At 37.2% G+C, this 57671-nt stretch carries 56 protein-coding genes and 1 pseudogene (1 of these 57 running past the window's edge); 38 read left to right on the top strand and 19 right to left on the bottom strand.

What is annotated here, in order from left to right:
• Together HMPREF3116_RS00730 and HMPREF3116_RS00725 are read left to right on the top strand one after the other, a co-directional pair.
• Positions 1–520: the 3' portion of an ABC transporter ATP-binding protein gene (locus HMPREF3116_RS00730; protein ID WP_070466935.1), read on the top strand. 662 nt of this gene lie to the left of the window's left edge; the window shows 520 of its 1182 coding nt (coding positions 663–1182); its start codon lies beyond the left edge, outside the window; the stop codon is at positions 518–520.
• Positions 521–531: 11 nt separating this feature from the next.
• Entirely contained in the window at positions 532–1479 is a 948-nt protein-coding gene (locus HMPREF3116_RS00725; RefSeq protein ID WP_070466933.1) for an ABC transporter ATP-binding protein, read from the top strand.
• A 63-nt stretch (positions 1480–1542) separates the two neighbouring features.
• Here the strand turns inward: HMPREF3116_RS00725 and HMPREF3116_RS00720 are convergent, their stop codons facing one another.
• Genes HMPREF3116_RS00720 through HMPREF3116_RS00705 form a run of 4 tightly spaced genes read right to left on the bottom strand, consistent with a single transcriptional unit; the run spans position 1543 to position 4622 of the window.
• The gene (locus HMPREF3116_RS00720; RefSeq protein WP_070466932.1) at positions 1543–2730 is read right to left on the bottom strand and encodes a hypothetical protein; all 1188 of its coding nucleotides are present in this window, start codon (positions 2728–2730) and stop codon (positions 1543–1545) included.
• A 16-nt stretch (positions 2731–2746) separates the two neighbouring features.
• Positions 2747–3562, bottom strand: a complete 816-nt coding sequence (locus HMPREF3116_RS00715) for a hypothetical protein (protein WP_070466930.1) — start codon at positions 3560–3562, stop codon at positions 2747–2749.
• Positions 3562–4248, bottom strand: coding sequence for an ATP-binding cassette domain-containing protein (locus HMPREF3116_RS00710; RefSeq protein ID WP_070466928.1), 687 nt, complete (start codon positions 4246–4248; stop codon positions 3562–3564). The genes HMPREF3116_RS00715 and HMPREF3116_RS00710 overlap by 1 nt, the downstream gene beginning before the upstream one ends.
• Positions 4245–4622, bottom strand: a complete 378-nt coding sequence (locus HMPREF3116_RS00705; protein ID WP_070466927.1) for a GntR family transcriptional regulator — start codon at positions 4620–4622, stop codon at positions 4245–4247. Before HMPREF3116_RS00705 ends, HMPREF3116_RS00710 begins: the two co-directional genes overlap by 4 nt.
• 597 nt (positions 4623–5219) lie before the next feature.
• Here HMPREF3116_RS00705 and HMPREF3116_RS00700 point away from each other — a divergent pair.
• The 12 genes from HMPREF3116_RS00700 to HMPREF3116_RS00645 all read left to right on the top strand — a co-directional run bounded on the left by HMPREF3116_RS00700 (position 5220) and on the right by HMPREF3116_RS00645 (position 17055).
• Positions 5220–6671 carry an MFS transporter gene (locus HMPREF3116_RS00700; RefSeq protein WP_070466925.1) on the top strand — a complete coding sequence of 484 codons (1452 nt, stop codon included), beginning with the start codon at positions 5220–5222 and terminating at the stop codon, positions 6669–6671.
• A 481-nt stretch (positions 6672–7152) separates the two neighbouring features.
• Positions 7153–7959 (top strand): ATP phosphoribosyltransferase regulatory subunit, encoded by an 807-nt coding sequence (locus tag HMPREF3116_RS00695; RefSeq protein ID WP_070466923.1) that lies wholly within the window; start codon positions 7153–7155, stop codon positions 7957–7959.
• On the top strand, positions 7956–8564 hold the full coding sequence (gene hisG / locus HMPREF3116_RS00690) for an ATP phosphoribosyltransferase (protein WP_070466921.1): 609 nt from the start codon (positions 7956–7958) through the stop codon (positions 8562–8564). Before HMPREF3116_RS00695 ends, hisG begins: the two co-directional genes overlap by 4 nt.
• Positions 8565–9815 (top strand): histidinol dehydrogenase, encoded by a 1251-nt coding sequence (gene hisD, locus HMPREF3116_RS00685; RefSeq protein WP_070466919.1) that lies wholly within the window; start codon positions 8565–8567, stop codon positions 9813–9815.
• A 4-nt stretch (positions 9816–9819) separates the two neighbouring features.
• Positions 9820–10860 carry an aminotransferase class I/II-fold pyridoxal phosphate-dependent enzyme gene (locus HMPREF3116_RS00680; RefSeq protein WP_070466917.1) on the top strand — a complete coding sequence of 347 codons (1041 nt, stop codon included), beginning with the start codon at positions 9820–9822 and terminating at the stop codon, positions 10858–10860.
• The gene (gene hisB, locus HMPREF3116_RS00675; RefSeq protein ID WP_070466915.1) at positions 10850–11428 is read left to right on the top strand and encodes an imidazoleglycerol-phosphate dehydratase HisB; all 579 of its coding nucleotides are present in this window, start codon (positions 10850–10852) and stop codon (positions 11426–11428) included. Before HMPREF3116_RS00680 ends, hisB begins: the two co-directional genes overlap by 11 nt.
• Positions 11429–11495: 67 nt before the next feature.
• Positions 11496–12194: a HisA/HisF-related TIM barrel protein gene (locus tag HMPREF3116_RS00670; protein WP_070466913.1), complete on the top strand. Its 699-nt coding sequence runs from the start codon at positions 11496–11498 to the stop codon at positions 12192–12194.
• Positions 12195–12197: 3 nt separating this feature from the next.
• Complete coding sequence (gene hisF / locus HMPREF3116_RS00665) at positions 12198–12944, top strand: imidazole glycerol phosphate synthase subunit HisF (RefSeq protein ID WP_070466912.1); 747 nt, start codon at positions 12198–12200, stop codon at positions 12942–12944.
• A 5-nt stretch (positions 12945–12949) separates the two neighbouring features.
• Positions 12950–13588: a bifunctional phosphoribosyl-AMP cyclohydrolase/phosphoribosyl-ATP diphosphatase HisIE gene (gene hisIE, locus HMPREF3116_RS00660; protein WP_070466910.1), complete on the top strand. Its 639-nt coding sequence runs from the start codon at positions 12950–12952 to the stop codon at positions 13586–13588.
• A 478-nt stretch (positions 13589–14066) separates the two neighbouring features.
• The gene (locus HMPREF3116_RS00655; RefSeq protein ID WP_070466909.1) at positions 14067–14792 is read left to right on the top strand and encodes an isocitrate lyase/phosphoenolpyruvate mutase family protein; all 726 of its coding nucleotides are present in this window, start codon (positions 14067–14069) and stop codon (positions 14790–14792) included.
• A gap of 29 nt (positions 14793–14821) precedes the next feature.
• Positions 14822–15706: an isocitrate lyase/PEP mutase family protein gene (locus HMPREF3116_RS00650; protein ID WP_070466907.1), complete on the top strand. Its 885-nt coding sequence runs from the start codon at positions 14822–14824 to the stop codon at positions 15704–15706.
• Between the two features lie 44 nt (positions 15707–15750).
• Entirely contained in the window at positions 15751–17055 is a 1305-nt protein-coding gene (locus HMPREF3116_RS00645) for an SLC13 family permease (RefSeq protein ID WP_070466905.1), read from the top strand.
• A 46-nt stretch (positions 17056–17101) separates the two neighbouring features.
• On the opposite strand, the gene HMPREF3116_RS00640 is transcribed toward HMPREF3116_RS00645, so the two are convergent.
• Positions 17102–17824, bottom strand: coding sequence for a GntR family transcriptional regulator (locus tag HMPREF3116_RS00640; RefSeq protein ID WP_070466903.1), 723 nt, complete (start codon positions 17822–17824; stop codon positions 17102–17104).
• 272 nt (positions 17825–18096) lie between these two features.
• Between HMPREF3116_RS00640 and HMPREF3116_RS00635 the strand changes: the two genes are divergently transcribed.
• On the top strand, positions 18097–18558 hold the full coding sequence (locus HMPREF3116_RS00635) for a glutathione peroxidase (RefSeq protein ID WP_070466902.1): 462 nt from the start codon (positions 18097–18099) through the stop codon (positions 18556–18558).
• Between the two features lie 144 nt (positions 18559–18702).
• Here the strand turns inward: HMPREF3116_RS00635 and HMPREF3116_RS00630 are convergent, their stop codons facing one another.
• Positions 18703–20244, bottom strand: a complete 1542-nt coding sequence (locus tag HMPREF3116_RS00630; protein WP_070466900.1) for a metal ABC transporter solute-binding protein, Zn/Mn family — start codon at positions 20242–20244, stop codon at positions 18703–18705.
• A 609-nt stretch (positions 20245–20853) separates the two neighbouring features.
• Between HMPREF3116_RS00630 and HMPREF3116_RS00625 the strand changes: the two genes are divergently transcribed.
• From HMPREF3116_RS00625 to HMPREF3116_RS00605, 5 genes are all read left to right on the top strand, one after another.
• Positions 20854–21312: a PepSY domain-containing protein gene (locus tag HMPREF3116_RS00625; RefSeq protein WP_070466898.1), complete on the top strand. Its 459-nt coding sequence runs from the start codon at positions 20854–20856 to the stop codon at positions 21310–21312.
• 190 nt (positions 21313–21502) lie between these two features.
• Positions 21503–21823: an OsmC family protein gene (locus HMPREF3116_RS00620; RefSeq protein WP_168125732.1), complete on the top strand. Its 321-nt coding sequence runs from the start codon at positions 21503–21505 to the stop codon at positions 21821–21823.
• Positions 21824–21910: 87 nt separating this feature from the next.
• Complete coding sequence (locus tag HMPREF3116_RS00615) at positions 21911–22720, top strand: aldo/keto reductase (RefSeq protein ID WP_070466896.1); 810 nt, start codon at positions 21911–21913, stop codon at positions 22718–22720.
• Between the two features lie 130 nt (positions 22721–22850).
• Positions 22851–23555 carry an MBL fold metallo-hydrolase gene (locus HMPREF3116_RS00610; protein ID WP_070466894.1) on the top strand — a complete coding sequence of 235 codons (705 nt, stop codon included), beginning with the start codon at positions 22851–22853 and terminating at the stop codon, positions 23553–23555.
• A 136-nt stretch (positions 23556–23691) separates the two neighbouring features.
• Positions 23692–24345: a YczE/YyaS/YitT family protein gene (locus HMPREF3116_RS00605; protein ID WP_246819002.1), complete on the top strand. Its 654-nt coding sequence runs from the start codon at positions 23692–23694 to the stop codon at positions 24343–24345.
• A gap of 137 nt (positions 24346–24482) precedes the next feature.
• Here the strand turns inward: HMPREF3116_RS00605 and HMPREF3116_RS00600 are convergent, their stop codons facing one another.
• Together HMPREF3116_RS00600 and HMPREF3116_RS00595 are read right to left on the bottom strand one after the other, a co-directional pair.
• Complete coding sequence (locus HMPREF3116_RS00600) at positions 24483–25136, bottom strand: SDR family oxidoreductase (protein ID WP_070466891.1); 654 nt, start codon at positions 25134–25136, stop codon at positions 24483–24485.
• 79 nt (positions 25137–25215) lie between these two features.
• Entirely contained in the window at positions 25216–25764 is a 549-nt protein-coding gene (locus tag HMPREF3116_RS00595; RefSeq protein WP_070466889.1) for a QueT transporter family protein, read from the bottom strand.
• A gap of 528 nt (positions 25765–26292) precedes the next feature.
• On the opposite strand from HMPREF3116_RS00595, the gene HMPREF3116_RS00590 reads away from it, so the two are divergent.
• From HMPREF3116_RS00590 to HMPREF3116_RS00555, 8 genes and pseudogenes are all read left to right on the top strand, one after another.
• Positions 26293–26511: a heavy-metal-associated domain-containing protein gene (locus HMPREF3116_RS00590; protein WP_010731340.1), complete on the top strand. Its 219-nt coding sequence runs from the start codon at positions 26293–26295 to the stop codon at positions 26509–26511.
• Positions 26512–26661: 150 nt separating this feature from the next.
• A complete protein-coding gene (locus HMPREF3116_RS09260) occupies positions 26662–27843 on the top strand; it encodes a heavy metal translocating P-type ATPase (RefSeq protein ID WP_210382466.1) in 1182 nt (393 codons plus the stop codon).
• Positions 27761–28609 (top strand): heavy metal translocating P-type ATPase, encoded by an 849-nt coding sequence (locus tag HMPREF3116_RS09255; RefSeq protein ID WP_210382465.1) that lies wholly within the window; start codon positions 27761–27763, stop codon positions 28607–28609. The genes HMPREF3116_RS09260 and HMPREF3116_RS09255 overlap by 83 nt, the downstream gene beginning before the upstream one ends.
• 128 nt (positions 28610–28737) lie before the next feature.
• Positions 28738–29316, top strand: coding sequence for a TetR/AcrR family transcriptional regulator (locus HMPREF3116_RS00580; RefSeq protein WP_032490934.1), 579 nt, complete (start codon positions 28738–28740; stop codon positions 29314–29316).
• A 69-nt stretch (positions 29317–29385) separates the two neighbouring features.
• Positions 29386–29790, top strand: a complete 405-nt coding sequence (locus tag HMPREF3116_RS00575; protein ID WP_070466887.1) for a small multi-drug export protein — start codon at positions 29386–29388, stop codon at positions 29788–29790.
• 152 nt (positions 29791–29942) lie between these two features.
• A complete protein-coding gene (locus HMPREF3116_RS00570; RefSeq protein ID WP_070466885.1) occupies positions 29943–31262 on the top strand; it encodes an IS1380 family transposase in 1320 nt (439 codons plus the stop codon).
• Positions 31263–31538: 276 nt separating this feature from the next.
• Positions 31539–31883: an ArsR/SmtB family transcription factor gene (locus HMPREF3116_RS00565; RefSeq protein WP_070466883.1), complete on the top strand. Its 345-nt coding sequence runs from the start codon at positions 31539–31541 to the stop codon at positions 31881–31883.
• A 414-nt stretch (positions 31884–32297) separates the two neighbouring features.
• Positions 32298–33619, top strand: a pseudogene (locus HMPREF3116_RS00555) (ISL3 family transposase).
• 38 nt (positions 33620–33657) lie between these two features.
• On the opposite strand, the gene HMPREF3116_RS00550 reads toward HMPREF3116_RS00555, so the two are convergent.
• Both HMPREF3116_RS00550 and HMPREF3116_RS00545 read right to left on the bottom strand, forming a co-directional pair.
• Positions 33658–34437: a 3-oxoacyl-ACP reductase gene (locus HMPREF3116_RS00550; RefSeq protein ID WP_070466879.1), complete on the bottom strand. Its 780-nt coding sequence runs from the start codon at positions 34435–34437 to the stop codon at positions 33658–33660.
• Between the two features lie 38 nt (positions 34438–34475).
• Positions 34476–34703 carry a DUF2829 domain-containing protein gene (locus HMPREF3116_RS00545; protein WP_070466877.1) on the bottom strand — a complete coding sequence of 76 codons (228 nt, stop codon included), beginning with the start codon at positions 34701–34703 and terminating at the stop codon, positions 34476–34478.
• 187 nt (positions 34704–34890) lie between these two features.
• Between HMPREF3116_RS00545 and HMPREF3116_RS00540 the strand changes: the two genes are divergently transcribed.
• Positions 34891–36858, top strand: a complete 1968-nt coding sequence (locus HMPREF3116_RS00540) for a heavy metal translocating P-type ATPase (protein ID WP_070466875.1) — start codon at positions 34891–34893, stop codon at positions 36856–36858.
• Positions 36859–37074: 216 nt separating this feature from the next.
• Here HMPREF3116_RS00540 and HMPREF3116_RS00535 read toward each other — a convergent pair whose 3' ends face one another.
• The 4 genes from HMPREF3116_RS00535 to HMPREF3116_RS00520 all read right to left on the bottom strand — a co-directional run bounded on the left by HMPREF3116_RS00535 (position 37075) and on the right by HMPREF3116_RS00520 (position 42692).
• Positions 37075–38118, bottom strand: coding sequence for an ornithine cyclodeaminase family protein (locus HMPREF3116_RS00535; protein WP_070466873.1), 1044 nt, complete (start codon positions 38116–38118; stop codon positions 37075–37077).
• 233 nt (positions 38119–38351) lie between these two features.
• A complete protein-coding gene (locus tag HMPREF3116_RS00530) occupies positions 38352–39989 on the bottom strand; it encodes a peptide ABC transporter substrate-binding protein (protein ID WP_070466872.1) in 1638 nt (545 codons plus the stop codon).
• A gap of 296 nt (positions 39990–40285) precedes the next feature.
• The gene (locus tag HMPREF3116_RS00525) at positions 40286–41152 is read right to left on the bottom strand and encodes a prephenate dehydrogenase (protein ID WP_070466870.1); all 867 of its coding nucleotides are present in this window, start codon (positions 41150–41152) and stop codon (positions 40286–40288) included.
• Positions 41153–41444: 292 nt separating this feature from the next.
• Positions 41445–42692: an MFS transporter gene (locus tag HMPREF3116_RS00520; protein ID WP_070466868.1), complete on the bottom strand. Its 1248-nt coding sequence runs from the start codon at positions 42690–42692 to the stop codon at positions 41445–41447.
• Positions 42693–43059: 367 nt separating this feature from the next.
• Here HMPREF3116_RS00520 and galE point away from each other — a divergent pair, with 367 nt between their 5' ends.
• From galE to HMPREF3116_RS00505, 3 genes are all read left to right on the top strand, one after another.
• Positions 43060–44076: a UDP-glucose 4-epimerase GalE gene (galE, locus tag HMPREF3116_RS00515; RefSeq protein WP_070466867.1), complete on the top strand. Its 1017-nt coding sequence runs from the start codon at positions 43060–43062 to the stop codon at positions 44074–44076.
• A 309-nt stretch (positions 44077–44385) separates the two neighbouring features.
• Entirely contained in the window at positions 44386–45030 is a 645-nt protein-coding gene (locus HMPREF3116_RS00510) for a LysM peptidoglycan-binding domain-containing protein (RefSeq protein WP_070466865.1), read from the top strand.
• A gap of 178 nt (positions 45031–45208) precedes the next feature.
• Positions 45209–45463, top strand: coding sequence for a helix-turn-helix domain-containing protein (locus HMPREF3116_RS00505; protein WP_003141237.1), 255 nt, complete (start codon positions 45209–45211; stop codon positions 45461–45463).
• A gap of 224 nt (positions 45464–45687) precedes the next feature.
• Here the strand turns inward: HMPREF3116_RS00505 and HMPREF3116_RS00500 are convergent, their stop codons facing one another.
• Both HMPREF3116_RS00500 and HMPREF3116_RS00495 read right to left on the bottom strand, forming a co-directional pair.
• Positions 45688–45933 carry a DUF2922 domain-containing protein gene (locus tag HMPREF3116_RS00500; protein ID WP_070466863.1) on the bottom strand — a complete coding sequence of 82 codons (246 nt, stop codon included), beginning with the start codon at positions 45931–45933 and terminating at the stop codon, positions 45688–45690.
• 50 nt (positions 45934–45983) lie between these two features.
• Entirely contained in the window at positions 45984–46184 is a 201-nt protein-coding gene (locus HMPREF3116_RS00495; RefSeq protein WP_070466861.1) for a hypothetical protein, read from the bottom strand.
• 165 nt (positions 46185–46349) lie between these two features.
• Here HMPREF3116_RS00495 and recX point away from each other — a divergent pair, with 165 nt between their 5' ends.
• Positions 46350–47411: a recombination regulator RecX gene (gene recX / locus HMPREF3116_RS00490; protein ID WP_070466859.1), complete on the top strand. Its 1062-nt coding sequence runs from the start codon at positions 46350–46352 to the stop codon at positions 47409–47411.
• A gap of 32 nt (positions 47412–47443) precedes the next feature.
• Positions 47444–48676, top strand: coding sequence for an A/G-specific adenine glycosylase (gene mutY / locus HMPREF3116_RS00485; protein WP_070466857.1), 1233 nt, complete (start codon positions 47444–47446; stop codon positions 48674–48676).
• 169 nt (positions 48677–48845) lie between these two features.
• On the opposite strand, the gene HMPREF3116_RS00480 is transcribed toward mutY, so the two are convergent.
• Positions 48846–49388 (bottom strand): nucleoside tri-diphosphate phosphatase, encoded by a 543-nt coding sequence (locus HMPREF3116_RS00480; RefSeq protein ID WP_070466855.1) that lies wholly within the window; start codon positions 49386–49388, stop codon positions 48846–48848.
• Positions 49389–49577: 189 nt separating this feature from the next.
• On the opposite strand from HMPREF3116_RS00480, the gene HMPREF3116_RS00475 reads away from it, so the two are divergent.
• The gene (locus tag HMPREF3116_RS00475; protein ID WP_070466854.1) at positions 49578–50828 is read left to right on the top strand and encodes an adhesin; all 1251 of its coding nucleotides are present in this window, start codon (positions 49578–49580) and stop codon (positions 50826–50828) included.
• Between the two features lie 202 nt (positions 50829–51030).
• Positions 51031–53019, top strand: coding sequence for a type I pullulanase (gene pulA, locus HMPREF3116_RS00470; RefSeq protein ID WP_070466852.1), 1989 nt, complete (start codon positions 51031–51033; stop codon positions 53017–53019).
• 148 nt (positions 53020–53167) lie between these two features.
• Here pulA and HMPREF3116_RS00465 read toward each other — a convergent pair whose 3' ends face one another.
• Positions 53168–54262, bottom strand: coding sequence for an FUSC family protein (locus HMPREF3116_RS00465; RefSeq protein WP_070466850.1), 1095 nt, complete (start codon positions 54260–54262; stop codon positions 53168–53170).
• 119 nt (positions 54263–54381) lie between these two features.
• A complete protein-coding gene (gene proC / locus HMPREF3116_RS00460) occupies positions 54382–55191 on the bottom strand; it encodes a pyrroline-5-carboxylate reductase (RefSeq protein ID WP_083272696.1) in 810 nt (269 codons plus the stop codon).
• Positions 55192–55345: 154 nt separating this feature from the next.
• On the opposite strand from proC, the gene HMPREF3116_RS00455 reads away from it, so the two are divergent.
• A complete protein-coding gene (locus tag HMPREF3116_RS00455) occupies positions 55346–56158 on the top strand; it encodes a DUF1189 family protein (RefSeq protein WP_246819001.1) in 813 nt (270 codons plus the stop codon).
• A gap of 119 nt (positions 56159–56277) precedes the next feature.
• On the top strand, positions 56278–57222 hold the full coding sequence (locus HMPREF3116_RS00450; RefSeq protein WP_070466848.1) for an aldo/keto reductase: 945 nt from the start codon (positions 56278–56280) through the stop codon (positions 57220–57222).
• Positions 57223–57671: the final 449 nt, after the last annotated feature.

The following is a 57671-nucleotide window of genomic DNA, read 5'->3' as shown; positions in this document are numbered from 1 at the left end:
CGCTAATGTAGCCGACCGGGTAGCGGTAATGTCTGCGGGGCGGGTTGTTGAAACAGGTACAACAAATGAAATCTTCTATCATCCACAACATCCTTATACATGGGGATTATTAGAAGCGACACCAACCCTATCTACAGAAGATGACAACCTATATACTATTCCAGGTAATCCACCGAATATGGCTAACTTGACGACTGGGGATCCATTTGCACCTCGAAATCCTTACGCTTTAGATATTGATTTTGTAAAAGATCCACCACTCTTTCAAGTTTCAAAAACGCACCAGGCAGCGACTTGGTTATTAGATGAGCGGGCGCCTAAAGTTGAGTTACCATTGGATATTCAAGCGCGCTATGTAGTCTATCAAGATATTTTAGACCGACAGGCGACTTCAGCTAAAGAAAGCCAATTAGGTACAACTACTGGCTATGATTTAGCGGCATTTGAAAATACCGATGCTGTTTATGGGCCGTATCTATATGATGAGTTAGCAGATACAATACCTGTGTATGAAAGTTAGGAGGGGATTTTATGACAGATATAGTACGGGTGAATCATGTGAAAAAAATATATGAAGAAGGCAGAGCTGAAGAGGTGGTAGCTGTAAATGATGTATCCTTTACTATTAAAGCTGGGGAAACATTTGGCTTGGTAGGGGAATCGGGTTCCGGGAAATCAACTACAGGAAAGCTATTGATGAAATTAGAAGATCCAAGTGAGGGACAGATTGATTTTTTAGGTCAAGATATTGCCCAAGTTAAAGGGCGACGTGACTTGTTAGCCTTTAGAAAAGATATCCAAATGATCTTTCAAGACCCTTTTGCCTCATTAAATCCTCGAATGACGGTTGGCGAAATTATTGGTGGCCCAATGCGGGTCCATGGTTTAGTTCGTAATAAGCAAGAACAAGAAGCGGCCGTTGCTGAATTAATGGCTCAAGTTGGGTTAGATCCTCTTTATGCTAATCGGTATCCACGTGAGTTTTCTGGTGGTCAATGCCAACGGGTGGGAATTGCTAGAGCTTTAGCCCTTAAACCCAAATTGATTATCGCTGATGAGGCGATTTCAGCCCTAGATGTGTCTATTCAAGCACAAATTGTCAATCTACTAAAAAACTTAAAAATCACAAATGATTTAACCTATCTCTTTATCACCCATGACCTATCCATGGTGAAATATATTTCTGACCGAATAGGTGTTATGTGTCAAGGACGATTAGTGGAGATCGGTACGGCTGATGAAATCTATAATCATCCATTACATGATTATACTAAGTCCTTGCTATCGGCTATTCCTACAGCAGATCCAGAGTCAGAACGTGTTCGGAAACGTATGCACTTTGATGGATTGACTTACAGTGAAACAGAGTGGGCAGAGTGTAGTTTAGTAGAAGTAACGCCTGACCATTTTGTATACTGTCACCCGAGTGAAGTCGCTAAATACACTGCACAAGTTAAACCAGCTGTTGCGTTGGTATAAAGTAGTCAATTAAAAAAGGTGGTCTGAATTTTTTTCAGGCCACCTTTTTCTGATGCAACTATTTTAATTGTAATGATATGCTTCTATGTCAGTATCTTTTGCAAAAGTGTATATGCTATTTTCATCTATCTGGTACTCTTCTATAGTAGTTATTTTACCTGTGGTGATATCAACTTGATCAAGTTGACCCTTTTTCCCATCTGTAATGGTGTGATAGATGTAGCCATTTTCAATATAGTAGCTAGGATTCTGTTCAATGTCCATGGACCAAACTTGATGAAAACTTTTATTAGTAGGATCATAGCGGTAGCTTTTCACTTGGATAGGTTTTTCGTCATCTTCGTTTTCACTATAATCGCTTTTGACTACATATATTTCATCCTCAATGACAACCGGATTAATTTCAGAAGAAATTGTTTGGTCAGTTGATTGATTCTGTAAGGCGCTAGTATCCATTTGTAGTTTTTCGCCTGAAGTCGGATCAACAATTTCATATGTAGTAGTTAGCGCAGTATTTTCCTCATCATCGTCACTATTGACCATTGCAAATATATGACGCTGTGCTTGACGATTTAAGCCGTCAACACTAATTGAATATAATTCATACTGTGAGCTGTCGATAGTATTACCAGTACTTATTTCACCACTTGCTTTATCTAATTCAAAAGCTTTTAAATAATTAGGTTGGTCAGCGTCTTGTAAGAAAGCATATATTAGGTAAATAGTATCCTCATCTTCTGCTAGGGATAGGAGTGTATTTAAAGAACGGTCAGCTTGATCTAGTGAATCACTAGGATTTGTATAAGTCCAGTCACCCTCAACATTTTTATGAATAAGGGTTAGGTCTAATTGATCTTTACTGTCTCCATATATAGTATTTGATTGCCATAATTGGATATGATCATTTTCTAGGATTAAGCGCGAATCATCTAAGTTTGGGCGGTTAAATAAGGAGAAGTGCTGATATACTTCATCTTGTTTTTTTGTATTGAGTAGGCCGTAACTAGCGTAGCTAGTAGCAACGATTTCGCCGTTATTTTTTGATAAAGGAATCCAGTTGGACATCGCTTGATTTTCACCAGCAATGAGATATAGGGTAGGAATACCTGAACTTTCACTAGTATGTTTAGTATTCATTGTAGTCAGTTTGACCGGTTTAAAGCTAGCGACACCTATCCATACGCATAAAGTCACTGCAGTAATGATCACTAGAAATAATAAGGTCAACCAGTTACGTTTGTTTATCTTCATAAGATTGCCTCCTTTCTTAAACACTGACATAATGGTTCATCAACCAAGACATCATATAACCATTGATGATATTGATGGCATAGATATATACAAGGACTAGCACTGTAGCTTCCATATTGGTTAATGGCAAAATAATAGTTAACCAAGCAAGCAAATAAATGAGTGCAAGAGAGACTATCCAATAAATCATCGTTGTTGCGACTGTTCTAAACCATGTATAGCCTTTGGCACTAAGTAGTATAATCAAACTATTCATCAAGGTGAATAGAAACCACAATCCACCACCATAGATCATGAATGTTTGTGTAGGATAGGGCGGGGATAACAGGCTACTTATTTCCATAGTTGTCGCTAATTGAATGAGGACCGGTACTTGTGTATATTGCTCATTAAACATTACTCTAAAGGCACTATTGGCGATATAAAAGAGGCCTAGTTGAAGTATCAAAATACCAGCCATCATTATCAAAGTACTGATTAATTTTGCAAATGCAATTGGGGCCCGGTTACCAGGTAAGGTCAATAGTCGATAGATAAAGTTTCCTTGAAAGTGCCAGTCGCGGATCCAAGAGAAGACACTGTAACCCAATAAGGCAAAGGCAGTGGCACCGATAATCATGGTATAGACCATGCTGTTGTCAAATACCCCATTTAGATTAGTAATCAAGCTAATATTATCTATATTTTCACTAGCGGTTGACACTGCATAGCTAGCTCGAATATGAACAAATACCATAATACCTTCACTAATAAGAACGAAAGCGATAAGTAGTAAATAGAATATTTTAGCCCGTTTTAGTTCATCAGTAATTAAATTGAGTAGTTTAGCCATTATCGGTACACCTCCCACATTTTATCGGTAATCGACTTACCTTCAGCGAGTCGTAAGTCTTCTGTATAGAAATCTTGAATGATACGGTGGTCTTTTAACATGAATACTCGGTCTACTAAAGTTTCAATTTCATTGATTTCATGAGTGGAAATTAAAACACCACGACCGGCCATCAATTTACTTGTGAAGACATTCGTGATTTCTTCTCTAGTAAAAATATCAATTCCTGAAAATGGTTCATCCATGATTAAGTAGTCAGAATTTAAGGATAAACCAAGTAGTAGATTCACTTTTGCGGTATTTCCTTTTGACAGTTGACTGATTTTATCATCCAGATTTAAATTGAAGAAATTGACTAAGTCTTTTGCTAATACTGGGTCGTATGAATGATAGTAAGTTGCCATAAAGGTCAAAGCTTGTTTAATCGTCATGTCCTTTACTACGATGATCGTATCAGGAATGTAGGAAATACGGTTAAAATCATTAAAGTCAATGGGTTTGCCATCAATTAAGAATTGACCGCTGGCAATAGGCGTTAGCTGCATCAATGCATTCATTAAGCTCGTTTTTCCTGAACCATTTTCACCAATCAGTGCGGTAATTTCACCTGGTTTAACGGTAAAAGAAATATCTTCCAATATGTGATTTGAGCCATAAAATTTATGGATATTTTTTGCTTCAATCATCTTTCTTGTTCACCTCGTTTTTGGAAATATGCTGTCATATAGTTGGCGATTTCTTGAGGATCCATGTTTAGAACCTGCGTTGTATCGTAGAAGACGGCCATGGCTTGTTCTAAAGTTTCCTGTTTCAATTGTTGGATAATGGCTTGGTTTTCAGTAACTTTACTAGGTACATTTGCTTCAGACACAATGATCCCTTCTTCCTCTAAAGATTTAAATGCACGTTGGACGGTATTGGGATTGATTTTAAAAGATTTGGCAATATCACGTCTTGAGGGTAATTTATCGCCAGTCACTAAACGATTAGCGACAATTTCTCTTTTATAATGGTCGGCTAATTGTATGTATATGGGTGTTTGCTTATCGAACTCAACCATGTTGAACCTCCTTTCCAAATATAAAAGTAAATGTGTATTAACCGTATAATACACTTTGTTATCTGTATTATATGGTTAATACACTTTAACTGTCAATAAAATAGGATGAATATATTTTCAAGTATTTTATACATAGATAAAAGTTGAAATGTTTGACAGGTGTACAAGAATATTCGCTACTCAATTGCTTATATAATAAATAGCGAGGAATAAAAAATACATAAATTGTTTTTATGTAAACTTTCGACTTTATATATAAAAATTTGGAAATACGTGAAAAAGAGGACATGAGCCAATCATATCGCCATTTAAGAAGCACAATGTTTTTTGCTAAAATAGAAATAATGTTCAATAAACGCAATGTTATGTTGCAGTAATGCTATCCATATAAAAAATAATAGAATAGCTTTAAAATCACGTTGTAAACGTTTACTTCAAAAAGTATAATGACGGTATTGAAAGTTTGAAGTATGCAAAGAAAAAAATTTTAAACAAAAATGCGATCGTTTACATTCTTTGGACTACTTCAAACACCAGCTTTCGCGAAGCATATGTTGTCAGTTACTAGTCGTTGTTCAACAGAAGAGGAAGAAAAGAATGGCTCAAAATGTAAATGCGCCACAAGCGCAATATCATAATGCAAAGCAGTGGGAAATTGCATTATTTTCATTGAATAACTCTGCGTCTAACTTATACTTATTCGCATTTGGATTCTTAACATACTATGCAACTGGTATTGCAGGTTTTGCAACCTTTACCGTATCGTCATTATTAGGTGCGGCACGTTTATTTGACGGCTTAATTGATCCTATGATTGGGGTTATCATGGATCATATTGATACAAAATGGGGACGGTTCCGTCCAATTATGCTTATCTCAAATATCGGTTTGCTATTATCATTTGCTTTATTATTCTCCACCCATCAATTTGAGGGTTCGTTGAAATATGGTATATATTTTGTGGGCCTTATTTTCCATAAAATTGTTTACTCATTCCAACAAACAGTCACGAAAGCGGCACAACCCGCATTAACCAATAATCCTAAACAAAGACCTTTATTCTCTATTTATGACACTATTTTTTCTTCAATCGGTATCTTTGCAGTAGGGCAAATGATAGTCGCTAATTGGTTATCTCCTCGTCATGGTGGTGAATTTAATTTAGCCTTCTTTACTGAATTTATTATTGGTATTTGTGTGATTTCTTTTGTTTTAACAATCCTTGCGATGATTGGTATTTCGCGTAAAGATAATCAAGCCTTCTTTGGTTTAGGTGAATCGACAGTTGAAACGAAGTCTATCAAAGACTATTGGTCAGTCATCAAAGGGAATGGTCCGCTACAAATTCTGGCATTAACTTCAGCCTTGGTTAAATTCTTAACTACTTTAATTGGGGATCAAGTATTTGTAGTCCTAGTTTTTGGGATCATCTTAGGAAATTATGGTATCTCAGGTACTTTAGGGTTAATTCAGATTATTCCGAACTTACTAATTGTGGCGGGATTTACAACAATAGCTTCAAGGACTTCGTTAAAAAATGCATATGTTTTATCATTAATCACCATGTTAACTTCTGTGGCTTTAATGGGTGTAATTTTATTCACTTCAGCAGACACACGAGAAATATTTGCTAATGGTGGGTTAGCAATGGTCCTATTCTCTATTGGTTATATCGGTTTCAAGATTGCTGGAACTTATCCATCTTCAGTCGTATTAACTATGGCTGCGGATATTTCTGACTATGAAACGGCTCGTTCAGGACGTTTTGTATCAGGCTTAATCGGTACTATCTTCTCGCTAACTGACTCAATTTCTACATCGCTAGCACCGATTGTAATCGGTTGGTTGATGATCGGTATTGGTTATACAGATGGTTATCCAGGCCCAGATGAAGCATTATCGCCAGCTTTATTCACAGCGGGGACAATTTTATTAATTATCGTACCCGCAATTCTTGGATCGATTGCATTGTTCTTAATTTCTCGTTACCCGCTAAATAAACAGAAAATGATAGATGTGCAAGCACAAATTTCAGCAAGAAAAGGGTAATTATTTTCTTCAAGCATAATATTGACCAAAAAGGGTTGTGACTGAGAATGTCACAACCCTTTTATCAGTTAATCATTTACTTTTTACAATCATGATAGGCAAAAACTAATATTTATAAATTTTACTAGAGATAAACTAATTATTAGAGTTTTATTAGAATTCACTTGACTTTTTAATTTTAACATTTTAATATTGTGACCATCAAGAGAGAATAGTAAAGAATAAGAGATAGGAACAACATTTCCAGAGAGTCTGTGGCCGCTGTGAACAGATAATGTCTCCTATGAAGACACACCTTTACTTAAATGACACTAAGTCCGGTAGTACCGTTATCACTAGACTAACTATGTAAAGTTTAGTCAATGAGGTTATAGGCGTGAGTTTATAACAAATTAAGGTGGGAACACGTTTCGACGTCCTTGATCCAGAAATGGATTGAGGGCGTTTTTTTTATGATATGAAACCTTTAGGGGAGGGCAACATGGCAACATCGTACGTATTACAACGAATTTCACTCGCAAGAGATTACCTTGAAACAGTTTCAAACGCAGGTTTTCAATTAATTGATTTAAATATGGTAGAACCTTTTGATGGTGACGGCAAGGCAGAGTACCCCAGTAATATCGTTTTTGAAAAAGAAGGGCAACTTTATGCTATTCGAAGTGATTGGACACGGTCGATTTTAAATTACATGAAAGCTTATGATTTACAACAAGATAATTTTGCTTATTACGGTCCAATGGTTAGGGACCACCAATCCACCTATCAAGCTGGTGTTGAGTTAGTAGAACCAAATGCGTCGCAAATGGCAAATACCATAGAACTACATTTGGATTTCGTTGAAAAAATGAGTCAACCGGCTTTTAATATGATTGTTGTGAACAATGAGGAAATCTTAGACAAATACATGGAAAAGTTTGCTTTTGGACCTGAAATTAAAGGGTATGTTATTGAAAAGAATTTGTCGGCTTTGGGGAATAGCATTGGTAAGGACCATGATTTCTATAGATTAATGGCTAAGCCGGTATCAGCACAATTTGATTTAGTGAAGAAAGATTTTGGCGATACAGAGGAAATGGCTGTGATTTATTTGCTTAAAGACATGCTTGAGAAGCGAAACACGAAAATGATTCTTGATTTATCATTCCGGTCGCCACAAAAATACTACAATGGCTTATATTTTCAAGCTTTTTTACAAGGTAATTCTAAACCAACCTTTTCAGGTGGTCAGTATGCTAACGGTTGGTTTGGTATTGGTTTGAATTTGTCCAAAGGAGGATTCTTATGATTACAGTAGCGCTTGCGAAGGGGCGAGTTTATCGTTCCTTTAATCAATTTTTGGCCGACAAGCATTTAGATGAATATGCAAATGCGTTGATAGATGGTGGTCGTGATCTTTTTCGTGAAGTTGGTGGGGTAAGGTTTATTTTTGTCAAAGGAAAAGATGTGCCCACTTATGTGGAACAAGGGGTTGCTGACTTAGGTGTTGTGGGGTCGGATACGATTGCTGAACAATTATTCAATGTGTTAAATGTCTCTGAATTACCATTTGGTCAATGTCGCTTGGCCATGGCTGGTCCAAAATATATGTCAGAATCTGATATCAAGGTGGTGGCGACATCCTTTCCAAATATTACCCGTAAGTACTTTAATCAAGCGAAACAGGATGTATCCTTAGTTTTCCTAAATGGTTCTGTTGAATTAGCGCCTATCTTAGGATTGGCTGATGCGATTGTAGATATTGTGCAGACGGGGACAACACTTAAAGAAAATGAGCTTGAAGAGTATAAAACGATTTTACCGGTACAAGCAAGGCTACTTGCCAATAAACAATCTTTCTATACTAAAGAGATGGAGATTTACAGTTTTATGCGGGAAATTGAGGTGGTTTAAATGAAAGTAGCAGATTTTCAAGCAATATTTGCTAAAAAAGATTCAGATAAAGTAGACGTAGACCGTTTATTCGCTGTACAGGAAATGATACAAGCTGTGCGTAAGGATGGCGATCAAGCGGTGATTGACTATACCAACCAATTTGACGGGCAATCCTATACGAATCCAGAAGATTTTAAAGTTTCGCTTGAGCGTTTAAAAGCATCTTGGGATCATTTAGATCCGACTTTAAAAGCAGCTTTACGGGTTGCTAAGGAACGAATTGAACGCTATGAACAGGCCTCCCTATACTCGGATAGGAACGGGGATGAAATTTCATATGTTTATCATGCCTTAGAAAGCGCAGGCTTTTATATTCCTGGTGGTAAAGCCTTGTATCCGTCAACAGTTTTGATGACGGTAGTGCCAGCGCTTGTTGCGGGTGTAGAAAATTTAGTAGTGACAACACCTGTTTTTACGGAAGAATCAGTGACTTTCGCTGCTCTATACTTATGTGGTATCCGAGATAATGTTTACGCTATTGGTGGGGCACAGGCTATTGCGGCCATGGCTTATGGGACTGAAACCATCCCTCAAGTGGACAAAATTTGTGGACCGGGGAATGCTTATGTAGCTACCGCTAAACGTTTGGTGAATGGAGATGTGTCTATAGATGCGATTGCTGGGCCAAGTGAAATCCTATTATACGTTGATGAAACAACACCGGTTGATGCCATTGTATATGATATTTTCGCTCAAGCAGAACATGACCAGGATGCGCGAACTTTCTTATTATGTGAATCAGAAAGCTTTTTAGATAAAATAGCTGACCGTATGCAAGCTTTGTTACCAAGCCAAGCAAGAGCGGATATTATACAGGCTTCTATTACCAATAACCATTATGCCATTGCCGATACTAGAGAGCGATTGATTGCAGTATTGAATGCTATTGCCCCAGAACATGTTTCCATTCAACACCGTGACCAGGATGCAATTGTTCAACAAATAAAATATGCCGGTGCAGTTTTTAAGGGGGTATATGCAATGGAAGCTATCGGTGATTATGTAGCTGGTCCTTCACATGTCCTACCCACTGGGGGGACGGCACGATTTTCTCATGGCTTAACAGCCAATGATTTCCGAACTTCACACGCGATTATTCATACGTCAAAAGAGACCTATCAAACAATTGGACCAGCTGCACAAATGATGGCAGATGCTGAAGGGCTAGACTGTCACGCTAAATCAATTGCCATTCGAAAGGAAGTATAAGTTTATGAAGACAGAAGAATATTTAAAAACAGTTGAAGTGGCTCAAGGTGGAGATACTGTGGTGATGAACCGCAATACTTCTCCGATACGTCCCTTATCTGACCAAGATATTGTGGATGCGGTATTAAACACAGCTTTTAACCAGTATCCCGAAAATGAAGAAGCAGATTTTATCTCAGCATATGCTAATTACGCTGGCTTTGACCCTAAGAATGTTGCAGTGGCTAATGGGTCAGACGAGTGGATTCAAAAATTGATTATCCAATTTGGACACGAGGGCGTTTTAGCTTTAGATCCTGACTTCTTCATGTATGAAGACTATACTAACCAGTTGGGTTTCCCTTTTTATAAAGTAGCTAGTGAAGCAGATTTTACCTTTGATTTGCGTAAAATTATCCAGGCCCTAGACCAATACCAACCATCTTTATTTTTTATATCTAACCCACAAAATCCGACGGGTCAACAATTTCAACCAGCTTTCTTACAAAAGTTAGCAGATGAAACAGAGTTTAGAGATATTACCTTTGTGATTGATGAAGCCTATATAGAATTTGGACAAAACTATCAGCGACCCAAAAATCTGAATGTACTATATATTCGAACGCTCTCTAAAATTTATGGGGTAGCAGGTTTACGAATAGGGTTAGCGATTGGACAGGGGGCACGCTTTGAGAAATTAAAAGAAATTAACCATCCTTATCCAATGAATAGTGTCTCTTTAAATCTTGCATATAAATTATTCGAAGATAGCCACCGTTTGGACGAGTGGGTCGCTTATCAAAGAAATATTCAAACTGAATTAATAGCAGCATTTGATCAAGTAGCTGATTTGGTGACTGTTATGCCGTCAGCAACTAATTTTGTCTTTATTTTTGGTGAACTCGTGCCCAATTTGGATAAATTTTTAGCAGATAATGGTTTTATTGGCCGTAAGTATACTGAAGGAAAAATGGCTAATGCAGCAAGATATTCAGTGGTTGATATAGCTGATTATCCGAGGTTAAAGGCAACAATTAAAGCATGGAGGGAAAAACTTGGAAATTAAAGAACGAAATACTCTAGAAACCCAAATTAAACTAGGAATAGCCAAATCAGATGGTACAGGTGAAACAAGTATCCATACAGGTGTTGGTTTTCTAGACCACATGTTGACCTTATTTAGCTTTCATTCAGGTCTTGATCTATATGTAGAAGCCAGAGGGGATACTTGGGTAGATGACCACCACGTTACAGAAGATATTGGTATTTTGCTTGGTGAAGCCATACGTGACTTGTACCAAATGCTCCCATCATATGAAAGATATGGGGCTTACTTTTTACCTATGGACGAAACCCTTGCAAGAGTTGTATTAGACCTATCGGGTAGACCGGTGTTGGTATATGATGCAACATTTTCAGCGGCTAAGGTTGGTAGTTTTGATACAGAGCTTGTTAAAGAATTTTTTAATGCAGTAGCAATGAACGGGCGCATAACCTTACATATTGATTTATTGAAAAATGGGAATACACATCATGAAATTGAGGGGATATTTAAAGCATTTGGCCGTGCCTTAAAAATTACCTTGAGAGAAACAAGCGGTGGCGTACCATCATCAAAAGGGTTAATCCAGTAATGAAGTAGCAATTATTAAGACTTGAAAATACGATGTCTAAACATTTGAATAAAGGAGGTTATTATTCATGGAAATTATCCCCGCAATTGATCTGATTAATGGTAAAAGTGTCCGCCTGCAACAAGGCGATTATGATAAGCAAGTTGTCATGCCTATGTCAGCAGCCGAAGCAGTAACCTACTATAGCCAGTTTCCACAGGTCAGTAGAATTCATGTGGTGGACTTAATGGGGGCTTTAAAACAAGCAGCTATTGAAGGTGAAACAGTTGAAGGATTGAAAGCATTAACCGATATTCCCTTAGAAATAGGAGGGGGTATCCGTGACTTAAAGACCATAGCATTATATGACAAACTGGGCATCGATTACTTCATTTTGGGTACTAGAGCGATCATGGATGTTCCTTGGTTAACTAAAGCAGTAAATAAATATCCTGGTCGTATTTATGTTGGTTTAGACTGCAAGGACGACGCCATTTATATCAATGGCTGGAAAGAAGCATCCGGTCGCTATATTCAAGAATATTTAGAAGCAATCGCAGACTTAGCGATTGCTGGCATTATTTATACCGATATTTATAAAGATGGTATGGAAGCTGGACCTAATGTGGAAAAGACCGGCCAAATCCAAAGAATGACCAAACACCTAGTTGTGGCTTCTGGAGGTGTGAGAGATCGTCATGATTTAGATGCCCTTGAAGCACAAGGGATTAGGCAGGCAATTGTTGGAAAAGCTGCACAGAATCCAAGTTTTTGGGAAGGATTGTAAACGATGAAAAAGATTATTCCATGTTTAGATACAAAAGACGGTGAGTTAGTAAAAGGGGTTCACTTTGTAGAAGTAAAAGCATTAGGTGATCCAGTTGATTTTGCAAAAAAATATTCGGATGCTGGAGCGGACGAATTGGTCATACTAGATATTACTAAAACGTCAGATGGCCATAAATTACGTACGCAAATGATTACTGATGTCTTTAATGTGATTGATATTCCCCTAACAGTTGGGGGTGGGATTGCTTCGATTGAAGATATTCAAGCAGCTCTTGATGCCGGTGCTAGTAAGGTTGGGATTAACTCTGCAGCTGTTAAAAATCCAGATTTTATCAATGAAGCAGTAGCAAAATTCGGTTCAGAAGCCATCACAATCGCTGTTGATATGGCTTATGACGATGCCAAAGGCGATTATTTTGTCTATACAAACGCTGGACAAAATCAAATGGATTGGCCTGCACTTGAATGGTGTATGGAATGTGAAAAACGTGGTGCGGGCGCCTTATTAATCACATCAATTGATACTGATGGTGCCTACACTGGTTTTGACATTCCTTTCTTAAAATTAGCTTCTGAAGCAGTAGCCATTCCGATTATTGCATCGGGTGGTGCAAGTAGTATTGCCGATTTTATCGAATTATTCCAACAAACAAATATTGATGCTGGTTTAGCAGCTTCTATCTTCCACAAAGGTGAAGTAGCGATTGAAGATTTAAAAGCAGGTCTTATAGCAGAAGGGATTGACTGAAGAGAATGACAGCAATTGATTTTAGTAAAAATGGCGGACTAGTTCCAGCTATATTACAAGACTATCGAACTAAACAAGTCCTCATGTTAGGCTATATGAACCATGAAGCATATGAACGGACTGTCAGCGAGGGTGTTGCATGGTTTTATTCGCGATCTAAAGAGCGCCTTTGGAAAAAAGGTGAAAGTTCTGGAAATGTCCAGGAAGTGGTGAAAATAGACCGAGACTGTGACGAAGATACACTGTTGGTTCAAGTTCGTCCCACTGGTCCAACCTGTCATACTGGTAGTCAATCCTGTTTTGGAGATGATTATTTTAACTTAAGTATTTTAGAAAATACGGTAGCTGATAAAATAGCGAATCCACAAGAAGGGTCTTACACCAACTACCTAATCACTAAAGGTTTAGATAAGATTCTAAAAAAATGTGGCGAAGAAATGATAGAAGTGGTAATTGCAGCAAAAAATGCCGCAGCTGGTCAAGGGAATGAAGAACTCATAGCGGAAACCAGTGACCTTCTCTATCATTTATGTGTATTATTGGTTGAAAGAGGCTTATCTTTATCAGATATTGAAGCATTATTAAAAGTGCGTCATGGACAGGAACATACCTATTCTGAACGTAAAATAATCGAAAATTATTAGATTAAAATGAATTAAAATAGAAAAGAATTAAAAATTATGTTGACAATTATCATAAATCTTAATATACTAATGTCAGTAAATAAAACAAGTTGATGCGTTGAAAAGTAGAAGTAAGTTAGCAGTTTGTGCACAGAAAGTACCAGTTGTTGAGAAGGTATGACAAACCCTAATTGAAAAGTAGACTTTGAGCTGTAAATGCGATCCATCAAAGAGGTGGTTGAGTGTTTACCGGGTGCTGCCGTTAAAATGCCAGTTGATCGAAAAGAATTTCCGTCAACCTGAGTCTAATAGTCTAACCAATTATTAGAAAAATTAAAGGTGGTACCGTGCGAAAAGCGCCCTTTGACTTAACCAGTCAAAGGGCGCTTTTTTTATTTACTAAAAAATATAGATAACTAGGCACAATAAAGATAAGACGAATCAAATTGTCACTAGTAATGTATATAGAGGCTTGTAGTAGTGATTAGGAGGATTTTCAATGACATTATTAACAGATTTAAAACAAGAAAAACAAGCAATTATCCCTGCTTGTGGCGATGGGCATACTTTTCAAATGTTAGCCAACAGTAAATCATTAGCCATCTTTCTATCTGGTCAATTAACCACTGACCATTTAATTGCGGAGGCTGATCAAGGACTGTTGTCGATTACTGAATATAAAAATTATGCTTTTAGCTTGGGTTTGAAGAAGACGCAACCCTTGTTGTTAGACCTACAATCAGGATTTGGAAATCCTCTAAACACTTACTATGCTGCTAAGGAATTGGAACGTTCGGGTGCAGATATCATGATTTTATCAGACCAAAAATACCCAGCACATCACACTGACCAACCAGCTATAACGACTGCGGAAGACTTTATTGGGAAAATTCGTGCAGGACTTGATGGTATTGAAAATCCGGCGATTGAAATTTGGGTTCGGCTAGAAGGTTTGCATGAGTACGGAATAGAAGGCTTTAAGAAGCGAGCACGTTATGCATACAATGCTGGTGCTAAAGCTGTTATCTTAGACCACTATGATGAAGCAGACTTAGAGGCTTTAGCCCAAGAAGCATTACCATTACCTTTATTGGCAACCTTAAAACCAGGTCAACAAGCTAAAGCCATCGAAAGTGATCATTTTTATGGTTATCTAGATTTAGGTAATCTCGCTTTAGCCGCTCACCAAGCGCTTGAAACTGCCATGTCAGACTTATTAAAGTAAAGGAAGGTAGCTATGTTAAAAACGAAAAAATGCGTAAGCAATTTAAAGATCATATTTACTCGGGTAAAGCGATACAGCTACCGGTAGCACCGGATGCTTTAGCAGCAAAGATCGCTGAAAAATTAGGATTTGACGCTGTCTTTTCTGCCGGGTATGCCACTAGTGCCTCAGCTTTTGCCATGCCGGATCGTGGCATAACGGACTTTGGTAAATCACTAGAGCGGACTAGAGACATTATTAATGCAGTGAATATTCCTGTATTTGCAGATGCTGATACTGGTTATGGTGACTTGGAAAATGTACGCCGTACGGTTGAAAATTATGAAGCAATTGGTGCTGCGGGCATCTTTATTGAAGACCAAGTTTGGCCAAAACGTTGCGGTCATATGTCAGGTAAACAAGTTGAACCAACAGAAACCCTAGAAGAAAAAATTAAAGTTGCTGTAGCTACCCGTAAAAATGATGATTTCCTCATCATGTCACGGACAGATGCACGTACGGTGTATGATCTAGAAGAAGCTATTGAACGTAGCCGTCGTTATAAGTCTGCTGGTGCGGATTTAATTTTTATTGAATCCCCAAGAAGTTTTGAAGAATTTGAAGACGTTCATAAAGCCCTCCCAGATACCTTTATGATGGCCAATATGATTGAGGGTGGTCTAACACCATTAACGAAGACTTCGGAACTAGAAAAACTTGGTTTCAATATTATCGTATATCCAACTGCTTTAACTTATGCGCAAGCTTATACGGAGAAAAATTTACTACAAACCTTGCGAAATGAAGGCACGACAAGAAATTATCAAGATAAGATGATAACTTTTGATGAATTTAATGAATTCATTGGTTTAGATGACGTAAATCAGTGCGATGCTGCTTATGCGCCAGAAAATATGTTGAAATATATGGATTAGACCTAAGTTAAGCAATCAAAAACGAAATGAAATGAGGGAATCGAATGACTTATATGTTGTTAATCATTGTTGCAATTATACTGGCAATCTTTTTGGGGGAAAAATTTGATGTGAATGCAGGGATAATTGGCGTCGTATTTGCATACTTCATTGGTTCTTTCATGATTGGATTAAGTCCAGATGAGATTTTTACCTTGTGGCCAGTTGAATTATTTATGATGATTTTTGGGGTCTCCTTCTTCTTCAATTTTGCTAATGAGAATGGGACTTTGGAAATTATTGGTCATCACTTAATTTATGCCTTTAAAGACCATTTATTTTGGTTACCGTTCGGATTCTTTTTCGCTTCTGCCCTCATTTCAGGTTTGGGTGGGTCAATTTGGGGCGCTGTACCAATTGTCGGCTTTTTAGCGCTTAATATTGCTAAAGAAAATAATTTAGATACGCGAATTATCGCCATTGCTGTAATTGAAGGGGCGCTTGCTGGTGGTTTATGCCCATTTGGCCCCTTAGGTGCAATTGTACAAGGTTTAATCGCATCCACAGGTTTTGCTGATATGTCTTCAGTCATTTCATGGCAACTATTTACTGTATCTACTATCTATCCAATACTACTCCTATTATTTCTCATGTTTAAAGATCGAAAAAATGAAGCATATAAACAAGTCGAATTGGTAGAACCAGAAGCACTGAATAAGAAACAAAAGCAAACATTCATTTTAATGACAATATTTATTTTGACCATGCTTGTTTTTCCAATCGTCAATAACTTTACAAGTGGGGGAATTCCATTCATTGCCTCGATTAGTGATTCATTAAACCTAGGTTTAGTGGGGATAGTATTTGGTGTAATTGCCTATATGTTTGAATTGGCTGACGGACAGAAAGTATTAAACCGAACACCTTGGTCAGTGATTTGGATGACCTGTGGCATTTCTTTATTGATTGGCGTTGGGGTTCAAGTAGGAATTACTGAGTCGCTAGCTGCTTTAATCTCTTATGTGCCATGGCCAATCATTCCAGTAACGATTGCTTTACTTTGTGGCTGTATGTCAATCTTTTCTTCAACGATTGGTGTTATCGCACCATTATTCTTTACAACTTTACCAGCATTGTATGCGACAACTGGTTGGAGTCCAACCATTATGGCAGTTTGTATAATTATTGGTGGTTTCGCGGCAACCGTTACGCCATTCTCAGATGGAGGAAGCTTACTTTTGGCTTCTTCAGGTTACTACGGTGCAGATCAAAAAAACTTGTATAACACCTTATTATTTAAGGTTACACCATTTACAGTCGGGTCAGCGGCCTTAACAGCCCTCACCTTATCTATTATTCATAGTATTTAGTCAAGTTAAAAAGGACACGGTCAAACGCGTCCTTTTTTCCTGGTTATTAATAGCGATATTGGGTGCTAGCACCTTGGATAAAGAATTGTGTTTCTTCAAAGTGGTAGATAACTTTCGAATAGTCGAATGGTTTGCCATTATTTAGATGGAAAATGGATTCGGTTTTTAAACAAGGGTCACCCTTAGCTAAGTTTAAGTGTTCGGCATGTTCAGATTTCAGTTTCCCCACACGAAGAAAATGGTCACCATAGCCAATAGGGATTTCTAAATCTTCTGTAATATAATCAAATATGGAATTTGATGCGATCTCTTCACTTAAATAAGGAATGATATCTTTATCAAAATAAGACTCCTCAATACAGAAAGGACGGCCCTCAATATAACGAATCCGTCTGACATAATAAACTTTTGTCTTAGAAGGATCAGCGATTTTTAAATTTTCTACCGCTTCTTCAGGCGGTGCGATGAGAGATAAAGATAAAATTTTCGAGTCTACTTTGAATTGACTCAAAGTAGAGTTAAAACCACCCAGATTTAATAGGTTGATATAACCTTTGCGTTGGTTACCACGTACGTACACGCCTGATCCGCGTACTTGATAGATTAAACCTTGCTTCTCTAAATCATTTAAAGCAGATAAAACGGTATTTTTACTTACTTGGTAGTAATCGACCATTTCTTGAATACTGGGTAATTTATCATCTGCACTTAAATCATTGTCATTAATGTAGCGGACTAAAGCGCTAGCTACTTCTTCGTATTTTGCCATATTATCAAAAACCCCTCTTAGATATTTGATATATTATAACATGAAAGCTCTTACATTTGCAAATGGTTAGGGTATAAAAAGATGCACCACCGTATAATTAAAGTTTCTCAAGTGAAATTGATAAGTAAAAGATAGCACATGACCTATATATCTTCATAAACAGGCCTTGTATAAAGAGGATTATTCGCATTTAAGGGTAAAAAAGCGTATGATTTACGTTAAGTTCTACATAGTATGTTTTAATTTCCACTATATATTGAAGGAGGTAGATTATGACAATATATGATTATCAAGTAAAAGATGTTAATGGAAAATCTATCAGTTTAGCAGATTATGAAGGTGACTTATTACTTATTGTAAACATAGCGACTAAATGCGGTTTAGCAAGTCAATTAATGGGTCTTGAATCTTTATACCAAACCTATCAAGATGAAGGGTTTAAAGTGTTGGGCTTTCCGTCAAATTCCTTTATGCAGTCGCCTGAGGATGGGAAAGGTGCTAAAGAAGCTTGCGCATTAGACTTTGGTACAACTTTTCCTATGTTTGATAAAGTATCCGTAAATGGTCCTAAAACAGCACCGTTATTTTCTTATTTAAAGAGGGCTTCAGGAGATGGATTTGTTAAATGGAATTATACTAAATTTTTAGTTGACCGTCAGGGTAACTTTGTTAAACGTTACGCCCCAACTACACCACCGGAAGATATTGAAGCAGATATAAAAGCGAATCTTTAAAAATAGAAAAAGGAAGATCTGTTTTAAAGCAGATCTTCCTTTTTATTGATGTATGGGTAAAATGGTTAAAATCGTGGACGACCACCTCCCAGATAGCCCTGATAATGTTGGCATAGTTTCTTACAAGTAAGCAATATGTTTGTTTTAATGTGCCATCATTTCTTGTGCGATTTCTAAGTTATCCATGTTTGTTGGATAGTATGTTGGCCAGTGGTCCATTTCTTCTAGAAGGGCTTCTTGTGATTCGCCACCCCAGAAAATATGGTAGTGACCAGTTTTTGTTGGTGCAATATTATGGTCTGAGAATTGGACATATTTAAACTCGCCTGCTTCTGGGTCATCAGTTTCAAATAAGAAACGAACACCACGGTTACCTTTTTCGTAGTCTAAAATTTCATACCCAGCATATTTATATTCGAATGTTTTACTTTCACCATCGACAATAAACTCAATGGTATTGTCAGTGATGTTAATATGGTCCACGTCAGTTTCATAACCTGTTGTATAATATGCTTTATATTCTTCAGCTGTCATACCATCGTTTAATTTTGCTTTGTAATCAAAGACTTGATCTAAGCTACCGTCTTCTAATAGTGGATAGACAGATTGCCATTCACCAGCATAATCAGATAAGGTACGGTCAGCTACATCACTATCTTTAAAGTAACCATTGTAAACTGTTTTTTCAACCTCTTCGTCTTTATCATCAGCTTGCTTATCAGTTGCTGGTAAATCAGTGGTTTTTTGTAATTCAGTTAAATTTTCTTTCATAACAGAAATATAATCAGCACCATTATCCATCGCCTCTTGTGATAGACTTTCTAGCGGATTTAAGACAGCCATTTCAACGCCAGCTTCATCAGCTAAAGTTTTTGCCATACTGTCTGAACCAGCTTCTTCATAGTAGATGTATTGAATATCATTTTCTTTTACATAGTCAGCTAGTTCTGCTAAACGAGCTGCAGATGGTTCCTCATCAGGTGTTAATCCTGCAATCCCAATTTGATTTAAACCATAATCAACAGCTAAGTATGAAAAGGCAGTATGAGAAGTCACAAAATCTTTACGACTAGCATTTTCTAATGCTTCGGTATATAAATTGTCTAATTCTGTTAACTCTTCCATATAAGCATCTGCATTTGCCTGAAATTCTTCAGCCATATCTGGGTACAATTCACTTAGTTGTGAGGTAATAGAGGCAACTTCCATTTTGGCACAGTAAGGTGAAACCCACGTATGCGGATCATATTCGTGTGAATGTCCTTCATGATCGTGATCGTGGTCGTGATCATGGTCATGGCCATCTTCAGATCCGGGTAATAATACCATATTTTCTGTACCTTTAATGATATTGACATCATCACTGATACTTGACTCTGCAGAAGGGACCCAAGTTTCCATATTTTCATTATGATAAATTAGTGCGTCTGATTCGTTTAACTCAGCAAGTTGTTTTGCAGAAGGTTCATAGTCATGTGCTTCTGTTCCAGCAGGTACCATTAAACTGACGTCTGCTTGGTCACCAACGATTTCTTTTGTGAAGGCATAAACTGGGTAGATAGTCGTAGCAATTTCTAATTTATCGCCATCGTTATTAGCATCTGCTTCAGTAGCAGTTTGGCCACAAGCTGCTAAAAGGGCAGCACCCGTTAAGCTCAGTAAGCCTAATTTCAAACTTTTATTCATTAAAACACATCCTCTTTTCCAAAGTAATCTTTCATCGCATTGATTTGGGTACCCAATCATATCTGCCTTAGCTAGGGGCAAATCGGTAAATCGTAACCGTTACGATTTGATAATAGCTAATTTATCATAAGCTGAAACAAGTCGTCAACAAAAACTTACATGAAAAAACTTTCATATAGGGTTTGAGCTTATGTTTTGTGGCATGACGCCCATTAAATTACTTTCTAGGTTCACTCGTTTATAATAAAAAAGGATTCATTTGGGAGGAGAAAATTGAAAATCAGCTATTGATTGTTTCGGCCAATTCTAGAGGAACAATGAATGATAAGGGCGACTTATATGGTGGTCACTCAGCTACCATTGATCCCTGGAGTGAGTATGTTGTAGCGCCTGACGACCAAGTGGGGATCAATATAGTGAAATAGATTTAAGTGTCATCGAAGGTAGTCAATCTTTTATCAATGTCTATGATGATTGTAGACTAGACATTTATCACTTTTAACTAGTCAGCCACTTGAGGAAATAGGATTATATGTTATCATGTATAAAAAAGGTAGCAATTATGTTAAAGGAAGTAGTAGACACAGTATTTAATGAAAGGGAGATTCCATGAAATTAAAAACAAGTGCGCTAACATTATTTGCTTCAGTATGCTTACTTGCAGCATGTGGTAACATGAGTCAAGAGGATACAAACACTAGTGAAACAACGGAAACGACTAGCCAAGAAACCAATTCAAATGATAATAGTGTAGAGGAAGTGGCTAGTTCAGCATCAACTTCAGCTGAAAGTGAGACGAATGACTCAAGTTCTAGTGAAGCTGAGCAAGCGAATTCAGGAGCATTTATTTCTGAAGATGAAGCATGGCAAGTTGCCTTGGATGATGCCGGTACAAATGAAGAAGCATTAATTGAACGAGAAATTGAATTAGACGATGTGGATGACGACGATGATGATTATGATGACGTACCACATTATGAAATTGAATTTACTTTAGATGATGGTCGTGAATTTGAATATGATATTGATGCTACAACTGGTAATATCTTAAACGCTGAAGTTGACTAATAAAATGTATGTTGTGAAAAGAGGTGGTACTCATGGGTGCCGCCTTTTTTAATTATAGGAAAAGATTGAATATAGTGAAGTTTATTTTATCATGATACTTTTTAGCAAATCTTGTTTGCTAGTATTTTCTTGCATTCTTATCTATAATGAAATTATTAAGCATATAGTTGGCTGAATGAGGAGTGAATGGATGACTTTACATTTAAATATGGCCACTTTAGGCCCAGAAGCTGTGAATGACCAGGGAAACAATTGGCCTTTGAATAAAGAGACTGGTTTTTCACCTTTAAATACATTTATCCTAGCGGTTGCGGGCTGTTCGGCGGGTGTGTATCGCAATATTTTGGATAACTCTAAAATTGATTATACTTTTCATGATGTAGCAATTGATTATGAACGTTCCGATGAAAATGCTAGACCTATTACTGCAATCACGATTACCATGTATGTCAGTGTAGCTGAAGAAAATCAAGGGCGGGCTGAGCGGGCAACTAAGATGATTCACAAGTAGTGCCCAGTTGTACAAAGTATTGATCCAAATATACAAGTAACAGAGAAGGTTGTTTTTCAATAGGAAACTTTTAAGGAGTGTGTAAAGATGGAATTTGTAACATTAAATAATGGCGTAAGGATGCCCATTTTAGGTACTGGAACCAATACTTTTGGTAAGGTTGATGGCGATTATCATGCTGAAGTGACAGATGATACAACTGAATTAATATCTGCTATTAAAGCTGGCTATCGTGCGATTGATACGGCGGTTTCATACCGTAATGAGTCAACTGTAGGGAAGGCGATGAAAGCATCTGGTTTACCCCGTGAGGACTTCTTCATTACGTCTAAAATTCCTGGCGACTCAGACCATGCCGGTTCTGCTGAGAAAGTTGAAGCGACCCTAAACGCATCCCTAGAAGCCTTACAAACAGACTATATTGACCTTTACTTGATCCACCACCCGTGGGACAATGAGAATGAGATGTTACAAACTTGGTATGCCCTAGAAAATGCCTATAACGAAGGTAAAATTAAAGCTATCGGTGTTTCTAATTTTGATCAAGACCAATTAGATATCATTATCGACAATGCCCGTATCCAACCAATGGTAAACCAAGTTAAATCAAATGTTGAAGATTGGAATAATGATATCATTGATTATTCTGTTGAAAATGATGTAGTTGTAACGGCTTGGGCACCTATGAAAGGGACAGATGAAAATTCTCGCGCTATCTTAGATGAAATTGGTGCACAATACGGAAAGACTTGGGGACAAGTTTTACTGCGCTACCAAATTGAACGTGGTGTCGTAGTGATTCCTAAATCACATAATGCTGACCACCAAGCAGACAATTTAAATGTATTTGACTTTAACTTAAGTGAAGCAGATAAAGAAAAGATTGCGAACTTATAACTAAATGAACTTATGAAAAAAGGTTGCTGCCTATGTGTTGCAACCTTTTTTGTTCCAAAATGCCTTGGAACTATTGGAAGATGACCTAGTTTGCTATAATGAATTGATGAAAAAGGAGAGGATTTAAACGATGAGACAATTAAAACAATTAACAGAACGTGTGTATTATATGCCCGCTGATGGTGATTTAGATCGACCAGTTTTGGGTTATATCAAAGGAGACAAATTTTCATTAAGAATTGATGCAGGGAATTCGGCTAGTCATGTTGAAAATTTCAATCAAGAGCTAGCACGATTAGGTTTACCCAAAGAAGGGATGACGCTGATTACGCACTGGCATTGGGACCATACTTACGGTATTCATGCGCTTGATACTCCTGTCATAGCCAACAAGAAAACGAATGCACAATTACGGTTAATGTCTGAGTGGAAGTGGACTGAAGAAGCCATGCAAAAACGTCTTGAGACCGGCGAAGAGTGCGCTTTTTGCGATCAATATTTGCGTGCTGAATATAATGATCCTGCTACACAAATTAAAGTACAAGAAGCGGATATTGCGTTTGAAGGCGATTTAACAATTGATTTAGGCAATCTAGAAATAAAAGTTTTCCCAGTGATAAACCCACATTCTGAAGATGGTATGATTATTTATATTCCTTCTGAAAGAGTAGCTTTCATTGGTGACACCATTACAGAGGATTTCTACAATAATAGTTATTTAGACCCAGACAAATTAGCTAGCTTGCGCCAAACTTTGAGTGAGTTGGATGCTGATTTCTACTTGCATGGGCATATTGAGCCACTATCATTTGAAGAATTATTGTCCTTCATGTAATACGGTTACAATTAAAGAAGATAAATCCCCTAGAATTGTCATCATTTTTTTGGAAATGACTTTATAAACTAAATGATGCATGTTAATATAGGAGACTGGTTTGACAACAATATGAATAAGATAAATGGAGATAAATATGCATAAATGGACTGTAGATTTACTGATTCGAGCGTTGATTGCTTTTATAGGTTGTGTAGGTATTGCTTTAGGGGTATCGATTTCTGGAGTGATGGATATGGGGATGGATCCCTTCGCAGCTTTATGGATGGCAGTTTCAGATTTTGTACCAATAGGTTTTGGCAACATTGTCTTTATAGTGAATTTAATTATTTTCACGATAGCTTTCTTTATTGACCGATCTAAATTTGGATTGGGTACTTTTATTAACTGGGTCTTTTGTGGTTACATGATCCAGTATTTTACTTATTATTTCACCCAAATAATAGGCCTAGGAACAGACGATATGAATCTTTTAATTAGAGTAATATTGACCTTAGTCGGAGGAACGGTATTTTTACTTGGCGCTGCTTTTTATATGTCTGCGGGATTGGGTGTAGCACCACTTGATGCGATCGCACCTATCCTAGAGGAGAAGACACCATTATCCTTTGCACAAGGGCGTTTTCTCCATGAAGTGATTTGTTTAATTCTTGCCTTTATTTTAGGGGGGCCTGTTGGCGTGATGACCTTGTATTTAGGATTTTTTGCTGGACCAATGTTGGCGTTATTTCGCAGTAAATTGACTGAACCTTTCGTAAGAAAAGTAACCAGAGAAGGTATTCGTGACTAGTTTAGTGAGAATGTATATGCACTATATTAAAAGGATGACTGAACGAGTAGCTTTAGGTAAGGAACTAGTACTAAGAATAAGATGTTATAGCTAAACAAAAAGGTGCTTGCGAATTTTATCGCAAGCACCTTTTTGAATTATAGATTTTGTACAGCTGTTGTGATATCAGTATCACCGTCTACTACCTCAAACTCTTTACCAATGGTATTGTCATTTTCTAACACTGCTAATAGCGTTTTGGCAACATTTTGGCGGGCAACATCGCGGATGCCATCTTGAGGTTGGGTAGTGATTTTGCCAGAACCTGGTTCATCGCGTAAGACACCTGGGTGGACAATAGTCCAATCTAAATTAGTTCGTGATTTTAACCACTCATCCGCGTATGTTTTGGCGGTGGTGTAAACTCTAATCACATTTTTTTCAATTTCTTCGCGACCAGTTCTAAATGTAGATACGATCACGAAACGTTTGATGCCAACAGCCTCAGCTGCTTGCATCGATTTAATTGCTCCATCAAGGTCAACCATCATAATAATGTCATCACCAGTTCCACCAGCACCAGCTGAGAAAATAACTGCGTCAATTTTCTTATTCGTTAAAATATTTTCAATATCAGCTTGCGTATGTTTGGTTAAATCTAAATAAACGGACTCAATACCACGTTCTTCAAAGAAAGGAGCCTGGTCTAAATTCCGAATGGCAGCTACTTCTTCTATGGTATCTGAATCTTTCACAAAATCTGCGAAGTGGCGAGATACGCCACCGTTTGCACCAATAACAAGTACTCTCATATTTGAAAATCTCCTTTCAATCACCATCTCTACCTACTAGTATAAAGGTCAAAAAACAGCAATACAAAGAATCCGCCTACTAGCGGTCAAAATCAATGCGTTTACTTAATGGGTACATGATAAACATACCAAGCGTCATAGCAGCAAATTCTGAAAGAGCCAGTGAAATGTAAGTTGGTAAAAAGGCCGCATCTGCTCCGACTAAAACAATGGTTGTTGTCGTTGTAAACATGGATAGGGCAAAAATGACTGTTAAGCTCATATAACGAATCCATTGGTCAGATAATAAAGTAAATTGGGATTGTTTGGCTAATTTAACCAATTGGTCACCCACCCAACGCCCAATATATAAGAAAATAAAAGTGGAAACAGATCCAACAATCATGTCAATTGGCCCATAAGTCATGAAATTGGCGATGAAGACACCTATTGAAACAGCCCAGATATATCGTTTATTATGAAGCGCTAAAAAATTAAGAGATTCAGAAATACGGAATTGGATAGGCCCGTAGGAAATAGGGGCAATTATAAGTGTGATGACTAGGTATAAGGCTGCCACTACAGCAATCTTAGTCATATCTATCGTTGAAAAACGAGAAGGGGTAATTGTATTACTTGCTTTGTGCATATGTATGTCTCCTTTATAGGCTATGCCTAGTGTATTTATTGCGACCAAAGGACACTGATACCAGTGAGTAGTACTCTACCGAAGTGTCGCAATTTTTGGGTAACGTAATAGTTAAAAATTATGGGTCTTCGGATTTTATAGTGGAATTATCTTTTTAAAGTTTAAAAATAATTAGTGTTCAAATCGGAATATCTGGTGGAATACTAAGTGTCATAAATGTATCAATTAAATACGAGAGATACGTGAGAAAGTTAAAATAGTCTAACGAACAAGAGCTAAGAAAATTTATGGCACAATACATGGAAAAAGTGTGTGACATACTGGAAAACAGACCTTATTGTTATGACTTATACTGTATCGAGGTATTCGAATTATTGTATTTGTACCTATGTAGCAGATTAATTAAAGGACAGTCATTAATATAAGATATAGGAATTGACAACAATACTATTACACTATACAATGTAATTGTGAAATTGGTAATAAAAAGTATTATCGTTTTACTTAAATAAAAGGGAGGAATTTAAAATGAATTCAGCAAAAACTGATGTTCTAAAAGTGGAAGGTTTGGATTGCCCTTCATGTGCAACAACAGTTGAAAAAGCTTTGAAAAAATTAAAGGGAATTCAAAGTACAGAGGCTAACTTTTTTGCGGAAAAATTAACTGTAACTTATGATGATTCCAGAGTAACTCTTGACGACATTGCTGATAAATTAAAAAAAGTAGGTCACCCTGTAGTTAAATAACTCCAGTTTTTCCACTTAATGTTATCCCTTTAATTAACTTTTGAGTGGGGTTTAGTATTTAATTTATCTTTTCCTATCAAATGAATAAAAACATATCAATTTTTTTGATTACATTTTAAAAATGGAACATAAATAAGGGGGAACACAGAAATGAATACAAGGTGGTATAAACACCCAAGGACAATACTGTTGATTATTGCCGCAACCGTCACAGCATTTACACTGATTGCAGAAATTGGATTCGGTCTACCTGAAATGTGGGCGATTATTTTATATAGTATTGCAATTGTTGTTGGAGGGATCTATCCAGCAAGAAGTGCATGGGTTGAATTAAGAAATGGAAGTCCCTCCATTAATACATTGCATATTGCGGCAGTAATTGGAGCTATTTATCTAGGATTATGGGGAGAAGCTGCGGGGCTTGTCGTTATTTTCTCTTTAGGTGAATTAATGGAATCATACGCATCAGATAAAGCCAGAAATGCAATTAGAGCATTAGTTGAATTAGCCCCTAGTGAAGCAACAGTCATTCGAAATGGTCGTCAAATGCGTATATTGACAGAACAAGTGGAAATCAGAGATATCGTTCTGGTACGTCCCGGAGAAAAAATACCAGTTGATGGTGTAGTCACTAAAGGTTCAACTACAGTTGATCAAGCTTCCATTACTGGAGAGTCAATACCTGTATCAAAACAATTAGGAGATGAGGTATTTGCTTCAACATTAAATGAACGTGGTGCATTGGAAATAGAAGTGACTAAACTTGCTCAAGATACAACCCTAGCCCAAATTATTAAATTAGTAGAGGGCGCACAAATGAAAAAAGGGAAAGGACAGCGGTTCAGTGAGAAATTTGGTGCCATTTACACGCCAGCCATGTTTGTATTAGCGATCATTGTGGCTATTGTACCTCCCCTTTTCTTTGGTCAACCTTTTGATGAATGGTTATATAGAGCTTTAGTGGTACTAGTCGTTTCTTGTTCTTGTGGATTAGTACTGTCTGTGCCAGTCGCAGTCGTTACTGGCATTGGAACGGCAGCTCGAAGTGGAGTAATGGTTAAAGGCGGTATTTATATAGAATCAGCTGGTAGTACTCAAGTTGTGGCATTTGATAAAACAGGAACCTTGACAGTTGGAAAGCCTTCGGTCACGGATCTTGTAACGGTATCAGACCTTTCAAATAAGCAATTATTGGAGATTGCTGGTGCGCTTGAAAAACAATCCGAACATCCTTTAGCTGATGGCGATTATGGAAGAAACATTAAACAAAAAGAGTACAATTCCAGATGTAGAAGAATTCGATTCACTTACAGGTCGTGGGGCAAAAGGTAAGATTAACGGAAATAATTACTACATTGGAAATCCACGCTTGTTTAACGAATTAAAAGTAAACATAAATAAAGACCACGTCATGCAAATTGAAAAGCTGCAAGGACAAGGGAAAACTGTCATGCTCTTAGGAACTGCCAATGAAGTACTTGGGATGATTGCAGTAGCTGATAGACCCAAAGAAAATGCAAAACAAGCTATTCAAAGTTTGAAAGAAGCTGGTGTGAAAAAGGTTGTTATGCTAACAGGTGATAATAGACTAACAGGTGAAGCAATTGGTAAAGAACTTGGCGTTGATGAAGTAAGAGCAGAACTCCTTCCAGAAGATAAGATTAACGCAGTGAAAGAATTGCAAAAACAGTATGGGCAGGTAGCGATGGTAGGAGATGGTGTAAATGATGCACCAGCACTGGCTCAGGCTGATGTAGGTATTGCAATGGGAGTTCAAGGAACAGACGTTGCACTAGAGACAGCAGATATTGCTTTAATGCAGGATAATTTAGATCAACTAGTATATACACTAAAATTAAGTAAAAAGACAGTTTCTAAAATAGACCAAAATATTGCTATTTCGTTAGCGATAGTTGCGTTCCTTGTTGTGACTGCCTTGATCGGAGTCATGCCTCTTACATTAGGTTTAATTATAAATGAAGGAAGTGCCTTGATTATCATTGCAAACGCAATGTTCCTTCGTAGATATCAATGGAAAAAAGAAGGTATAAGAACTAAAAACAATGCAAGTGATATTCCATTGACTAATGTAGAATAATCCAAAGAACTATGTGTAAAATAGTTGTCGGAAAGTAAAATAGTAGGGTAAGAAATTAAAGTAGACAAAAAGGAATCACCTAGTATAAAATAATAACTACCGGTAGTTAGTATTAAGGATGGTGAATTATGAAAACAAAAGATTTAATTATTGAAGAATTTATAAAATCCTTTGGTGAAAATGGATTTGAAGGAACTTCTGTTGACTATCTAGCAAAGCAAGTTGGCATAAAGAAAGGTTCTATTTATACCCACTATAGTGGAAAAAATGAAATATTTACTATTGCCTGTGAAAAAATACTAGATAAATGTATCGTTGCTATAAAACAATTGCTTGAAGTAGAGAGGGATAAACCATTAGATGAACAACTTTTTATTTTGCTTAAAACTGTCTGTCTAGAAAGTGATTTTTTAACCGCTGATGAGATAGCTTTCAGCAAGCGCGTTGCAATTTTATCTAGCAGTGAATTGTTGTCGCTTGTAGATAAATTATTAGCAAAATATGATAATTTTATTGACGACACAGTATCACGAATTTTTATTGATTGTGCTAAACAAAAAATGTTGGCAGAAGAAGAGATAACGTCTGCCATAAGTGTATATCGTATGTTGTTGGAAAACTTATATATTGATTCATTAGCAAATCAAAATTGTAATGAAAAATTGAATCATTTATGGAGATATTTTTGGAAAGGTGTTTGCAGTTAAAAATTAAATAAACTTGATTGGAGGTTTAATTTTGGAAATTATTAAGTATATTGGAGCAGCATTTTCAACTTGGTTCATAGGTTTTTTCCTTATTTTGAAATTTATATTGCAATACCTGCAGGTTTTGCAGCCGGGCTAAATTGGTTTGACGCTTTTTTATGGGCTTCACTAGGAAATTGGATGGTTATTCCGTTTGTGGATATATGCTATGAATGGTTAATGAAATTTAATTTCATGAAAAAAATCATGGAAAAAAGTCTAAATGGAAAATGGGAGAATCGCATAGAAAAGCATGGTGCATGGGTTATACTTTTGTTAACTCCTTTAGCAGGTGTTTGGACAATAGGTGTTATTGCTAAAGCACTAAAGTTTAATCGAGCAAAACTTTGGATATATAGTGCAACTAGTGTTGGGATTTTTGGATTAATTATTACGATATTAATTATAAATGGAATTACCCTGAATAATTCATAGTACCTTGTCAGAACAGGCATTTATCCCGCTTTGATAAGGTTTATCACTCTATTCCTTCTTCACCCGTTGGGTGAAGAAAAAAATATACAAAAAGAGCACACTCTATGTTATTGTAAAGTCGATCAAAACAACAAAAACAAGAGGTGTGCTCAATGTCAACTTTACAAGAAAAGCAACTACAATTCAATCCCCATTTGGTTATGTCAAACGATGGCGGTCAATTATCCAATGATTCCGGTCTCCTTTTACTCTTTGAATTTTTTCATAAGATCAAGTTCAAAGAGCTGGTTAACGAGTTATTGCATATTGACGATTCAAGAAACTATTGTACACATGACTATATTGATTTATTTATGCAGGTTCTTGTGCAGTTAATAGCCGGTTACTCAACGGATTCTTCAGCCAATTGGCTACGTCACGATCCAGTTTTTCAGCAGGGGCTAAATAAAACGACCTTAGGTTCACAGTCGATGGTTTCTCGTTTTATTCATCAACTGTCGGAGGAGAATATCGTTCAACTTCAATCAATTGCCAAGGCATTGACCACTATCTATATCGGCCAAAAAAATACACAGCATATGATCATTGACGTGGATTCTACTCACTCAGACACCTTCGGAAAACAAGAACAGACTGATTTCAATACTCACTACGGAACAACGGGTTATCATCCCTTAGTGGCTTTTGATGGACTGACTGGTCTGTTTCTGGGTGCCGAACTTCGTCCGGGCAATGTGTACACGTCTAACAATGCAGAAGTCTTTTTAGCAGACATCATCTCTCAACACAAACAGCACTCATGCGATATGTTTTTAACTGTCCGAGGGGACAGTGGCTTTGCCAAACCTGAGATCTATGAGTTATGCGAGCAAGAAAAAGTGAAGTATATTATTCGTTTAAAAGTCAATGCACGACTGAAGAACATGGCTCAACAAAAGGTCCTTTACGGACCAGATACAGACTTTACACATAAAGAATCACAGTATTTCAAGATTGATTATCAAGCTAAATCTTGGGAAACGGTTCGTAAAGTAGCTGTAAAGGCCACTCGAGAAGCTGGCGAACTCTTATTTACGACGTTTGAGTTTATCGTATCAAATTTCGTTGATATACCTGCCCAAACAGTGTACAAGCTCTACCAAAAGAGAGGGACAATGGAAAATTATATCAAAGAAATCAAACATGGTTTTTCCTTCGACAAGACCGATAGTTCAACGTTTCTTGCGAATCAGGCTCGCATGATGATGAGTTGTATTGCCTATACAGTCATTCATTTGATGAAAGAGCTAACATTCCCAGATAAAGAGAAAAAATCAACGGTGGCGACTATTCGGTTTAAAGTTTTCCACATTGCTGGAAGGCTGACACGACATGCGCGTAAAATAAAAGTCCGCTTGTCCACAGGTTACGTTTTCTCTTCACTGTTCTGGACAATATTGGAGAATATTCAACAGCTGGTTCTGTTGCATTAGCTACTCCAGAAGATCATATTAATTTTTTGACGATTGTAAGACCAAGGGGTCTTTATACTCTTTTTTCCATCTTTTTGTTTTCGATCTAATCGAGAAGGATATAAAGTGGCATGATAGACAGTTAATACTTAAAAATGTCTAAAAAAGCAGTGAGTTTAATAGAAATAGTTATCCACATTTAGAGGTATGAATAATTCAGGATTACTCCAAAGAAATGCAATTTGACATATGAATAATTACACTATATATTGTAATTGTGAAATGGAGGAGGAAATAATGGAAGAAAATTGTTATACACCTAAACCTCAGCTAACGGATCGTCCTTTGTTGGATATAGATTATGCGGAGGGATTGAGCGAAACGTTTAAAATCCTTTCAAACGGCACGAGGCTTCGGATATTACACGCAGTGAATCGAACACCAAACATATCCGTTACTGAGTTGGCTGAACAACTCGAAATGAAACCTCAAGCCATCTCTAACCAACTTCAACGATTAGATGATAAGGGCATTGTTCGTTCGTCTCGTGAGGGAAATTTTATTCGGTATCGAGTTGTTGATCTTTGTGTAACCAGCCTTTTACACGAAGGATGGTGCCTAACAGAAGATTTACCAAAATAGGAGGAGATTCAAAGTGGAAAAATGTGCACGCTCTAACTGTAATTGTCTTATTGGTGAGAACAAAGTAGAGGTTGATGGAAAAGTTTATTGTAATCAAGAATGTGCAGATCATTGTACTGATGAAGTTTGCGAGTGCAAAGATTGTAGCTGTGCAACTGCATAATTGAATAATAATGAAGGTTATCCTGTGCAACTATAGGATAACCTTTTTTGTACATAGGCTATCCAACGATAGGGTGCATTATTTAATGCAAACTCTACAAAAGGAATTTTCCAAACTATTTTCCTATCACCTATTGTATATGCTTTATGGGATGTTCTAAGAGCATTTGTGGTCACAAAAAATATTTAACAATTTTAATTTTGATATCAAATCTATACTTGAAAAACACGGAGTAGTAAAGGATGAACAATATGTCAGACTTATTATTACTACCAGATCTTAAACAATAGAACCACCACAAGAAAATGAATCCGACATGATGTTTAAAGTGGAAGCAACTTTTCCACCAGTACATTGCCCTCAATGTGGCTTTGACAGGCTATATAAACATACATCAAGAAAGCAACTAATCATGGATCTGCCTATTCGTTTAAAGCGAGTAGGATTACAATTAAACCGCAGACGTTATAAATGTCGTGAATGTGGCACAACTTTTTGGGAACGCCTTATATCCATTGACGAAAAGCGTAGTATGACTAAAAGGCTTATAAGGTCTATTGAAGAACAATCTCTGTCTAAGACCTTCGTAGACGTAGCTGAAAGTGTTGGTGTAGACGAGAAAACTGTTAGGAACATCTTTAAAGACTATGTGGCATTAAAAGAACGTGAATATCAGTTTGAAACTCCTAAATGGCTTGGTATTGACGAAATACACATTATCAAGAAACCTCGTCTTGTATTGACCAATGTAGAACGTAGAACTATATATGACATAAAACCCAATCGTAACAAAGATACGGTCATTCAACGCCTTTCTGAAATTAAAGACAATACATATATCGAATATGTCACAATGGATATGTGGAAGCCCTACAAAGACGCAGTTAATACAGTTATACCTCACGCTAAAGTAGTTGTAGATAAGTTTCATGTAGTCCGAATGGCTAATCAAGCCTTGGATAGTGTTAGGAAGTCTCTTAAAGCCAATATGACAGCCAAAGAAAGTCGTACCCTTATGCGTGAGAGGTATATCCTTCTTAAACGAAAGCATGACTTGAATGAACGAGATTCATTCCTTTTGGATACTTGGTTAAGTAATTTACCTGAACTAAAAGAAGCCTACGAACTTAAAGAAGAGTTCTACTTGATATGGGATACAGATGACCTTGAGCAAGCCAAAGATCGTTACAGGTATTGGAGACAATGCTGTTTATCCAGCAACTCTAAAAACGCCTATAAAGACCTATTAAGAGCCGTAGACAACTGGCAGGATGAAATCTTCAATTACTTTGATAAAAGGCTCACTAACGCTTATACAGAGTCTATAAATAGCATCATTAGGCAAGTAGAACGAATGGGTAGAGGGTACTCATTTGAAGCCTTACGAGCTAAAATAATTTTTAATGAAAAGCTCCATAAAAAGAGGAAGCCACGATTTAATTCAAGTGCATTCAGCAAAGCTATGTTATACGATAGTTTCAATTCGTATCAAATAACAGACCGAGACAAAACAGGCAACTATGGTGTAGATTTTTCCACACTTATTAAGAAATTGGAAAAGAGTAACTTATAGGCCCTTTTCCACCATAAAATCCGAATACCCAAAATTATTTATCGGATCAACCAACCGCCATCAAGAGGAAGCGTATTCCCTTGCATATAAGCAGCTTGATCACTGGCTAGAAATAAGGTTAGCGCTGCTACTTCATCGGGACTGGCCCATCGTTTTGCAGGTGTTTGGGCCATCACTTGGTCAGCCATCGGATTTTCACCTTCGAAATCCGCTTGATTCATAGGGGTCATGATAGCGCCAGGCGCAATTGCATTAGCAACTAGCCCTTGACCTGCATAATCATAAGCCATTTGTTTGGTGAATCCGACAATAGCATGCTTAGCTGTCGTGTAAGCAATCCCACCGCCCCCGGCTGTTAAACCAGCAATCGAAGCCATATTAATCAACCGTGAAGTAGGATTGGCTATGAGCATCGGTAAAGCAGTATAGGTCATATTATAAACCACTTGCAAATTGTTTGAGATGATCGCTTGCCAAGTTTCTGGGGTGGTTTTGTCTAAAGGCTTATAATCATCTAGGACGCCAGCAGTATTACATAGTACATCAATAGTTTTCCAACTAGCTTTTAATGCTTGAAAAAGGGCAGTCACTGCCATTAAATCACTACAATCCGCTTTGCGGAAGCTAAAGGTTTTCGGATAGCTAGCGGTCCATTGATTGACTAGCGCTGTATCTTCCTTAAGGTCAACAGCCAAAACGCGATGACCCTTTTTTAAAAAGTGTTGTACCTGACTGCTACCTATACCTGACATGCCTCCTGTAACAACAACCTTTAATTGAGAGGGTAGTTTAGGATGGTCAGTGTAGGATGTGTCCATGCGTCTGCTTCCTTTCTATTGGGTAAATTTTGTGTAAGTTACTTGTCTGAAACGATAGACCAGTCGTCAGCTAAGATGTCGCAAACGGTTGGTTGGAACATAGAAAAGCCTTCTCCTGCTACGGAAATCAAGAAGTAGGGGGTGATTGCCTGACCTTCAAATTCTTTGGGGTCAACTAATTTTACATATTCTTCTGCACCACCCCAACCGTCGCGGATAATGTGTGCGCCTTGGCGTAGTTTAGGTAAGATTTCTTCAAATGTCATGTATTTTCACCTCCTCAAAATGGGTCAACAGGTATTATAGCAAATTTCAATTCGTTTGTAGTCTATATTTTTACGGAATATGATTGATTTTTCATATAGTTAAGGTATAATGATGGCGAGGTATATGAATAACCATTCATATAAACTTGTAGATAGTAAGTGAATTGATTAAAAAGGAGTGGGAATGATGACTGAAAATAACTACCACCACCACAAAGATAAGGTAGCACATAGACATGACCATAAGCATGATCACCATGGGCACAACCATAGTGAACATGATACGAAGCGAGCTACACAACTTTATATATTAGGTTTTATTGCTTTTGTATTTGGCTTAATCATTGGTAACTGGCAAAGTTTTATAGGTAATATCCTAATGGTGCTAGCTGTTGTCCTTTCTGGCTACCATGTTTTAGGGGAAGGTTTTGGGGATACCGTACAAGATAGTTTGTCTGCAGGTAAATTCAAACCAAATATCCACCTCTTGATGGGGTTAGCGGCTGTAGGTGCTATCCTAATTGGTTCATTCTATGAAGCTGCCTTATTGATATTAATTTTTGCCGGTGCACATTTCCTAGAGGATTATGCAGAAGGGCGTTCGCGCCGTGAAATCACTAATCTGATGCAATTAAATCCAACAGAGGCACTTTTATTAAAGGATGATGGGACTAGTCAAAAGGTAGCGGTTGACCACTTACAAATTGGGGACCGAGTGAAGGTGTTAAATGGTGATCAAATTCCAACGGATGGTCGAATTATTCAGGGCGAGACAGTGATCAATGAGGCTTCCATTAATGGTGAGTCCATGCCGAAAGAAAAGTCAGTTGGGGATGAGTTTTTTGGTGCTACTATTAACGGAGACCATGCTATAGTCGTTGAAGTAACGAAACATCCGGATGAAACAGTATTCGCTAAAATACTCCAAATGGTTGAAGCTTCGCAAGCTAACCTAACACCAGCTGCTTCTAAAATTAAGCAGATTGAACCCTACTATGTAACAGCAGTCCTTTCTATCTTCCCATTGGTGGTACTGTTAGGGCCATGGCTTTTTGGCTGGGATTGGTCAGAAGCTTGGTATCGTGGTTTGATCTTTCTGATTTCTGCGTCACCATGCGCTTTGGCAGCTTCAGCAGTCCCTGCAACCTTGTCCGCCATATCTAATTTGGCACGTCATGGCGTGTTATTTAAAGGTGGTGCTTACCTATCTAATTTAATAGATTTAAGAGCCATTGCCTTTGATAAAACGGGTACCTTGACAAAAGGGTCACCTGAAGTGACGGACTACTATTTTGTTGAAGGGATTCAAGATGAATACATCTTACCGGTAATAGTTGAGATGGAGAGTCAATGTAACCATCCTTTGGCACAAGCTATTTTACAAGAATTTCAAGAGGACACGAAAAAATTAACCGAAAATATTGAAGTGGTGAACGAATTAGGAAAAGGGCTTAGCGGTCATTATGCTGGCCATCACTACCAAATTGGTAAGCCATCCATATTTACAGCTGTTCCAGATAAAATTAAAGACCATACAAATATATTATCTAAAGCTGGTAAAACGGTTGTGTATATCCAAAAAGATGCAAGTGTGATTGGTTATATTGCCATGATGGATACACCAAATCAAGCGGCTCAAACGGCCATTAGCTACTTACACCAAGCTGATGTGCATACCGTGATGATCACTGGGGACAATGAAACAACTGGGCAAGCAGTGGCTAAGCAAGTAGGGATTGATCAAGTCGTGGCCAATGTTTTACCTGAGGAAAAAGCGCAAATTGTAAAAGATTTGCAGGCTGAGTATGGCCAGGTTGGGATGACAGGCGATGGGGTAAATGATGCACCAGCACTTGTTCAAGCAGATATTGGTTTCGCTATGGGTGATGGTACGGATGTAGCGATTGATGTAGCGGATGTTGTGATTATGGCCAATGATTTAGAAAAATTAACCTATGCCCATCAACTTTCTAACGCTTTGAACCGGATTACTTGGCAAAATATGGCTTTTTCTATGTTTGTCGTTTTGGTTCTAGTAGTCCTTAATTTTATGGGCATTTCAGATATCACTTTAGGGGTACTGTTCCATGAGGGATCAACCATTCTCGTTATACTGAATGGTTTACGACTCCTAGGAGGAAAAAGGGATAAGTAGCCAGGTGTATGCCTTGCTAAATTTAGATATTAGTGAACCAATCCGCAACAGATTCTCGAGGCTTAGTTATTGCAGTCTAGAGGCAATTGAAGATTCACAATATCCAAATGAAGGTTTCTATGATATGAAGGTACAATAATATACATGAATATCAAAAGGAGGATGTGACGGTTTGGTCGCATCCTCTCTTTATGATGTCATAGCTTGGTTGGCATTTTATGCTTTTTCCATGTCAGGGTCCATATAGTTTTGGGTGTTGTCCCCGCCAAGCAAGTCAAAGTCAAATTGTTGGCCAAGGCCTTGTATCATGGCTTTGTGGTAGACGTGCCCTGCAACAGCTACATCTAGCGCGCCAATACCAATTGGAATCACAATAGTGGTTGTTTTGTCATTGTGTTGAGGGGCGATTTCGCCTGTAGCTAGTTGGCCAAAGTCAGCTGTGATATCAGCTTCTGAGATATGGCCAGCATCATTTAAACTCTTTAAAGCGCCTCGATGAAGAGCTTGAGCCCTGTGGTCTACATAAATATAATCGGCGTTAACGATGATATCGTCTGTAATCTCACCTCGAGAACCCATTGGCATAATAATGGTACCTGGCTTAATCATATCACCCGTTATGAAGGGTTTAGTAGCACCTGTTACTGTGATAATGACATCATTATCTGTAGCTTCCTCAGGTTTATCTACGATAATAATTTCACCATCAATCAGATGAGCCACATCATCTCTAAAGGCTTCAGCGGTAGAGCGACGGTGGTTCCAAACAACTAGTCGGTTTATTTTATATCGTTTAGTGATGGCTAAGACTTGTGTTCGAGCTTGTGTACCTGCGCCAAACATCCCTACTGAGATAGATTCTCCTAAGTTAAAGTAAGAGAGTGCAACGGCTGTTTGCGCACCAGTTCTAAGATTCGTAATATAAGCGCCGTCCATAGCAGATAAAAAACGCCCAACGTGTGGGTCGAGTAATAAAATCATACCAGTCATATAAGGTAAACCAGCAGCATTACGACCACCATCGAAACCACCAATCCATTTCATGCCGGCCATATTTAACCAGTCAACATAAGCAGGCATGGCATTCATGAAGCCTTCATAATAGGGATAATTACCCGTTTCACCTAAGTCTAGATTCACCTTACTGGGATTGACGATTTTACCTTCGCCCATTTCTTGATAAGTTCTTTCGACAATATTGACAGTTTCTGCCATATCGATTAAGCTTCGGATGTCTTTAACATTCAGTAACAATGTCATTTAATCACTCCCTTATTTGATTGTTTTTAACCCATATGAGAAATACTGGGCGTATACGTGTGTGTATAGTTTAATAATAGCTATTTAGTCTAAAAAAGTAAAATAAATTTGAGCATGATCGCTTTAGCCGAATGTAGATTTATATAGACAATACATAGCGCTTGTATGTGGAAAGCTTTCTAAATCGAGTAGGAGGAATCTTTCGATTGTGTCTTTATGGATATAGCTATTTCTTACTCAGAAATATTGTAAGTAGCCGCACGGTAGTATTGTGCAACGCCATTTGGTTGATTGATCACATTTTCTAAGTTTGGATCAATTAAACTAGCATATGCGCCTTGGTAGATTGGGCTCACAGCTGCTGCATCTTCTACTAAGTATTTTTCAGCTGCTAGGAAACTATCCCAGCGTGCAGCAGGATCTAAAGCGTTTGTTGTTTTTCCTTCAGTCATTAATTCGTCATAAGTAGCATCTGAGAAGTCACCTGATGATAGTGACGAACCTGTTACAAAATAATCAAGGAAGGCAGTTGGATCGGCATACGATGGGTTATAGGTACCGTATACAATATCAAAATCTCCAGTCCCGGTGATTGCTTGACGAGATTTTAAAGGTACATTTCGAACGGTGACGGTTAAACCAGGTAGATTGGTTTGCAGTTGTGCTTGTAAGTATTCTGAAGTTGCTTTTGATGTGTCAGTATCAGACGTCAACAATTCGATTTCAACAGTATCTGTACCCAAATCTTCTAAAGCGAGTGCCCACTCTTCTTGAGCTGCTTCGATATCAAAAGGCATTAAGTCACCATTTTCTTCACGGAAGTCAATGCCTGATTCTGGGTCCGCTCCAAAATCAGCTGGTATCCAACCACCAGCAGGTTTAGAACCATCATCAAGGATAGCATCAACAAATCCTTCCCTATCATATGCCTGACTGATTGCGCGTCGGAAGTGAACATTGTCTGTAGGACTAGATTGCGAATTAAATTCCATGTACCCAATCATCCCTTTTGGATCAATGTGTAAGAATTCAGAGTCTTGATACTCTTGTACATAAGGTGTCGTAATTTCAGTATATTGAAGTTCTCCACCTTCAAATAAGTTTACATTTGTTGAGTTTTCTTTAGACATTACCCATTCGATTTGATCTAAATCGACATTTTCGGTATCCCAGTATTCATCATTCTTCGATAAAGTCCACTCAATTTCAGTTGAATTCCAATCACTGACTGTAAATGGGCCATTATAAACAGCGTTTTCTGCCGAGGTACCATAATCAGCACCTAATTCAGTTGCGACGTTATGGTTGACTGGTAGGAAGTAAGGTGTTGCCAGTAAGTCTGTAAAGTAAGTTGTAGGAGAGGCCAGGGTGATTTCCAACGTTTTATCATCAATGGCTTTGACCCCTAGTGTGTCTGGTTCAGCTTCACCGTTCGCGATAGCTTCCGCATTTTTTATGACATAGAATTTATTCGCATTACCACCAATTGTTTCTGGTGTAACTGTTTTTTTATAGGTGTAAACAAAATCTTCTGCAGTTACCGGGTCACCATTTGACCAATCTGCATCTTCACGGATTTTAAAAGTATACGTTAAGCCATCTTCTGAAACTGTTGGTTCCTCAGCAGCTACCCCTAATTCATTACGCCCATTATCCGCTGGACGATATAAACCTTCCATTACATTGGCAATCGTATTTTGACTTGGTGTGTCAGTTGAAGAGATACTATCAAGTGAAGCCAATTCGCCATTAACTGTCACCATGATATTCTTTGCTGTTTCTTCGTTTTCAGTCGACATGCCACCATTTCCACACGCTGTTAGCACAAGTGTAAATGCCGTCAGTGAAAGAATCCCCAATTTCTTCTTCATAAAACTCAACCTCTTTTCAATAGCATTATCATTCTTCCTATTACTATAACTTATTATTTGTGAAAAAAGGAGTAACTTGCTTAATGATTGACTGATTAAAAGACGGTCACTATTGATAAGAAAAAAAGAAGGTGAGACAAGAGTCGTTTAGAATTGCCATTTTGGGAAGTAGCAAACAATGCTGACTTTTGAAACCTGATGATAAATCTTTTTATATAGCAAAGAGAGGCTGAGATATTTTTGCCCAGCCTCTTATATTTACTACTATTTCTGGTTTAAACAGATTTAAGATTTGTTTATTTCTTTCTCTTTCGCTCATCCATCCCAGCTTCTAACTTCAAACGATTAGCAGTCGAGCGTCTAAATAGAGCTTTTAATTGTTCACGATCATCTGTTTTGATAGCTTCTTTAATTAAATTAAGTTGTATTTCAAAGTCTTGGATGGATTGTAAGAGGTAAGTTTTATTATCGATAAAGAGTTCACTCCACAAATCTTCATTGATTTTAGCAATCCTTGTTAGTTCTGGGTAAGAATCACCAGTGAACTTTCCAGTTTCGCGTTTTTCATGGTCTGAATTCATTAATGATATCGCAATGGCATGCGGTAATTGTGAAGTAAAAGAAATCATTTGATCATGAAAGCTAGCTGAAACACGGTTAACCTTACCAAAACCAATTTCTGTAGCTAAACCTTCGATTTTTTTCAAAGTATCTTCATGGTTCGCTTCCGTTGGTGTGATTAGGAAATTCGCACCTTGAAATACTGATCCCTGAGCATAGGCTATGCCACGATTTTCCCTACCAGCCATTGGATGGGTATAAACAACTTCGATATTTTCAGGTAGAACAGTAGCCATTTCAGCCATGAATGTCTCTTTGATGCCGGTTGTATCCATTAAGATGCTGCCATCTTTAAAGAAATTATGGTTAGCTTGGATAAATTTTACGGCAGTTTTTGGATATAAGGCCATAATCGTTAAATCTAATTCGGGCAAGATGCTATCACCAGTTAAGAACCCTTCCTTGATGATACCCATATTCACTGCAGTATCCAGTGTTTCTTGGTTATGATCAATTCCATAGATATTTTGATAGCCTGCAGATTGTAATGCCTCTGCGAAAGAACCCCCAATTACACCTAAACCTACTATCCCAATTTTCATCATAATACTCCTAACTGTATGCGTATGTTATATTGTTTCATAATAACATGTAGACTGATACATTTGTTAGCGTTTCTCTGGGAAATGTAAGGTAAATGTTGCATAATTTACGCAATAACATATATATATAAAGAAACGATAAGTAGTCAATCTGACTTTTATCCCTATATTAAAAAATAAAAAAAGCCAATGCAGTGGGATGCATTGGCAGTCGTAAATAAATTGAGATGAATACGTACGTGACATATCTACTCTAATTGTATTATTGCATTTTTTGCCACTTTAAGTCAAACTATTTTTTGATTACTTTGAAATCTTTTTTTGCCAGTAGATAAGCAATACCCCATAAGACGATGATCGAGAGGGATATTGCAACAAAAATATACCAAGCTATAGTATATGCAGTAGCTTCAGCAATGGATGCAGCCATGAATGAACCAAACATCATTCCTAAGAATAGGAATTGGTTGACTAAACCAAATACACGAGTGGAAGTTTGTGCTGAGAAAATGGCAGAAATAAGTAAAGGCACCAGTACTGTGGCATTTGCATTACCCAAACCAAATAGGATTGCTATTAGAATTGCAAAGCCATAGGAAGTTGTACTAGCTGCAAGGAAATAAGCAAATGCTAATAGGATAGAAGACCAAATGGTGGCCGAAACAGTGCCCAATTTATCTGCAATAATACCCATAGATAATTTACCTAAGATACCAATGGCAGAATAAACGGAGATAATAACTGCCCCCTGTTGTGGACCATGTAAACTTTGCATGAATGGTGGGAACTGACCTAAACCAGCGTTATTAGCCAAGCCTACGAATATAGCACCTAATAGTAATAAAATGAAGAATGGCTTATGTAGTGATTCTTGCATTGTAAATGGTACGCGGGAATTGAATTTGGCGTCATGATCATTGTGATTATTTGAATGAACTGTGCCTAAAGCTTCTAAATTTTTATCTTTAGGTTTCGAAACGAAAATGAATTGCCCAATACCTAAAGTGATGATTAACATAATAGCCCCATATGTCATATAAGTAGCCCGCCACCCAATAGAATGTATTAGGCTTGTCACGATTGGGCTCCATATAATCCCACCAACCCCTAAACCTGCAAGGGCAATAGATAGGGCTAAACCACGTTTTTCGATGAACCAAGTAGATATTAAGATAGACATGGCCATAGCTGAAGTGGTTAAGAAACCAAATCCTACGATGATAGATAATAGGTAAAACATCCAGACATTCGTTACTAAACCAAATGACATGTAAGCTAAACCATAGATAAGGGAACCGATTAAAAAAACTTTTTTGAAGTTTTTTGCCAGTAAGCTTGATACCCAAGAAGACAATAGGACTGAAACACTTAAAATTAAGATATTAGAAATAGAGAATTGGCTACTAGAAATATTTAGCGCATCGGTGACAGCATTTTGGTAAATATTTGCTATCGCAACGCCTGCTGGTCCAGTAACTGACAAGACTAAAACCGCACCGAAGACTATTTTCCACCCATAAAACATTTGATTACTTTTCATTTATTTCCTCCTATATTAAACTGGATTTAGACAGAAACTAATGGAAGAAAAGACCAGTGTATAAAAATTGTGATTTTTGCACATTGGGCATCTCTTGCTTGTATAAAAATCCTGATGCAGTTTGATTGTATCCTCTTATATAGTAATATTTCAATGCTTTTTTCAATTTAAAGATTACTTGTTAGTCTTTGGAATGGTTGCATTTATTGTTTTTTGAGATTGGTGAGTTTTTTCACTAGTATATTTAAATGAAATTTATCATATTGTTAATATTTTTCTATTTTGTCATTATGATACAATAGACTTAAATGATAGAAATCCTATAAGTAAACTATTTAATAAACTGCAGGATAAAAGGAGAGTATAGATGGCTATTCTAGTTACGGGTGGTACTGGTTATATCGGTTCCCACACAACAATTGAATTAATCCAAGCTGGATATGATGTCGTCATTGTGGATGATTATTCAAATAGTAAACCAGTTGTTTTGGAGCGAATTGAACAAATTTCTGGTACACGTCCACGTTTTTATGAGGCAAATGTTTTAGATAAGGAAGCTTTAACACATATTTTTGAAGTAGAAAATATTGAAGCGGTTATTCATTTTGCAGCCTTTAAAGCAGTAGGTGAGTCTGTTGCTAAACCGATCAAATATTATGATAATAATCTAGGTGGGTTGGTATCAGTTTTAGAAGTTATGCAAGAGTTTAATGTGCGTAAAATTGTGTTCTCTTCGTCTGCTACTGTTTACGGTATGGACAACGAATCACCATTAACTGAAGATTTACCAACAAGTGCAACTAACCCATATGGCTATACTAAGGTAATGAATGAGCAAATTTTACGAGATTTAGCTGTGGCAGATGATAAGTGGTCAATCATGATCTTACGTTACTTTAATCCAATTGGTGCGCACGCATCAGGTTTAATCGGAGAAGATCCAACAGATATTCCCAATAACTTGATGCCTTATATTACTCAAGTAGCTATTGGTAAACGCGACCACCTTTCAGTATTTGGTAGTGACTATCCTACACATGATGGTACTGGTGTCCGTGACTATATTCATGTAGTTGATCTAGCAAAAGGACACGTTGCTGCAATTAAACATGCCCTAGTTCATGAAGGTGTTGAAATAGTTAACCTAGGTACTGGTATTGGTTATTCAGTGTTAGACTTAGTCAATACATTTGTGGAACAAAACGGGGTCGAAGTGCCATATGAATTAGTGGACCGTCGTCCTGGCGATGTTGCTTCGAATTATGCAGATGCATCTTATGCTCAATCATTATTAGGCTGGACAGCAGAACATGATCTAGCAGATATGTGTCGAGATTCATGGAAATGGCAATCAAATAATCCAAACGGTTATGACCAAGACTAAAGCGTTATGTTTAATGGGAGCCTATGAAGGAATTCGAAGGCTTCTTTTTAGCTATGCTATAGAGAGGTCATTATTATATTTTGTAACACAACTGCAATCTATGGGTAATCTATAAGTTAAATTGTATGGGTATTATTATGCTATAATATGAGGCATATGCTTGAGGATTATGGCGTTTACTTTCGAATATACGCATTATAGTTGGGATTAACTTATTTTAAGCGTATGCGATATGTGGTAAAAAGGTGTGTAGGATATTTATAGCACATTTGACCACATCATTTCTTTTTTTAAGGTGGGGGAATTACTATGCCAGCATGGCTAGGTGAATTTAGAGATAAGTGGCAAGCGCAATCTCGATCAACGCAATATACAGTTGTGGGCATTTTGATTGCTGCTATAGTATTGATGATTATTCCGTGGAGAGCATCGGCTGAAGAAGGGAACCCTTTAGGTGTACAGGTCGATTCCAAACCATTAAGTGGTTCAGATTATTATTCAGCAGAACCGTTAACAACTAAGGGGAATGGTGCTGGTATATCTCTAGGGGATTCAAGTAGCACTTCAAGTGAAGACACTTCAGTTGAAGCATCTGTGGCATTAACCAAAGATGCGAATTACAGTACAGATTTAGCAAGTTTAACAGCGGAATATGAAGAAAATACAGCATCATTAGCTCAGTCAAGAGCAAATGATCCTTCTTATACAGCACCAAGTGTATCATCTAGTTCTTTATCGTCTTCGTCATCGAATGCTTCAAGCGCTAGCTCATCATCAGATGACAGCACGAGTGAAAGTAGTCAGACGGATTCAGTTGGCACGTACACAGTTCAATCAGGTGATAATGCGTACCGAATTGCAACCAACAATGGGTTAACTTTGGATGAATTTCTATCATTGAACGGTAAAACGGAAGCTTCAGTAACCCCAGGTGAAGTAGTTCGTATACAATAAGTGAATTTTATGTGAGTTTGTGCTAAAAGCGGTGTCTTTGGTCGAATTTACTAGCAATTATAGTGAAAAAGTTGTATTCTTATGTAGGTAATTTTTGTATAGGTTAGATTTATAAGTAATTTATAACTCATATCAAATAATTTGCAGTATAATATATAGTAAGTAAGGAGGGCTGAACATGGAAGAATTAAAAATTGCGAATGCACAGCCACGTGAAGCGGCTCGTCAAAAAGCAACACAAAACGCAGCAGAGATCCTTTTAGAAATTCGTAGTAAACGCGGTATTTCTCAAGCGCGTCTAGCAGAAATCTCTGGACGTAAACAAAGCTACATTTCACGTGTAGAATCAAGACAACAAAATATTTCTCTAGCAACATTACAAGAAATCGTTGACGCTGTTGGCGGAAACTTAGTTGTCAAAGTTGAATTGTAGTTCTGAATAATTAATAACAATCAATTTAGAAAAGTCGTATTCGTTTGTGACCCCTGAAGTTCCATAAACGAATGCGACTATTTTTTTATAGCAAAAAGGGGTGTGACCATAATATCGCCCCCCCTATTTAAATATGTTGAATTGTATATTATTAGCAAAAAATAATTATCTATATCCATAAAAGAGAACTGGCTAATCTGTCCAGTTCTCTCTTGATAATGCGCTTATGCTTCTGTAGGTGTAGTGTAAATTTCTTGAACTTTTCGGTTTACGTAACGGCCTGAAACAGCTGAGTGAAAGATATTTTGACGGTCATCATTGACAAAAGCTTCTGTAGCGATAAAAGCGTTTAAAGTTGCTTCTACTGATGCTGCATCTAGGTCAGGTTTCGGATTTTTGATCGTTACGGTACGTGTTTTGTTGTCAGCAGTTTTAAATTTTAATTCAAATACATTTGTTTCTTCAATCATAATATTCCTCCTTTTGGACAATAGGGACAGGTAACTTGTTCATTAAATGATTAATCAGTAATGATATAACGCTCAACTACAGCCGCACCAGTAAATGGATCTTCAACTAAGTTAGAAAGGGCAATAGCTAAATCATTTAATTTTCCAGTATCTGGATTTTCGATTAAACCGTTCAATGTGATACGATTTTCTTTTTCTGTGTCAACATTCAAGTATGTTAATTCTAATTTTGCAGATTCAAAGTTTTTCATAGATAAACCCTCCAATATTTGTTTTGTAAGCCCTCCGGATGACTTACACTAATAAGAACGATGGTTGAGAGAAAAGTGACAAGCTAATTGTAGAAACTGTGACCTAACCTTTTCCTATGCTAGAATATATAGAGAATATCGGGATTTTTAAGGAGGGATAATAGGATGACTGAAAAAAAACACGGCCCAATGAAATTATCTGATATAGGGGATAAAAGTACGCCATCAAAGCCCTTGACGAGTAAAAGGAATGAGCCAGTTCATGAGAAAGATAGATCAAAAAAAGTTGGACAGTCTGTACCAAGTGCGGATAGCTTGGCCTCCGATTTACTAGCTAAAGCTGAAGGGCTTAGAACTAAGAAAGCAGCGTCCCTTTTTCAAGAAGAAAAAAGCCAAGTAGAAACCAATGAAAAACAGGTGCTGACTGGAGAAATTACGGCTATTGAAGTACAGAAGAATAAGAAACGGTTTAATATTTATATCAAGGGTCAGTTTGCCTTCGGGGTCAGTGAAAATACTTTGGTGAAATTTGCCTTGCATAAGGGGCAAGTTTTAGACCAAGCTTTTATCACAGATATCCAGCAAGTGGATAAAGAAGATTATGCTTATCAGCTAGCGGTTCGGTTTTTGAGTTATCAACTTCGATCCGAAAAAGAGGTAAAAGATAAGTTAACGGAAGCAGAAATTGAACCGGATGTAATGGCAAAAGTGATTAAAAAATTAAAAGCTGTGAAACTAATTGATGATACAATGTTTGGGCAAGCCTATACAAGAACGGCGATGAATATTAATAAAAAAGGTCCTAATGTCATAGCGAGAGAATTGAAAAATAAGGGACTAAGAGAAGAAGAGATTGATAAGTCTTTAAAAGAATATGACCGAGCTACAGAAGTGGAAAATGCTTATACTATTGCAGAAAAGTATTTTAAAAAACAACTAAGGAAGGGATCTCATCGCAACGCTAGCCAGAAGACGAATCAATACTTAGTACAAAAGGGTTTTGATAGTGATCTGATTCAGGAATTAATGCAGCGATTGGCAGAACATTATCAAGATGAAAACCAAGAACTCGCGGTTTTACATAAAGATTTGGACAAGTATATGCGACGATATAAAAAACTATCGGGCAAGGAATTGATCTTTAAGGTTAAAGGAATGCTCTATAATAAAGGTTATCCTTTGGACTTGATCAACCAAGCTCTTTGGGAATATGAGGAAGATATTTAAGACAAATATAAAGTAGAAGAGGAAGGGAATCAGTGACTGAAGTAAATCAAGACATCGATTTATCTTTATATATAAATCAATCCGCCATTCAGGACTTGGGCCCAGTAATAGAAGGTGTTCAAGTGTGGGGACCGGTAACTAATCAAGCTTTTAGGAAAACTTTCTTAGAGTGGTACGATAAGGAAAGTCGTCGGTTGCCTTGGCGTGAATCTAAAGATCCATACCGGATTTGGGTATCGGAAATCATGCTACAACAAACCCGAGTGGAAACTGTAATTGACTATTATGCCCGTTTTCTATCTGCTTTCCCGACTATAAAAGATTTGGCAGAAGCTAAAGAAGACCAATTGTTAAAAGTGTGGGAAGGCTTGGGTTACTACTCTAGAGTTCGTAATATGCAGGTGGCTGCGCAACAAATTATGAATGATTATGATGGTATTTTTCCAGACAATTTAGCGGATATCAAAAAGTTGAAAGGGATAGGTCCTTATACAGCAGGTGCTATTGGTTCGATTGCTTTCAACATCCCAGTACCAGCTATTGACGGAAATGCCATGCGTGTAATTGCTCGTTTGTTTATGATTAATGCAGATATACAAAAACCTGCCAACCGAAAAATATTTGAAGCTGTGGGACAATATTTAGTCGATCCAGACCGACCAGGAGATTTTAATCAAGCAATTATGGACTTAGGTTCTTCATTTGAAACACCTAAGAAAGCTATGCCAGAGCTATCTCCACTGCGAGATTATACTTTAGCAACACTAACAGGTACCACCGATACTTACCCAATCAAAAGTAAAAAAGCCAAAGCGAAACCTGTTTATTATCAAGCCCTGATATTACAAAACGCTAAAGGGCAAGTATTAATTGAGAAAAGGACGCAACACAAATTGCTGAATAACCTTTGGACCGTACCCTTAATTGAATTAGGAACAAAAGCTAATCAGGATCTGCCCATAACTGAAAAATCAGATTTTTTACTCGCTGAAAGTAAGCAAAATTACGGTATTTCACCAATTTTTATGCGTAAGGAAATTGACCAAGTTAAACATGTCTTCACGCATCTGATCTGGCATATTCAATTAGCTTACGGACAATTAACAGGTGAAGACGAACAACGGATAAATATGCTCATCGCTTCTGGTGAAGAAGATTATGCCTGGGTCGCACCACATCAATTTGAAGATTATGCCTTCCCAACTGTCCAAATGAAAGTTTGGCAAGCATATGAAAATTATCAAGAAATGCAGAAAAATAAATAAACAAAAGGCTACGACTGTATGAGTCGTAGCCTTTTGTGTAAATTGTCGTGAATATTCAGGATGGTTTAAGTCTTCTGCTGTGACGGTCTAAGTCCACCACCAATCGCTCAAATACACACCTCTAGCATATCACCACAGTCTTTATCTACATATTGACTATTACTATGATTTACTTCTTGCGTTTGTGACTTAGTTGACAATAGCGTTCGTACCAAATATCTACATACTCTTTAGAAAAAGGCCCTTTTTCTTCATTAATCCAACGTACAAGCTCTTGAACGTTATCTTTTAAAATAGCATCTATATCAGACGAATAGCCCATTAATTGGCGATGGTCTTTATACTCATCTACGTCTAATAATTTCCGCTTACCATCTGGAAAAATCTTGATATCTAAATCATAATCGATGTATTTCAAGGCTTCATCATCCAATACGTAAGGGGACGCTAAATTACAATAATAAGATACACCGTTCGGACGAATCATTGTAATAATATTGAACCAATAGTGTTTATGAAAATATAGTAAGGCGGGTTCTCTAGTCACCCATCGTCTACCGTCAAAATCAACAACCAAAGTATGATCATTGCAGGCAATGATACTTTGGTCGCTTGTTTTTAAAACCATAGAATCTCGCCAAGTGCGATGTAAAGAACCATCGTGCTTGTAGCTTTTGACTGTGATGAATTCACCTTCTTTAGGGTTTCTCATCACTAAACCTACTTTCTACACCTAGCTAGGTTGTAACATAAAATATTATAGCATAATGAAAAATGAAAAAGTAGGCTAATTGCCTACTTGAATATTCTTTAAAAAACCTAAAAGATTTCATTCAGTTTAGCTTCATTTTGTTATATGATAGAATAATAATGGGAAAAGTTTGTATAAAGGAGCTCAAGTATGAATAGAAAATCAAATAGAAACCAGATGATTTTGACAGCAGTCTTTATTGTCATTTCATTGGTATTAGTGGGAGGTAGCTATTTTGTTTATCGATCACGTCAGCAAAATATGTTAGCAGATCAAGCAAGTACATTTTCATCAATGTCTGTAGACATGAATCAAACAGCATCAAGTACACAAGCAGAATACGATCCAGAAGAAATGGTGAAAGCTTTTGCAGATAATCGTGGTGAAACAACGGCATTACATTATTTATATTATCTGCAAAGTGTTGAACAAGTACCAACTATCTCTATCGCTCGTACACAAGCAGATCAAGAGGATTGGACAACGACTATATCAGATCGTTTGAAGAAAATTGAATTTGAAGAAACAGCGGTTTATTCAATTGACTGGGCAGATATGACAAGTGCAGATGCCGTAGAGCAATACTCAGGCAGCTTAACTGAAGCAAATCCACAATTAGTGATTATTCCAACTTTTGTAGAGGAAGATTATGAAGCTGGTATCTCTGAAGAAGAGCATTCAGATAATATTGAAGAATTATTTAACACTATTCGTATGGATCTACCTTCAGCGCTAATCATATTTGCACAATATCCAGCATCTAGTCAAGAAATGACTGAGGATGAAGATTATGTGGCATACAATGATCATACCTTATCTGCAATGCAAGATGCAGGCTACAATGTTTATGATATCAACACAGCCTATAGTGAAGCACGAGATAAATCAGAGAAACTAAACCTTGAAAATAGTTTTACAGATGAAGGGTTCTCTCAAGATGCTAGTTTATTAATGGCCAACACATTGATGACACAAATTGAGGATATACAAATCAATGCGACTGATGGATATGATGGCAAAAATGAAGATGTAAAAGCAATGCAAGCAGAACTTGATGCGCAAGCAGAATCAGAATCTATTGCAGCAGAAGAAGCGGCAGCAGCTGAAGCAGAGGCTGAATCTATTGCGGCAGAAGAGCAAGCTTCAATAGACGCTGAAAATGCATCCATTGCAGAATCAGAGTCTATCGCAGCAGAAGAAGCGGCGGCAGCCGAAGCAGCATCAATTTCAGCATCTATCGCATCAGAAGAAGCAGCTAACGATTACAACTATTCTGCATCAGAATCTGAGTATAGATGGTCTGCGCCAGTAGAAGAACCATCTTCAAATGAAGCAGTTGATTCGCCATCAGAAAGCGTTATAGATGATGGATCATCAGAGGAAGCAACATTATCTGAATAATTTTTACATATCAGTTTAAGAAAACATCTTAAAAGGAGTCGATATTCATAAGTTGTCCAAGCCATGGTTGTCTGGTAGTGGGCAATAGGGAAATCACCTTTTAAGGTGTTTTTTGTAGTCTTTTAGACTAAAAATCGATAAAATAAATGTGATAAACTGAATATAAATGAATCGTTTTTCGATTTGAAGAAAAGAGGCAATCATGGTAGAAAATATTCTAACTATCCAAGAGATTTTTGATTTAAGTGAAACAACTGATCCAGAATTAATTAGTCTACGAATGCGCGAAACCATGAAATCTGAGGATTTTGATAAGGCCTATTATTATAGTGGCTTTCTTGGTTGTGCATATTCCAAAGCGAGCACACTGCTACGTCTTTGGACACCGATAGCCATTGGTGTTGAATTGCTCTTATATGTATCGGATACATCGGATGAATATGAGGCAATCCAGATGACGAAAGAGCCAGATACGGGTACCTATTCAATTCTTTTGGAAGGGGATTATAAGAATACACCGTACATGTATCGAATTAGCTTCCCTAATTCAACTGTTGAAATTACACAAGATCCATATTCAAAAGCTGTAACCGTTAATGGTGCTCGGTCTGTAATTGTAGATTTGCAAGAGGGTTATCCTGAAAATTGGGAAAATGACAAGCGTCCACCCTTTGTTCATGCAAGTGATGCTATTATTTATGAAGCTAGTGTTCGTGACTTAACCGCTAATATCAATTCAGGTGTAGTGAAAGAAAAACGCGGGAAATTTGCTGGTCTTAGTCAAACTGGTACGAAAACAGCCAATAACTTTCCAACGGGTTTAGATTATATTGCTGACCTAGGAATTACCCATTTACAATTAATGCCAATGGCAGATTTTGTGACTGTAGATGAATTATCTGACCGCCCTGATAATTATAACTGGGGTTATGATCCTATGCACTATAATGTGCCGGAGGGTTCGTATTCTATGTCGCCTCGTGATCCTATTGCTAGGTTAAAAGAAATGCGCGAGATGATACAGACCCTACATAAAAAAGGGATTCGTGTCGTAATGGACGTTGTCTATAATCATGTCTATGAACATGAACGTCATCCCTTAGGTTTAACTGTGCCATACTATTATTTCCGTTATAACAAGAATGGTGACTTGTCGAATGGCTCAGGCGTTGGGAATGAGACAGACTCAACGCGGTTAATGTTTCGTCGGTATATGATTGAATCAATTGTATATTGGGCTGAGGAATTTCATATTGATGGTTTCCGATTTGATTTAATGGGCTTACATGATATCGAAACATTAAATCTTATTCGCGAAGCTTTGGATAAAGTTGATCCATCTATCTTGATGTATGGAGAAGGGTGGGACTTGGAAACCCTTTTATCTTCAGATAAAAAAGCTATCCTTCGAAATGCTTATAAAACATCACGCATTTCATACTTTAACGACCAATTGCGAGATCAAATGCGTGGATCTGATTATGGAGATGCCACTGATTCAGGTTTTATTAGTGGGAAATTTATGACTGAACAAGCTGTTCTTGCTTCTTACTTAGGTGGCGGAAATTTGTCGAAACGTGATGCAAATGTAACTCAACCCCAACAACTGATTCAATATATTGAGGTACATGATAACTATACTTTACGGGATAAAATTGCTTTATCCCACGGAGAAGAACCGGTAAGCCTACGAAAAAGAAGGCAGCTTTTAGGTAACAGTATCATTGCTTTATCGGCTGGAATTCCATTCTTTCATAGTGGACAAGAGTTCTTTCGAACTAAGCATGGTGTAAGAGATTCCTATAATGCAGGTGATAAGATTAATAATATAGACTGGGATTTAATGGCTGCTAATTTTGAGGCTGTGACCTATTTCAAGGGGTTACTTGCATTACGGAAGAAATACCCATTCTTCACAGAGAGGAATCAAGATCTATTCTTTAAAAATGCAACCATCATCAAATCGGACTACCAAATTATTGGTGTGCATTACCATGGTCTAGGGCATGAGTTGGTGATCATATTTAATGGGCAATTGAATGATGTCTCTGTATGGATACCAGAAGGGAGCTGGCGCCCAATAGCTCGGGATAATCAAATGGTGGATGAGGACTTTGTCGAATTAGAGAAAGGTAATGCAAATGTTACAGTGCCAATACTATCGACATTAATTTTAGAACGAGTAGCGTAGACCATCATACTATGTCTAATTGTAGTGTTCATTATGATTGAAAATCATTCAAATGATTAAACAAATCAAGAAAGGAGGTCAAGACGTTTTGTCTTGACCTCCTTTCTTGGTAAATATAGACATTGTAAATATTGACATGTATATGTTTTTAACTTTCAATACCTTCTAGTGAATCTGCTTGATAGTCATCTTCGTCATGGTGAATTCTATATGAACGAATTAGGGTATTTAATTTAATCAAAGATTCCTCGTAAGATACTAATTGACCTGTGATTAACATTAAGGCATTTGAACGTTCGAATTCTTCTGGGGTAGCTGTTTGTTTGATGGCAGCATACTCAAAAATAGAATCCATTAAATCTTGACGATAAACTTGAGTGGGTTGGAAGAAATTTACTTCTAAAGGTGAAATCCGACCATCAAATTTCAAGAATATTTGCTCATGGGCAGAACATAAAGTTTCAATTCGTTCACGGATTTGTATCCGTAACTCATCTGGTAACTGGAACATCACATTTGTATGGATATGTAGAACAGATAACAGAGCTAAAGCTTCTTCTAATGAGATGATTAAAGCCCGAAAAACAACTAGTTTTCTTTTTAACATAGGTAGTTTTTGTTTAGACCAAACATTTTCATCTTTTAATAATGCAAATAGTTTGTGAGCTTGTTTTATCCGGTTTTCAGCCCAGGATATATCTGAAGTAAGGGTAGAGTACTCACCGTTTTTCCTGAGTATCGCCCTTAAGCGTACTAAGATTTCACTAGAAGTTTTATTTACTTCTTCATATAAAATAGCATCATATTTTGGAGGTAGAACAAAAACATTCACCAGTAAAGAAACAGTAACACCGAGTAAGGATTCAACTACACGCGCGATTGCAGAGGTGATGATCATATCTTGGTCACGCAACATAATAACTACAAGCGTGATTGTCGCTAAAATAATGACGTTTGCCATGTTTAAGGTACGTAAAATACCGATAAACAACGTTACAGTCACGCCAATAATAATGGGGGAGTTTCCGAAGAAGTAGACCATGATTACAGCAACGATTCCTCCCAATATGGCTGCTATAACTCGATTGAAGAAGGTATCGATAGACCCTCTAACCGTTTGTTGCAAACCGATGATGGCAGTAAAGGCTGGGATGACAGGTTCAACAAAGGGTAACCAATTAGCGAGTAAGATGCTGAGTGTTACGCCAAGGCCTGTCTTAAACATCCTTGCACCAAGTTTCATTTTTAATTCAATCCTTTTTAATGTTCTTCATCATATATAGTAACTCTTCAATTTTCATATTACTAGTTAATAGCCGTTAAAACTAGCAATAAAGGTAAATTTTTATCAATTTATATAAATTATAAACTTTCCGATTTTTCAATACCGGCAATCATCGTTTCAATAATTGTTGAGCGTAGATTCATCGATTCAGCGGTACGCACTTCTTCAATAGTTGTTCCGCCAGGAGTACATACAGCGTCTTTTAAAGCACCTGGATGTAAATCAGATTCAATTGCTAACTGAGCAGCACCTTTGACTGCTTGTTTTGCAAAGGCCAAGGCTTGGGATCTAGTTAGTCCTTTTGCCACACCAGCATCCGCCATTGCTTCAATAATCATAAAGATAATCGCTGGACTAGATCCTGCAATACCCGTGAAGGCATCTAGTTGATTTTCGGTTAATTGCTCAGCAGATCCGAAAGTATTTAGGATTTGCATAATCAAGCTTTGGTCATTCGTAGACAGGTTTTGGTTAAAGACCACACCGGAGATCCCTTCTCCAACTTGTGCAGGAATATTTGGCATCACTCGAGCAAATTTCACATGGTTACCTAATTGTTCAGCTGCGTTCGTTAAGCTATAGCCGGTAGCAACTGAAATCACTATCGTTTCATTTGTGATTACAGGCTTCACCTCATTTACCACATCTTTCATCAAATAAGGTTTTACTGCAAGGATAATGACATCTGCTCCCTTAGCTGTTTCTTGGTTATCTGTTAAAATAGGGATGCCATATTTAGCTGAGTCAGATTCAGCTTTTTCTGGGTTAGCACGTGAGCCAATAATGAGTTGGTTATCAATGTTGTCTGCTTTCACTAAGCCGTTTAAGATAGCTGTACCCATATTTCCTAAACCGATAATAGCAATTTTTTTATTGATTTGTTTCATAAATGCGCCTTCCTTCTTTAAATGAATCACAAGTTCATTAAAACAACTTCATTTTAGCATAAATTCCGTAGTTTCACGACTAACGAAAAGTACCTATGATTCAATTCAACTTTCGTTATAATAAAGTTACCAAAAAAAGGAGCGAATCACTTTAATGTTTCCGATACACTATATAAAAGATATATTTAGTCCAGCTAATATTTTCTACCATCGCTATTTAATGACTTGGTGGAAATCAGTACTTGTGATGATTTTATGGTCGATTATGATGACTTGGCCATTTGTAAGTCATTTTCAACCTGTTGAAGATAGTGCTGTTAATAATGCCTTTGAAGAATTACATACGATCATACCGGATGAAACTGCTAGTGTGCTATCGAATTTTACTTATGAGAATGGTACGTTTGAGTCAGACCAGACCGATATAGTGATAGATGGTGACCAAATGCAGTTAGTTATTTTACCAAGTGCTGATAACTTGGATGGCTACTTGAAAGGTAATGATAAACTATTACTAATACTTCCAGATCAATTCGTCTATCAAACGGATAAAGAAACCCGCTACACAGCTAATCTACCATTAAATTTTGCGGATTACTTAGAGGATAATGACGCTTTAATAGAAAGTTTACGCGTAAGCTATCAAACTGAAGTAAATACACAAAGTCGCCAGATTCTGGTGATGACGCGTCAGCTGACAATTTTTATACTTGGACTAGGTGGTTTGCTATTAATTACCTCTCGATTAAATATCTTACAAAAAAATCAGTTTCATGATTTGTTCTCTTTCCAATATTGTTTAGGAATGGTAGCAACAGCTATGGGGTTGCCAGCTATACTCTCCATTGCTATTGGATTCTTTATGCCAACGGTAGTTATTATGATTCCTATATTATGGATTGGTACCATTACGATGTTATATCTATCTTACCGACAAACGAAATTCATTCGAACAGATGCAATCTAAATGAATGGATAACAATATTCAATTAACAGAGCGCTTTTATTTTAAAAACTTATTAAAGAAAGTATAATGTTAGTTAGTTATAAACAAACGTTTTCTTTGAGCGATTCGGAGGAATTTATATGAAAAAAATCTCACTAGGTAAAAGCGGTATATCAGTACCCAATCTAGCGGTAGGGTGTATGCGTATTGAAGGGAAATCTGTTGCTGAGGTCCAAGAAATTATTCAACGATCTTATGATGCGGGATTAACTTTCTTTGATCATGCAGATATCTACCTTCAAGAAAGAGGCGGAGCAGAGAAATTATTTGGAGAAGCTTTCGCGGGTCTCGATATACCGAGAGAAAATATTATCTTACAGTCAAAAGTAGGTATCTATCTACCAGACACTTATCATAATAATGAGCGCAATTTCTTTGATCTATCTAAAGAACATATATTGCAGTCCGTAGATGAATCATTAGAGAGATTACAAACAGACTATTTAGATATTCTGTTACTACATCGCAATGATGCCTTATGGGAACCAAAGGAAATAGCTGAAGTTTTTGATATTTTAGAAACTAGTGGAAAAGTTCGAAACTTTGGCGTGAGTAATCATACACCAATTCAGATTGAATTATTGAAGAAATATGTTAAGCAAGATTTAGTAGCAAACCAAATTCAGCTTTCACCAGCTCACACGCTTGCGCTTGATTATGGATTCAGTGTAAATACTAAAACTGAAGAAGGGTTAAATCGAGGAGGGGAATTAATCGATTATGCCCGATTGCATGATATGGCTATTCAAGCATGGTCACCAATTCAAGGTGAAAATGGTGTATTTTTCAATGATTCAAATTATAAAACCTTGAATGATAAATTAACTGAAATCGGTAGCCGTTATGGATTGGATAATGAAGCTGCTGCTATCGCATGGTTGCTAAGGATTCCTGATAATACGCAAGTAGTTTTAGGTACAACCAATATTGATCGTATGTTAAATTATGCTAAAGCAAGTGACGTTCAATTTACACGTCAAGAATGGTATGAAATATATCAAAGCGCTGGAAACCGATTGCCTTAATTAACTATTAAAACTGAGAGAACGCAGATCTATCAACGGGTTTGCGTTCTTTTTATAATTGAATAAACAATTTTTTGTATTTTATTGATTTTATACTTGTATAGAATTAAATTACTTGCTATAATACTCTTTACGGAAATAGTTCTTACAGGAATATTTCAACAAAATATTTTTGAACAATACTAGTTGACAGAGTGATCTGCAACATGGTATTGTTAGGTAGTTGTCAAGAAGCTATGTCAGTTCTCGAGACAAGTAAAAATATTTAAAAAAACTATTGACAAGATATCAGAATTTAAGGTATGATGTCCAAGTCGCTTCAAAAAAACAACAAAACGTTAAAAAAACTTTTTAAAGTTTCGCTTGACAGTTGTTGAATGAAGATGATATATTATAAAAGTTGCTAAATGAAGCAACGAGATAGACCTTTGAAAACTGAACAAAGAAGA

Origin of the sequence: Aerococcus sp. HMSC10H05 (assembly GCF_001806975.1) — a bacterium.
Taxonomy (GTDB): Bacteria; Bacillota; Bacilli; order Lactobacillales; family Aerococcaceae; genus Aerococcus; species Aerococcus viridans_B.
The sequence above is the reverse complement of the archived record's forward strand: the minus strand, read 5'-3'. Positions and strand labels throughout refer to the sequence as shown.

Excerpts from the sequence above, each read along its gene's own strand:
- HMPREF3116_RS00725 (WP_070466933.1), top strand. The coding sequence starts at position 532 with ATGACAGATATAGTACGGGTGAATCATGTGAAAAAAATATATGAAGAA.
- HMPREF3116_RS00720 (WP_070466932.1), bottom strand. The coding sequence starts at position 2,730 with ATGAAGATAAACAAACGTAACTGGTTGACCTTATTATTTCTAGTGATC.
- HMPREF3116_RS00715 (WP_070466930.1), bottom strand. The coding sequence starts at position 3,562 with ATGGCTAAACTACTCAATTTAATTACTGATGAACTAAAACGGGCTAAA.
- HMPREF3116_RS00710 (WP_070466928.1), bottom strand. The coding sequence starts at position 4,248 with ATGATTGAAGCAAAAAATATCCATAAATTTTATGGCTCAAATCACATA.
- HMPREF3116_RS00705 (WP_070466927.1), bottom strand. The coding sequence starts at position 4,622 with ATGGTTGAGTTCGATAAGCAAACACCCATATACATACAATTAGCCGAC.
- HMPREF3116_RS00700 (WP_070466925.1), top strand. The coding sequence starts at position 5,220 with ATGGCTCAAAATGTAAATGCGCCACAAGCGCAATATCATAATGCAAAG.
- HMPREF3116_RS00695 (WP_070466923.1), top strand. The coding sequence starts at position 7,153 with ATGGCAACATCGTACGTATTACAACGAATTTCACTCGCAAGAGATTAC.
- hisG (WP_070466921.1), top strand. The coding sequence starts at position 7,956 with ATGATTACAGTAGCGCTTGCGAAGGGGCGAGTTTATCGTTCCTTTAAT.
- hisD (WP_070466919.1), top strand. The coding sequence starts at position 8,565 with ATGAAAGTAGCAGATTTTCAAGCAATATTTGCTAAAAAAGATTCAGAT.
- HMPREF3116_RS00680 (WP_070466917.1), top strand. The coding sequence starts at position 9,820 with ATGAAGACAGAAGAATATTTAAAAACAGTTGAAGTGGCTCAAGGTGGA.
- HMPREF3116_RS00670 (WP_070466913.1), top strand. The coding sequence starts at position 11,496 with ATGGAAATTATCCCCGCAATTGATCTGATTAATGGTAAAAGTGTCCGC.
- hisF (WP_070466912.1), top strand. The coding sequence starts at position 12,198 with ATGAAAAAGATTATTCCATGTTTAGATACAAAAGACGGTGAGTTAGTA.
- hisIE (WP_070466910.1), top strand. The coding sequence starts at position 12,950 with ATGACAGCAATTGATTTTAGTAAAAATGGCGGACTAGTTCCAGCTATA.
- HMPREF3116_RS00655 (WP_070466909.1), top strand. The coding sequence starts at position 14,067 with ATGACATTATTAACAGATTTAAAACAAGAAAAACAAGCAATTATCCCT.
- HMPREF3116_RS00650 (WP_070466907.1), top strand. The coding sequence starts at position 14,822 with ATGCGTAAGCAATTTAAAGATCATATTTACTCGGGTAAAGCGATACAG.
- HMPREF3116_RS00645 (WP_070466905.1), top strand. The coding sequence starts at position 15,751 with ATGACTTATATGTTGTTAATCATTGTTGCAATTATACTGGCAATCTTT.
- HMPREF3116_RS00640 (WP_070466903.1), bottom strand. The coding sequence starts at position 17,824 with ATGGCAAAATACGAAGAAGTAGCTAGCGCTTTAGTCCGCTACATTAAT.
- HMPREF3116_RS00635 (WP_070466902.1), top strand. The coding sequence starts at position 18,097 with ATGACAATATATGATTATCAAGTAAAAGATGTTAATGGAAAATCTATC.
- HMPREF3116_RS00630 (WP_070466900.1), bottom strand. The coding sequence starts at position 20,244 with ATGAATAAAAGTTTGAAATTAGGCTTACTGAGCTTAACGGGTGCTGCC.
- HMPREF3116_RS00625 (WP_070466898.1), top strand. The coding sequence starts at position 20,854 with ATGAAATTAAAAACAAGTGCGCTAACATTATTTGCTTCAGTATGCTTA.
- HMPREF3116_RS00620 (WP_168125732.1), top strand. The coding sequence starts at position 21,503 with ATGACTTTACATTTAAATATGGCCACTTTAGGCCCAGAAGCTGTGAAT.
- HMPREF3116_RS00615 (WP_070466896.1), top strand. The coding sequence starts at position 21,911 with ATGGAATTTGTAACATTAAATAATGGCGTAAGGATGCCCATTTTAGGT.
- HMPREF3116_RS00610 (WP_070466894.1), top strand. The coding sequence starts at position 22,851 with ATGAGACAATTAAAACAATTAACAGAACGTGTGTATTATATGCCCGCT.
- HMPREF3116_RS00605 (WP_246819002.1), top strand. The coding sequence starts at position 23,692 with ATGCATAAATGGACTGTAGATTTACTGATTCGAGCGTTGATTGCTTTT.
- HMPREF3116_RS00600 (WP_070466891.1), bottom strand. The coding sequence starts at position 25,136 with ATGAGAGTACTTGTTATTGGTGCAAACGGTGGCGTATCTCGCCACTTC.
- HMPREF3116_RS00595 (WP_070466889.1), bottom strand. The coding sequence starts at position 25,764 with ATGCACAAAGCAAGTAATACAATTACCCCTTCTCGTTTTTCAACGATA.
- HMPREF3116_RS00590 (WP_010731340.1), top strand. The coding sequence starts at position 26,293 with ATGAATTCAGCAAAAACTGATGTTCTAAAAGTGGAAGGTTTGGATTGC.
- HMPREF3116_RS09260 (WP_210382466.1), top strand. The coding sequence starts at position 26,662 with ATGAATACAAGGTGGTATAAACACCCAAGGACAATACTGTTGATTATT.
- HMPREF3116_RS09255 (WP_210382465.1), top strand. The coding sequence starts at position 27,761 with ATGGAAGAAACATTAAACAAAAAGAGTACAATTCCAGATGTAGAAGAA.
- HMPREF3116_RS00580 (WP_032490934.1), top strand. The coding sequence starts at position 28,738 with ATGAAAACAAAAGATTTAATTATTGAAGAATTTATAAAATCCTTTGGT.
- HMPREF3116_RS00570 (WP_070466885.1), top strand. The coding sequence starts at position 29,943 with ATGTCAACTTTACAAGAAAAGCAACTACAATTCAATCCCCATTTGGTT.
- HMPREF3116_RS00565 (WP_070466883.1), top strand. The coding sequence starts at position 31,539 with ATGGAAGAAAATTGTTATACACCTAAACCTCAGCTAACGGATCGTCCT.
- HMPREF3116_RS00550 (WP_070466879.1), bottom strand. The coding sequence starts at position 34,437 with ATGGACACATCCTACACTGACCATCCTAAACTACCCTCTCAATTAAAG.
- HMPREF3116_RS00545 (WP_070466877.1), bottom strand. The coding sequence starts at position 34,703 with ATGACATTTGAAGAAATCTTACCTAAACTACGCCAAGGCGCACACATT.
- HMPREF3116_RS00540 (WP_070466875.1), top strand. The coding sequence starts at position 34,891 with ATGACTGAAAATAACTACCACCACCACAAAGATAAGGTAGCACATAGA.
- HMPREF3116_RS00535 (WP_070466873.1), bottom strand. The coding sequence starts at position 38,118 with ATGACATTGTTACTGAATGTTAAAGACATCCGAAGCTTAATCGATATG.
- HMPREF3116_RS00530 (WP_070466872.1), bottom strand. The coding sequence starts at position 39,989 with ATGAAGAAGAAATTGGGGATTCTTTCACTGACGGCATTTACACTTGTG.
- HMPREF3116_RS00525 (WP_070466870.1), bottom strand. The coding sequence starts at position 41,152 with ATGAAAATTGGGATAGTAGGTTTAGGTGTAATTGGGGGTTCTTTCGCA.
- HMPREF3116_RS00520 (WP_070466868.1), bottom strand. The coding sequence starts at position 42,692 with ATGAAAAGTAATCAAATGTTTTATGGGTGGAAAATAGTCTTCGGTGCG.
- galE (WP_070466867.1), top strand. The coding sequence starts at position 43,060 with ATGGCTATTCTAGTTACGGGTGGTACTGGTTATATCGGTTCCCACACA.
- HMPREF3116_RS00510 (WP_070466865.1), top strand. The coding sequence starts at position 44,386 with ATGCCAGCATGGCTAGGTGAATTTAGAGATAAGTGGCAAGCGCAATCT.
- HMPREF3116_RS00505 (WP_003141237.1), top strand. The coding sequence starts at position 45,209 with ATGGAAGAATTAAAAATTGCGAATGCACAGCCACGTGAAGCGGCTCGT.
- HMPREF3116_RS00500 (WP_070466863.1), bottom strand. The coding sequence starts at position 45,933 with ATGATTGAAGAAACAAATGTATTTGAATTAAAATTTAAAACTGCTGAC.
- HMPREF3116_RS00495 (WP_070466861.1), bottom strand. The coding sequence starts at position 46,184 with ATGAAAAACTTTGAATCTGCAAAATTAGAATTAACATACTTGAATGTT.
- recX (WP_070466859.1), top strand. The coding sequence starts at position 46,350 with ATGACTGAAAAAAAACACGGCCCAATGAAATTATCTGATATAGGGGAT.
- HMPREF3116_RS00480 (WP_070466855.1), bottom strand. The coding sequence starts at position 49,388 with ATGAGAAACCCTAAAGAAGGTGAATTCATCACAGTCAAAAGCTACAAG.
- HMPREF3116_RS00475 (WP_070466854.1), top strand. The coding sequence starts at position 49,578 with ATGAATAGAAAATCAAATAGAAACCAGATGATTTTGACAGCAGTCTTT.
- pulA (WP_070466852.1), top strand. The coding sequence starts at position 51,031 with ATGGTAGAAAATATTCTAACTATCCAAGAGATTTTTGATTTAAGTGAA.
- HMPREF3116_RS00465 (WP_070466850.1), bottom strand. The coding sequence starts at position 54,262 with ATGAAACTTGGTGCAAGGATGTTTAAGACAGGCCTTGGCGTAACACTC.
- proC (WP_083272696.1), bottom strand. The coding sequence starts at position 55,191 with ATGAAACAAATCAATAAAAAAATTGCTATTATCGGTTTAGGAAATATG.
- HMPREF3116_RS00455 (WP_246819001.1), top strand. The coding sequence starts at position 55,346 with ATGTTTCCGATACACTATATAAAAGATATATTTAGTCCAGCTAATATT.
- HMPREF3116_RS00450 (WP_070466848.1), top strand. The coding sequence starts at position 56,278 with ATGAAAAAAATCTCACTAGGTAAAAGCGGTATATCAGTACCCAATCTA.